Here is a 54,785-nt window from a genome sequence, read left to right on the forward strand (position 1 = left end):
GTAGTCGACGTCGCGCCGTTCGAGCTGGACCGTCCCGACCATCGCTCCGTCGAGGTCGATCACGAAATGACCGGGACGCTCCTGTGGAGCCGCAGGTAGCGCGCGTTCGACCGCCTCACGCGATCGTGCTCCGCCCGTGAAGGTGCCGACGTCGGGTGATGTGTACAGGTCGACGAATGCCGGGCGGTCGCGCGCTGCCGGGGGGCGGAGCAGAAGTCGATCGGTGGCGATCGGTCCGGGTGGCCACGTGACGAGCCCAAGCTCTGCCATGCCCCGACAGTACGTACACGGACCTGACAGTGCCCTCGACGCCGTGCATGCGGCCCCACTTCTGCCTCAAGCCCACTCACCGCTCGATCAGCGTGATCTTCACGGCCGACACTGCGCCTTGGCCGAGGGTCATCAGGCGTTCGTCTCCGTTGAGGATGCGGCCCTCGACCCAGGCGCCGTCGTGGAGACGAAGCTCCCGCAGGCTGTCGATCTCGAGCACGGATTCCTCCCGACTGAAGTCGATCATCGCCTGCTGTCCCAGTGCGATGTACTCGAGGTCTCCGGTGTGCAGGACGATTCCGAACGGACGCGAGTCTGCGGGGGAGGGTGCGTGGGCGCTCGGCAGGGTCTCGTCGGGAAGCGGGGCTGGCTCGGGCAGCCGAACACCCGCATCCAACAGCATGTCCGCGAGGAGCTTCGGCGCGCTTCGCACCGTGACGGTTGACGACCCGAGCCGTGCGGTGGCGGAATCCGTCCCCGAATCCAGCGCGAATCCCATCACGCGACCGTCCCGCTGGGCTTCGAGGATCTGCGGGGCGAGCGCGAGAAGTTTCCGGAAGGCGTCGTAGAGCTGACTGTCTTCACGGACGTCGTCGATTCCGAAGACGTGATAGCCCATGGCGTTGAAAGCGCCGAACGCGCGGAACGCGTCACCGGTCAGAACCCGCGCCTCCGGGATGAAGAGCGGGTTGCTGCCAGACGTGTAGTCGCGCATGACCGACTCGCTGTCGGAGACGTAGATGTCGGGGGACAGGAAATCGAGCGCCGGTCCGGCGACGCGCCACACCCCGCTCATCCGTGCGGTCGGACCGCCACTGGGATACTGGCCCGGCATGTCCTGACCTGGTTGGGGGCCCAGCCAAGCGTTCGCGTAGGCAGGCAAGTCTTTGATCCGTTTGCCCGTCGCCGCCAGGGCGCCGACATAGCTGGCAAACCCCCACGCCATGAAGACCTCATCGGCCAGCGGATCGTCGTCGCCGAATCTCTGCTGCCACGATTTCCCGCCCGGGCGCGAGCGACCGAACAGATCGACGATGTCGTCGTCGAAGGCTGCAGGTTCGGTCGCCACTGCCTCGACGAGGGCCTCAGGAACGGGCGACAGCCAGGCGAGCTGTGCGGCGGAGGAACGGTCGCGGCTCGATCCCAAGAGCCCTACCTCGTTCTCCACCTGCATCATGATGACGGTGTGATCCTCGTCCACCCGGGCGATGTGCTTCATCAAAGCTCCGTAGGCCGCCTCGTCCGCTTCTCGCAGAGGCCCGGAGAACACCGACAGCGTGGGGCGTGGCATGGATCCCACGTAGGTGAATGGAGCCCGAATGGGGGACGGTCCCCGGTCGGCTCGCTCGAAGCGGGCGGAGTCCTGGCGAACCCACGTCGGTGCATATGTGGACAAGGCGTTCTTGTACGCACCGAACCAGATGAGGACCAGGCGGACGCCGGCCGAGCGCGCACCTGAGAGCAGTTCGTCGACGACGCTGAAGTCGAACTCACCCTCGGACGGCTCCACCTGATCCCACCCGACGGGAGCGATGATCGAGTTCACTCCGGACCGCCCGATCGCGTGCCAGACGGGTGCCATGTGCACGGGATCAGACGCGCTGGAGTTACGCAGCTCGCCGCCCAGGCACAGGAACGGTGAGCCGTCCACGATCAGCCGCGTGTGGGCGCCTGCTCGCTCCAAGCGGGGATGTTCGGTCATCAGGTCTCCTTCGGGCACGCTCGATGAGAAGCGACAAGGTATCGACCCCGAGCAGCCGGTGCAGGATCCGCGTGCGCAGGGCGGAATCCGCGGGCCGGGAGTGGTTGTCTTCGTAGGTCAGCTCCTTGCCGGCGACCCGCTCTCGAGCAGCTCGTGCCGCGCGCCGCGGGCCTGGTCGAGCCCACGCCTCCGCTCATGCCCGACCCGACCCGGGAGGCCTCTCGGCCAGGACCTTCGCGCGTGATTCCGGGACCCCCAGCATCAGCAGGCTCATCATGGTCACCGCGGCGACGTCGACCTCCTTCCACGCCCGGGCGTCGTCGGCGATGGTGAACACCGCCGACCAGGCCACCTGGCTGAGGACGCGCGCGGGTAGGTGTCGCCCGAACGCCCCGCTGTCCTGGCCCCGCTGGACGAGGTCGGCCAACGTCCGCTCGATCTCCCCGAGAAGCGCGTGGATGTCCTCTCCGAACTCGCCGCGCCTGAGTACGACCAGCACCCGGTAGCGGTGTGCCAACGGCCAGAGGCTGGCGATGAAGTCGGCCCACGCCTCGTCGGCCGCCTTGCCGACGGGGGCTTCTTCGGCGAGGACCGCCGCAATCTCGCTCACGGCGCGTCCCGCGAGCGCGAGCACGAGGTCGGACCGGGACGGGAAGTGGCCGTAGACGGTGCGTCTGACCACACCGGCGGCCGAGGCCACATCGCCCATCCCTGCGCCTGGGGTCTGCCCGAGAACTCCGATCGCGACATCGAGCAGGCGCTCTCGTGTCTCGACGCGACGAAGAGCTGAGGACGTGTTCTGCATCTCTCCATAGTTGCACACGCATGTGCAGTGGCTTAGATTGCACACCGGTGTGCAATGAACGCCGTTGCACGGCCGCCCACGAGTCGAGGAGCACCAGCACGATGACCGCATCGAGTCCTGCACCGGTAGACATCAGGCCGTTCCGCATCGCCGTTCCGGATGCGGAGCTGGATGACCTCAAGGAACGGCTTGCCCGGACCCGCTGGCCGGATCGGGAGACCGTCCCCGACTGGTCGCAGGGCGTCCGTGTGGAGAACGCCCGATCGCTCGTCTCGTACTGGGAGCGCGAGTACGACTGGCGCCGCTTCGAGTCCGGACTCAACGCCCTTCCTCAGTTCCTGACCACGATCGACGGGCTCGACATCCACTTCGTCCATGTCAGGTCCAAGAACCCCGACGCGCTCCCTCTGATCATGACGCACGGATGGCCGGGCTCGAGCGCGGACTTCCTGGCGTTGATCGGGCCGCTCACGGATCCTGTCTCCTTCGGAGGCGACGTCACCGATTCCTTCGACGTCGTCATCCCGTCCCTCCCGGGATTCGGGTTCTCCGGCAAGCCGACGGACGCAGGATGGGACGTCACCCGCATCGCCGGCGCCTGGGTGGAGCTCATGCGCCGACTCGGCTACTCCTCCTGGGCGGCCCACGGCGGCGACTGGGGGGCAGCCGTCACCACGGTCCTGGGCGCGCTGCAACCTCCGGGTCTGCTTGGCGTCCACCTCAACACGCCGTACGCGATGCCGGAGCAGATCCCCGACACCCTGAGTCCCGACGAGCGCCGCGCGGTGGACGGCCTGGCCATCTACGCCGGCCTCCTCGGCGGGTCCAACCACCTGCAGGGCACGAAGCCGGAGACCGTCGGCTTCGCACTGGCAGATTCGCCGGCCGGCCAAGCCGCATGGATCTACGAGAAGTTCCAGTCCAAGACGGACAACGACGGGCTCGCCGAGGACGCCCTGAGCGTCGACACGATGCTGGATGCGATCTCGCTCGCGTGGTTCACCAACAGTGCCGCGTCATCCGCCCGGATCTACTGGGAGAACCGATCGGCGACCATGGCCGGCCCGAAGCTCACGCTGCCGGTCGCCGTGACCGTCTTCCCGCACGACGTCCCCCGGATGCCGAGGAGCTGGATCGAGGACGCCTACAGCAACCTCATCCACGTCGGCGAGGCAGACCTGGGCGGCCACTTCGCCGCTCTCGAGCAGCCCGAGATCCTCGTCAGCGAACTGCGCGCCGGTCTGAGAAGCCTCCGTGCGTAGGCAGGTGGATCCGATGGACGAGTGCCGCCGGCTGTGGGTGCTGCGCGGACGCCCCCGGTCGATCTGTCCTGCATCTCGACAGAGATACTTCTGCCCGCCTGGTTCAACTTCCCGAGTGCTCGGCGGAGGCGTCGAACCCTGTTGAGCGGATCGGTCGGGCTGGTACACCCGCCACGATGGTGTTGGCTGGCACGTCCTTGGTGACGACCGCGCCGGCGCCGACGATCGCACCGTCGCCGATCGTCACGCCGGGCACGATGGTGACGCCGGCGCCCAGCCAGACCTTGCGGCCGATCACGACGGGTGCCGGGACCATGTCGGTGCGACGGGCAGGGTCGACGGCGTGGTCGAGGGTGACGATGGTGCTGCCGTGCCCGATGAGCGTGCCGTCCCCGATCGTGATGCCCCCGGCGTCCTGGAGGGTGCACCCCATGTTGACGAAGACGTCGTCGCCGAGCACGAGGTTCTTGCCGAACTCGCAGTAGAAGGGTGGGAAGACCGTCACCGACTGCGGCACCGGCCGCCCGGTCAACCGGGACAGCAGCTCTCGGACCTCCTCCGGGGTGCGGTAGCCGCTGTTCAGCTCCGCGGTGATCCGGAGCGCGGCCTGGGCGGTCTCGTGCATGAACGTGTGCTGCGCGGAGCCGCCTTCGATGACGGCTCCGGTCCGCACGTGGTCGAGGAAGTCCTGAAGGTTCACCTGCTGGTCCTGTTCGCTGGGGTGCTTGCATGGTCGGCCGCCCACGAAGCGAGCAGGCTCAGGCGCTCGGCCGACGGTGAGCCGGGTTCGGCGGTGTAGACCATCAGCACCTGGCCGGGCTCAGCGGTGATGGCGAGCTCCTCGTACGCGAGCGTGAGGTCACCGACCACCGGATGGTGGAACCGCTTCGTCCCGGCGCCGTGGGTGCGCACGTCGTGGGCGCCCCAGAGCCGGCGGAAGGTGTCGCTGCGGGTGGAGAGCTCCCCGACGAGGTCCTGCAGGCCCTTGTCGTGCGGGTCGCGACCGGCCTCGGCGCGCATGATCGCGACGCACATCTCGGCGAACAGGTCCCAGTCCGGGTAGAAGTCGCGGGCCGCCGGGTCGAGGAACTGGAACCGGGCGAGGTTCGGTGTGCGGCCGCCGTCACCGATGACCGGGGAGTAGAAGGCACGGCCGAGCGCGTTGGTCGCCAACAGGTCCTGACGCTGGTCGCGGACGAATGCGACCCCGGCGGTGATCGCCGACAGCGCCCACTGCAGGCTTTGCCGCGGCGCCGACGAGCGGGCCGTCCGACGACGCGCGCGGCCGGACGACGGGACCCCGTCGGCGGCGCGGGCCAGGTCGAACAGGTGCGCGCGCTCGGTGTCGTCGAGCTGCAGCGCCGTTGCCACGGCCTCCAGGACGGACGCCGAGGCCCCGGCGATCGCACCCCGCTCGAGCTTGGCGTAGTACTCGACGCTCACTCCGGCGAGCATCGCGACCTCGCTGCGGCGCAGGCCCGGCACGCGGCGGTTGGTCCCGCCGATGACACCGGCGGTGTCGGGGCTGATCTTCGCGCGACGCGACATGAGGAACTCGCGCACGTCCGCTCGGTTGTCCATGGTCTCGACGGTAGGCCGGATGCCGCCGGCCAGGGAGTCCACGGCGAGGGGTGTACCGCGGGTACACCCCTCGTCAGGGACTCCCCGGCCCGCGAGTCGTCCGGTTCGCTGGTCTCGTCACCGACAGAGAGGCACCACAACCATGCGCGCAGTCGTCATGTACGCCCCGGGCGACGTCCGGGTCGACGAGACCGAGCGGCCGACGATCGTCGAGCCGACCGACGCCATCATCAAGCTCGCCGCGACCTGCATCTGCGGGTCCGACCTGTGGCCCTACCGCGGCGCGGACGATGTCGACCACCAGCCGATGGGCCATGAGTACGTCGGGGTCGTGGAGGAGATCGGCTCGCAGGTCACGACCGTCAAGGTCGGCGACTTTGTGGTCGGCTCGTTCTTCTCCTCGGACAACACGTGCGAGATCTGCCGGGCCGGCTACCAGACCCACTGCGTGCACCGAGGACCCGGCGCGGTCCCCGGCGCCCAGGCGGAGTACGCGCGCATCCCGCACGCCGACGGCACCCTGGTCGCGACCCCGGCGATGCCGGACGACGACCTGGTCCCGTCGCTGCTGGCCGCCTCGGACGTGCTCGGGACCGGCTGGTTCGCCGCGGTCGCCGCCGAGGTCGGCCCGGGCAAGACCGTCGCCGTCGTGGGTGACGGCGCTGTGGGTCTGCTCGGGGTGCTCGCGGCCAAGCAGCTCGGTGCCGATCGGATCATCGCGATGTCGCGGCACGCCGACCGGCAGGCCCTGGCCCGGGAGTTCGGCGCGACCGACATCGTCGGGGAGCGTGGCGACGCCGGCGTGGAGCGGATCAAGGAGCTCACCGGCGGGCTCGGCGCCCACTCCACGATCGAGGCGGTCGGCACCCAGGAGTCGATGATGCAGGCCATCCGCGCGACCCGCGCCGGCGGCCACGTCGGCTATGTCGGCGTCTCCCACGACGTGTCGCTGCCCGGCGAGGAGCTGTTCTTCTCCGGTGTCCACCTGCACGGCGGACCCGCCCCAGTGCGCCGGTTCCTGCCCGAGCTGATCAAGCTCATCTGGGACCGCACGATCGAGCCGGGCAAGGTCTTCGACCTCACCCTGCCCCTCGAGCAGGCCGCCGAGGGCTACCGGGCCATGGACGAGCGGCGCGCCACCAAGGTGCTGCTCACGTTCTGACCACCACCCGACCCCTCATCACGCTGTCGGCGGTCCCAGGATCGCGAACGGCACGATGTCCGCCATCCACGCCAGGGCACGCTCCGGAGCCCATCCTCGGTCCCTCGTGAGTGAGAGGTACGTACGCGGACTCACCAGCGTGAACAGCACGTCGGTTGCTGACTCGATGTCCATCCCCGCCCGGAACGCGGTCTTGGTGGCCACGACCTCGAGCAGCGATCGGTATCCGTCCCAGCGCAGCCGCTCGAGCCTGTCGAACGCCGCCGCGGCATCGGGATCCGTCAACGCCGCGGACCGCGCCACTTCGTTGATGGCGCTCGCGCGCACGAGGACGCCACCGCCCTGGTGGACGAACCCGCGAAGCTGCTCACCCGGATCCGGCTCCGCAATGAGTGCCTTGAACCACTCGGCCCGTTCCGGCGGGTCGCCCGCGCCGACGACCGCGCTCTCCACGGCTGCGGTCAGCAGCTCGCCCTTGGTGTGGAAGACGAAGTGCACGGTCTGTACGGCGACGCCGGCCCGCGCGGCGATCATGGCCATCGTCGTGCCCTGATATCCGTTTGCCGCGAACTCGACCGTCGCGGCTTCGACGATCGTCGCCGCAGTCGCCCTCGCGCGGTCACGGCGAGTCGTGCCGCGAGTGTTCCGGCCCCCGTTGACGTCCTTCATGCCCGCGAGCATACTGACTCAATCACTAGTGAGCCTCACTAGTGAACGACACAGGTTCTCGGCTCGTCGGGGAACGACGATGGGAGATGGACATGTACGCAGTGATCGGCACGTGGGAAGTCCCGGGCTCGCGCCAGGACCACCTCGACGGGTTGACGTCCAATGTCATCCCCTTCATCCGCACGCTGCCTGGGTTCGTGAGCGCCCGGTTTGCGCACGAGGTGGATGGTGACGCGAGCTACAGCTACCTCGTGTTCGCCGACCGTGAGAGCGCGGAGAGATTCGTGACGGTGTCTGCCCCGTCCCGGCGGCAGGTTCAGGCCGAGGCGGGTGTCGTGAGGAAGACGGAGTTCGTCATCGTCGACCTGCTGGCCGATGTCGAAGCGACAACGGGGATCCCGGCGTAGGCGATCACGCGGCGGCCGGTTCGACCTTTCGAACACCCCATCAATGGCGACGGACCGACCGTCGCCCTGCCAAGGAGGGCACCGTGATTTCCTACACGAGGACCCGACGCGTCGAACGCAGCTCCGAAGCAGCGTTCGATGTGATCGGAACCCACGTCTTCGAGAACCACCCCAAGTGGGAGCGAGAGGTTCTCGAGATCCGTCGTCTGGACGACGGCCCCGTCGGGGTCGGCAGTCGAGCGGTGATGGTCCGATCGGAGCGAGGACGGGTCAGTGAGACGGAGTACTCCGTCACCGCATTCTCGCCGCCGACGCGAATCGCGTTCGATCACCCGGGATCCGCGCTCGGATTCGCCCTCGAGACGACCATCGCTGCCATCACGGCAAGCTCGTGCGACGTCACGACGCGCGTGACGATGCGGCCACGCGGGTGGCTTCGACTGCTGACCCCCATGCTGCGTCTGGGTACGCCGGCACGCGGCGACCGGCTGACTGCTGCCCAAGCCGATGTCATCGAACGGACGGCACCGCCACACGGTGAGGCGATCAGCGATCCCCTCAGGCGCGGAGTCACGAGCTGATACGTGCGTCCCTGATCCGGGAGGCGCTCGGACTGTTCGGGCTGCATAGCTCGACTCCCCGAATCCAGAGGTCCCGCTCGTAGTGCAGCAGCTCTGGGTAGGGCGCGAATGTGCTGACAGACCGTTCACCCGTCCAGCGCCAGCCCAGCTTCTCGTAGAAGGCGCGCCCGCGTCCGTTGGCGGTGAAGACCCTGAGCCACGCGCGCCGTACGTCGTTCGTGCGCATCCGCTCCAGGACCGCGTCATGGGCGGCCATGGCGAGGCCCGAGAATTCGCCCCCTTCGCCGCTCAGGTAGCCGGCCCCTCGCGTCGATGGAGCAGAGACGCCACGGGCGACCAAGGAAGGTGGCTATGGCACACGCGCTGAACGACGCAGACGTGCCCGCACCGCACCTGCAGGTGACGGGCGAGGCGGTGAAGCTGCGCGACGAGATCCACCGGCTCTCGCAGCGGCTGCTCCGTGCGCGGGAGTCCTACGACCAAGACCTCTTCGGCGGCGACGCCGAGGTACCCCTCGACGTGCAGCTCGGCGTCATCGAGACCTACACGGCCAGGCTCGAGAGTCTGACCGAGCAGCTCCGCCAGCTCGACGCCGGGATTCTCGCCCCCGGTGTGCCCGAACAGCCACGGCGGATCGATGTGCCGCGGCCGCGAGAAGCTCCTGGCCCCGCGGGCCCGGAGTCCCACGAGCCACAAGCCGCCGCCCCGCATCCGCCCGCCCCGACCGGTCCGGGGATCGCGAACCCGGACGGCAGCCCCCTCGTGTGCGACGGCAGTCTGATCCGGACGGAGCAGGCCGCGGTCAGCGAGTACGTGCGGTACGCCGCCGAGCAGCGCTGGCTGGCGACGACCCGCCCCTCGCTCGTCGCCGAGCTGGTCGACATCTGTGACGCCATCCTGGCCGCCCTCGCACACAAGCACGGTCTGACCGTCGAGGCCGAGCGTGAGTCGCTGGCTCGGCACGTCGAAGCGCGCTATCGCCGCGACTACGGGTGACCGCTGGCCGGGCCGGCCCTCATTCCTTGCGCAGGTCCTCGGCGAACATCACGAGGATGCCGCTGGGACCGCGGACGTAGGTGAGCTTGTAGACGTCCTCATACGTCGCCACGCCGCGCAGCGGGTAGCAGCCGTGCCTCGCCGCGATCGCCAGGGCGTCGTCGATGTCGTCGACCGAGAAGGCGACGCGATGCATCCCGATCTCGTGGGGACGCGTGGGCTCCGTCTCGATCGCGTCGGGGTGGATGTACTCGAAGAGCTCGAGGCGACCGTGACCGTCGGGGGTCTGGAGCATCGCGATCTTGGCGTGGTTGCCGTCGAGGCCGACGGCCGTGTCGGTCCACTCACCACTGACCGTGTCACGTCCGACGACCGTGAGCCCGAGGTCGGTGAAGAAGGCGATGGTGGCGTCGAGGTCGCGGACGGCGATGCCGACGTTCTCCAGCGTGATGGGCATGCGATCGATGCTAGCCAGCCGGGCGACCAGCCCGTTCTCGTCTGTCGCGCAGCTCGACGACGGCTCCGTCGAGGTGGTCTGCGAAGGGCAGTGGAGGACGTTCGAGTCATAGCTGCTCGGCTGCCGCGGCGTCGAGGCGCTCGAACGGGCCCGGGCCGTTCTGCGGCGTCGGCGGGGCGCCGAGGTGGCGGACGCGGAGCTCGTCCATGAGCTCCTCGACGAACGCCGGACCCTCGTCGCGCATGAGGCGCTGCCGGCTCCGGAGCTCGGCGCTGCCCGAGCGCCACTCCAGACCCCAGTTGCCGAGGGCGTAGATGATCGGGAGGGTCTGGATGCCGGCTTCGGTGAGGCTGTACCGCGCGCGCTGCCCGCGGGCTGCCGTGCCGCGGGTGAGGATCCCTGCGTCGACGAGCCGCACGAGGCGGTCCGCGAGGATGTTCGAGGCGATGCCCTCGACCGACCCGGTGAGCAGCGCCCGGAAGTAGCGACGGTCGCGGAAGATGACGTCGCTCAGCACGAGGAGCGACCAGCGATCACCGAGCACCTCGACGGCCGCGTTGATCGGACCCCCGGACCGTGGTTCCACGACTCCTCCTTGACACCCGTTTCGTCCTCAATATAGTGGTTGCAAACCGCAATCACTATCGAAAGAGGAGACGATGGGCCGCTTCGTGTACGCGATGAACGTGTCCCTCGACCTGCGGATCGAGCAAGTCCCCGGGGACAACGGCGCAGGCGAGTGGCTGCGCATCGACGAGGAGCTGCACCGCGAGCTCAACGCGCAGGCGCGGGCGGCTGTGCTCATCGTCCACGGACGGCTCTTCTACGAGCTCATGGAGGAGTACTGGCCGCGGGCGCGCGGTGACGCCTCGCTGCCGGACTTCCTGCGTGAGTACGCCGAGATCTGGACCGCCAAGCCCAAGGTGCTCGTCTCCCGCACACGGCACAGTGCCGACTACGACACCCGGATCATCGGTGGGGACGACGCGATAGACCAGCTCGCCACGCTCCGGACCCAGACCGACGGCACCATCGGCGTCGGCGGGGCGGCGCTCGCCACCCAGCTGCTCCGGGCCGGGCTGCTGGACGAGCTGCTGCTCACCACCCACCCCGCGATCCTCGGCTTCGGCAGGCCGCTCTTCGACGACTACGACCTGCCCCTCGAGCTCGACCTGCTCGAGCACCGATCGTTCGAGTCGGGCGTCACGATGCGCCGGTATGCCATCCGAGACGAGAGCGAGGCCAGCTGATGTTGCGACAGGTCGCACGGGGTGTGCGCATCCACGTGAGCGAGTTCATGCAGAGCAACGCCGTGGTCGTGGACGGCGGCACGGGCGTCCTGCTCATCGACCCGGGGGTCCTCAGCGACGAGCTCGCCGGCATCGCGAGCGACCTGTCGGGCCGGCCCGTGGTCGCAGGCTTCTCGACGCATCCGCACTGGGACCACCTGCTCTGGCACGCCGAGCTCGGGGAGGCGCCGCGGTACGGCACGGCCCGGTGCGCGGCTGCCATCGGGGCTCGACTCTCGGACGCGGACTGGAAGTCCTTCGTCGCCGGGATGATCCCGTCGGACATCGTCGAGCAGGTGCCGCTGGACGACGTGTTCGGCCGCATCGCCGGCCTGCCCGAGGAGACGGTGCGGGTTCCGTGGGACGGACCGGACGTCCGGATCATCGAGCATCAGGCGCATGCCCCCGGCCATGCGGCGCTGCTGATCGAGGAGCGCGGCGTCCTCGTCGCCGGCGACATGCTCTCGGATCTCCTCGTTCCGATGCTCGGCCCGTTCGCGGAGGACCCGATCGAGGACTACCTCGCCGCACTACAGCTGCTCGAGGACGCGTCGGACGACCTCGAGGTGTTCATCCCCGGCCACGGGTCCGTCGGCGGCGACGACGAGCTCCGCGCGCGAGTCGCCCTGGACCGGGCCTACCTCGACGCCCTGCGCCACGCCCGGGTTCCCGACGACCCCCGGCTCGGCCCGTCGGCCCCGTACGGCGAGGAGATGACCGGCATCGTCACCTGGCAGCTCCAGCAGCTCGCTCGGTGACGCACCCTGTCGATCAGGCGCTTCGGGTTCGGTCCAGCCGCTCGGGAAGGCGGTGGAATCCCGCCGACAGGTAGGTGGCGACGGCGGGAGCCAGCGAGCTCGGGGTGCAGACCACCGCGCTCGACGACCCCAGCCTCCTGAGCTCGGCCGCCGCGGCGATGCAGATCATCCGGCCATAGCCGCGCCCACGATGGTCGGCGTGGACACCCATCGGCTCGAGCAGCCCCGGTTTCCCCGGGCCGGCCGACCACACCGTGACCCCCGCCACCGCCACGCCGCGGTCGTCGTACGCGAGCAGGCACCGCGCGTCGGTGTACGGCAACCCGCCCGCCATGGTGCGCCACAGCTCGTCGGTGAACCGAGGGCTGTCCCATGCCGACCGGTGGACGGCCGTGAACTCGGACTCCTGCCCGGGCTGGACGACCTCGGTTCGCAGGCCGACGTCCTCCACCGCCCCCGAGAGGTCGCGGCGGAGCGGCGTCCACGACTCGCCGGCGGCCCAGCCGACCTCGGACAACAGGCTCTGCACCCGGGTGCCGTCCGGCACCTCGACGGACACCTTGCCCGCCGGGAGGACGCCGCGCTCGGGTTCGGACAGGTCCGCGACCACCTGGAGAGCCAGCTCTCCCTCGCGACGAACCTCGGGCGCGACGGTCATCCGCACCATCCCGGGACCGTCCAGGAATCCGACGGCGAGGAGCTCTCCGTCCCGGCTCCACGTCCGGACCGCCGCCGCCATCGCCTCAGCGCCGAACTGCCAGTACCAGCCCAGGTCGCCCGGGTGCAGCTGCATCGGCGAGGAGTCGGACTGCCAGTCCCGAAGGGCGCGCACGACGCCGCCGAGCTGGTCGACGTCCGGTGTGCTCAGCTCGACTGCCACGTGGCGATCAGACACCGTCGCGCCGGCGCGTGCACCCGAATTGCACGTCAGACGCCCCCGAGCCCCGCCTTTCGCGCCTTCACGATCGCCCCGGAGCGGTCGGGGACCTGCAGCTTCGTGAAGATGTTCGAGACGTGGTTGCGCACCGTCTTGAGGCTGATCAGCAGCTCGTGCGCGATGGTGGCGTTGCCCTTTCCGGCGGCGATCATCTCGAGCACCTCCCGCTCGCGCTCGGTGAGCGAAGGAAACGTCGTCGCGGTCGAGCCGCCCCCGAGTGCGAAGTGGTTGACCACCCGGACGGCGATCTCAGGGCCGAAGATGGCCTCGCCCGCGGCCGCCGCGCGTATCGCTCGGACGATCTCCTCCTGGTCGGCGCCCTTGAGGAGGTAGCCGTGCGCGCCGGCGCGCATGGCGGCGAACACGGAGTCGTCGTCCTCGAACATCGTGAGCACGACGACGGCGGGTGCCGGAGTGCTCCGGTTGATGCGGCGGGTCGCCTCGATGCCGTCGAGATCCGGCATGCGCAGGTCCATGAGGACCACGTCCGGGTGGAGCGACCCGGCCAGCTCCACGGCCCGCGAACCCGTCTCGGCCATGCCGACGACGTCGAGGTCGTCGCACTCGACCAGCATGAGCTCGAGCCCTCGCCGGAAGGCCGGGTGATCGTCGGCAACGAGGACGCGGATCATCCGACGACCCCGAGGGCGATGCCTTCGTGCAGCGGCAGCACGGCGCGCACCACCAGGCCGCCTTCCGGACGATCCGCGATCGTGCATGCTCCACCAAGCTCGGCCGCCCGCTCGGTCATCGAGAGCCAGCCGACCCCGTGGCCGGACTGCCGGTCTTTGCCGTGACCGTTGTCCGAGATCCTGAGCTCGAGCGTCCCGTCGAGCACGAGCTCAACTCTGCAGCGGGTGGCGCCGGAGTGCTTGGCGACATTGGTCATGGCCTCGGACGCGATCCGGAACGCGGCGACCTCGACAGCCGCCGGGATCGAGGGCAGCGTGGACGGGCTGTCGACCTCGAACACGAGCGAGTGGGTCGACAGCGATGCGGCGCGCTGGCGGATCGCCCCGGACAGTCCCACCTCGTCGATGGCCGGTGGGCGCAGCTCGTCGACCGCGCGGCGGACCTCGGTGATCGCCGCCTTGGTCTCGTCGCGGATCTCGGTCAGGAGGGCGTCCCGCGAGACGACGTCCTGACGCGACCGGGCGGCCTCGAGCTTGAGCAGGATGGCGGCGAGGGACGGCCCGACACCGTCGTGAAGCTCCCGTCGCAACCGCTTGCGTTCTTCCTCGCGGGCGGTGACGATCCGCGAGCGCGAGGACTGGAGCTCCGCGGCGAGGTGCGCGGCGCGAACGGTGACCGCCGCGTAGCGCGCCAGGTCGTGGAGCAGCGCGGTGTCCGCCGACGAGAGGCGGCGACCGGGAGGCACCTCCACGGCCAGCTCGCCGACGTGCTCGCCGCGGTGGCTGAGGGGGACGCGAACGATCCGGGGGTCATCGGGGGACTCGTGGCCGGGTGCTGTCAGCCAGACCCGGTCTACCTTGAGTCCCTCGCCGACCGATGCCGTGATCGCCTCGACCACGTGGAGCGGATCTGCTGACTCCAGGCTTGCGCCGAGGCTTCGCAACGCCGCGGCCGGGTCGGAGCGCTGGCCGTAGACCCAGCGCTCGATCCGACGGTGCACCGTCGTGTACGCGGGCTGCATCGCCACCGCGACGACGGCGACCGCGACCGCGCCACCCACGGCGCTGCCTCCGAACAGCTGCTCGGCGCCCGCCAGGAAGAGCGCGTAGACGGCGACGACGCCGGTGACCAGGGTGCCGAAGGTCAGTGTCCGGCTGAGGACCAGCTCGATGTCGAAGAGCTGATAGCGCAGGATCGCGATCCCGATCGTCACGGGGACGGCGATCCCCGGCAGAGCGATCGCGAGACTGACCACCCACGGGTTGTCCCGGAGCGTGAAGTGCCCCACCCAGACGAGCGCGAGCGCGAGCGGCACGCTCGTCGCGCCCCAGACGAGCCACAACAGCTGTAGCCGGGCCCGCCCGGAGGATCGACGCAGCCGGGAACGCACCGCGAGCACGGACCCGACGAACAGCATGACCGTGAGGAGCAGGCCGATCACGCCGAGGACGGCCGAGACAGGCGTCGGCAGCCAGGTGAGCGGCGGGTCGGCGCCGCCGTGCGCCTCCCGGAAGCCCGTCACGTCGCCTGCGGAACCCACCAGGAACGCCGCCACCCCGGCCAGCCCGACGAGCATGAATCGGCGCCAGCCCGGCGACGGGCTGTGACCGTCGGGCACCAGGTAGGCGACGAGGACCAACCAGAGGAAGAGGAACACCCAGGCGCCCGACGCGAGCTGATCGGCGGCCGTCGCGGCGCGCGAGGTGCCGGTGCCTTCCTCGATGAGCACGGCGCCGAAGCAGACGCCGTGCGCCACCAGCAGCCAACCGATCCGTCGCGGGGCTGGACGCAGCAGCACCACGGTTCCGACGAGAACAGAAACCGTGGCCGCCCCGAGTACGACGACGGGGATCATGCGGCGAGTCTGCAACCTGGTCGGGCGGTCCGGAAGGGCTCCCGGGAACTGTTCCCGGTCGAGCCGGGACGCGAAGCTCGTGTGCTCGGGTCGGCGGGCGGGTGATCGTCGAGGCGTCGAGGGGCACGAGGTCCCTCCGCGAACAGGGAGCACATGATGCCTCGCACGACGTTCGACAGACTCCTGCCGTGGAGCGGCGCGGTCGCCGGTGCCTGCTGGATCGGTCAGTCCGTCCTGCAGCGGACCACGTCCAAGGACACCCCCGGCACGGCGACCACGGCGGTCATTCACGACAACCTGGCCCTGAACTTCGCCTCGCAAGGGTGCCTCGTCCTCATGGGCGTCGCACTCCTGTTCTTCGCGACCTCCGTGCGAAGTCTCCTGCGCTCAGGTGAAGCGCGGGAAGCGACCTACTCGACGGTCGCATACGGCGGCTGGGTGGTCGCCGTCGCGGGCATCTCGCAGATGGTGGCGTGGAACTGGGGGTTGATCAACGGAGCCGCCGACGCCCACGACGACGCGGCGCTGCACTCGCTGAGCTACGTGGCCTACTTCGGCTGGGCCGGGATGGGGATCGGTCTGGCGGCCGCCTTCATCGCCACCGGGTTGGGCGGCATTCGCGGATCCGTCCTCCCGAGGTGGTTCGCGAGACTCACGATCGTGCTCGGTGTTCTCGGTGGGCTCGGCAACGCGGGCATTCCCCCCGGCGGCCTGGTCAACTACGTGCTGCTGCCGTTCTGGCTCGTCGCTGCGTCGCTGGTCATGGCCAGGAGCAACAAGCGCGCGGCCGAGCAGCTGACCGACGTCAGCTCCCTGTGACCACGCGGCCGACGGCCCGACCTTGTCGCGCCGCCCGACGTGCCTGGAACCGGTGCGCGGTCCGCCGGATCGGCGGCAGCAGCTGGAGCAGGCTCGCCGTCGCGAGGACCAGCGTGTTCACGCCGACGAACAGGCTCAGCGCCTCGAACCACGTCGTCTGGAGCACCGAGGACGGCAAGGGGTTCCAGCGACGGAGCATCGGCAGGGCGAGCACCAGCGGCAGGGCGAGCGCCGTGGCCGCCGGTGGCCGGGGGACGTAGTTCCAGCCCGACTTCTTCCCCGTGGCGATCTGCGCGAGCGACTGCACGAACGTCGACTGCAGGAACAGCGAGTAGCCGAGCTCGATCACCAGCGGGAACGCCACCAACCGACCACGCCACCCCTCCCCCCACGCGGTCACCACGCGCTCTACCAGGAAGATCAGCCCGATCGTCGTCCATAGCGCCGACCAACGGAACCCGTCCGCGGCGAGCAGTGCGATCACCATCAGCAGCAGGTAGGAGTTGAGCGCGATGACCCCGTACGCGAGCCCGACCTGCTGCCACCAGTAGTGGAGGGTCGTGCGCGTCATCCCGTACGCGCCGATGTTCTCCAGCGCGCCGCGCTGCCAGCGGTTGCGCTGCTTGCGCAGGTCGCGCCACGTCGGCATGACCTCCGTGACGACGCCGCACTCCGACGGCGACGTCATCTGGGCCCCGAGCGACTTCAACGCCAGGGTGAGCTCGTTGTCCTCCGTCATCGCCAGCGTGTCGTAGACGTCCCCGACCGTGCCGGGGATCAGGGAGCCCCTCGCCTCCGCGACGGCGGTCAGGGCGTAGGCGCGGACCACGGACGCGGTGCCCGTCAGGACGAAGACGCGACCCTCGCGGCGGCGCAGCACGCGCCGGTAGCGGGTGAACTCGTTGCGCTGCAGCTGTCCGAGGAGCCGGCCGCCGTCCTCGCCGGAGAACAGGCCACCCACAGCCATCAGGTCGGGGTCGTCGTCGAGCAGGCCGAGCGCCACCTCGAGGAAGTCGGGCGTGATCGTCGAGTCGGCGTCCATCACCAGCACGACGTCCTGCGCGCCGGTGGTCGGCAGCAACCGCGCCAGCACCTGGTTGAGCGCACCGGCCTTGGCCTGCGTGTTGCCGACCGTCTCGATGACCTCGACGCCGCGGGCGCGGGCGATCTGCACGGTCGCGTCCGTGCAGTTGTCCGCCACGACGATGATCCGGTCCGGGGGGCGGTGCTGGAGGGTCAGGGACTCGAGGGTCTTGTCGATGATGGCTTGCTCGTCGTGCGCGGGGATCAGGACGGTGCACCGCACGACGAGCCCGGCGACGTCGGCCTCGGCCGGAATGGCGGAGTGCGGCCAGTCCGGCAGGTCGTCCAGGGCGAGCGTCCGCACGGCCGCGGCTCCGAGGACGCGACGCAGCAGCCGCGTGGTCCCGATGGGCACCGGCTGCTCGAGGCCGCGACCACGGGACAGGACGCGCAAGGCGGTGACGGTCTGCTGAGCTGCCATCGCGACCAGGAACGCCGCCAGGACCAGGCCCACGCAGAGGACGATGACCGGTCGCGGCGCGGTCAGCTCGACGTCCACGGGCAGGATGGCGATGACGAGGTCGGCGTCCGGGACGATCCGCGGGGCGCTCGTCGCGAGCAGCCAGATCGCACATCCCAGCAGCAGCGCTGCGGCCAGCGAGAGCAGGAGAGTGGCCCACCCGAGCCGAGCGGCTCGGCGGTGCAAGGCCTGCCCCGGGGGCCGCGTCATTGACTGTTCCGTCGCAGCGACACCACCGTGCCGACGAGGCCGGACACCACGAGGACCAGGCCGACCCACAGCAGGATCGTGCCCAGACCAGCGAAGCCACCGATCGCCAGCGCCACCCCGACCAGCGTCAGGATCAGCCACAACGGCATCGCGCGAACCTCCCACCAGGCGGCCCCCGCCTCTTTGGGGAGACTACCGCCCGGTATGTCGGTGGTCGTCGGTAACGTGCCGCTCGCTGGGCTGCCGGCAGGGGCGGTCCGTCGCAGGGGAGGTTGTCGATGACCAGCACGACAGCAGCAGTCCAGGTGGAGGGCACGGTCGCCCCCGGGTTCGAGATGGTGCGCGACGCGTTCGCGGCCACCGCGGCCCGGGAACCGGGGCTCCAGGCGCAGCTCGCGGCGTACGCGGGCGGTGAGCGGGTGGTCGACCTCGCCGTGGGGCTGCCGGTGGAGGCCCTGATGCCCGTGTACTCCACCGGCAAGGGGGCCGTGCACCTGACGGTCGCGCTGCTCGCCCAGGAGGGGGTGCTCGACCTGGACCGCCGGGTCGCCGACGACTGGCCTGAGCTCGGCACGCACGGCAAGGACGTCTTGACGGTCCGGGACCTCCTCACGCACCGCGCGGGGCTCGTCGGAGTGCCGGAGCGGTTCCGGATCGAGGAGCTCGCCGACGACGCGGTGCTCGCGGCGCGGCTCGCCCCGCTCGCGCCCGCGTGGCCGGTGGGGGCGGGCTACGGGTACCACGCGTTCGTGATCGGCGCGCTGCTCGGCGAGGCGGTGCGCAGGCAGACCGGGCTGTCGCTGCGGGACGTCTACGCGCAGCGCATCCGTGAGCCGCGGACCCTCGACCTGTACCTCGGACTTCCTGAGGATCTCGACGGCGCGGTCGTCGACGCCCAGCCCGCACTGCTCACTGACGCCGAGCAGGCGCTGCGCGCGGCGGCCACGCCGGCCCGCGACACCCTGATCTCGGTCGCGTTCAACCTCGACGCCGACCCGCCGACGGACATCGTCGCGATCGGCAACGCCCCGCTGGTGCGCCGCCTGGGACCGACGTCGGCGGGCGCGGTCGGTAGCGCGCGCGGGCTCGCCGGTCTGTATGCGGCGGCCATCGGCGCGGACGGACGCGGCGCGCTGCTGGACGAGTCGTCCGTGGCCGCCGTCTCGGCGCTCGCCACCCCGGGTCCGGACCTGGTCACCGGCGAGGCTGACCACTTCGGTCTCGGGTTCGAGCGGCCCCAGTCGCTGTACCCGTTCCTCGGGGCGACCGCCTTCGGCCACTCGGGCGCCACCGGCGCGCAGGCGTTCGCGGACCCCGCGAGCGGAGTCGCGTTCGGGTACGCCCGACGACGGTTCGCCGCAGCCGGGAACATCGCTCCCGAGGTCGACGGGCTGGCCCGGGCGCTCGTGGAGGCCGCGACGCGCTGAGTCCGAGTCAGGAGCGGGTCAATTCCCGGAACGCGGTGAGCGCCTCGTCCGCGCGGTCGGTCCCGACGAAGCCGTGCTCGGCACCGTCCAGCTCGACGAGGCGGCACTCGACACCGGCGCACTTGCAAGCGGCGGCGAGCGCGCGCGACTCGGGCAGCAGCGAGTCCAGGGTCCCGACCACGACGACCGTGCGGGGCAGGCGCCCGGCCACGAGCTCCAACCGCGGGGCGTCGGCGAGGTCGGTCACCCGCGCCCACGCGCGGAACGACCACTCGGCCAGCTCGAGGTCGGGCCCGCCTCGCCGTCCGGCGTCGTACGTCGCCAGCGTCAGGTCCACGTTCGGGTTGCTCAGCATCAGGCCCGTGAGGGCGACGTCCGATCGTGCCGCGGCGAGGATCGCCACCGCCCCGCCGGCGGAGTCCCCGCACAGGAACAGTCGGGTGAACCCGTCGTCGGCGAGGAGCCCCAGGCCCGCCAGGGCGTCCGCCGTGGCGTCGTCGAGCGTCGCCTCGGGTGCGAGCCGGTACTCCACCGACAGCACGACGAGGCCCAGAGACCCGGCGAGCCGGCGGCAGTAGCCGTCCTGCAGCTCGAGGTCCCCGAACAGGCCGTACCCGCCGTGCAGGAACACGGCCGCCGACCCGGTCGCGCGGACGTCGGGCACGTAGCGGCGCATCGAGACCCCGCCGTGCGTCAGGTCGTCGATCGCTCCGTCGAACGGGCGGCGCGGCCGGGCGACCGCGCGCTCGCGGGCGTCACGCCGGAGGCGTTCGACATCGACGGGCACGCCCCCGATTGTGGAGCACGCGATACACCCCCGCTGGTGCTACTCGTCTGCGGGCTCCAGCGTGGCGCTTCCGTCACCGACGACGATCTCCTGTTCCGGGCACACCGGCCCCGGGATCACCACGGACGGGCCGGTCGCGAACTCGACGGTGACGTCACCGGGCGTGCATCCGTAGTCGAGGATCTCGGCGCCGCCGCCCGCGGTCACCGTGACCTCCTCGTCCCCGGTCGACACGGTCACGTCGGCCGGGCCGTCGTTGCGGATGCTGAGGTCGCCTGCGCTGCCGCACGCCGTGAGCGTCACGACGACCAGAGCTCCGACCGCGAGCCACGTCAGACCGCGCACCGCATCCACCTGCGACATCACTCCTCGATCGCCGCGTCGAGGGAACGCAGGTGCTGGCGGAACGTGATCCCGTCGCGGTCCCGGGCGGCGAGGTACTCGTCGAAGCGCGTCTGCTCCCGCAGCGTCGTGCCGAGCAGCATGCGCGCCGCCTGGTGGCGCTCGGTGTCCCGGATCCGGGCGGCGACCACGGCGATCTCCGCCGCTCGCGCGGCCGGCAGGAACACCACGCCGTCGTCGTCGGCGAGGACGACGTCGTCGCGGGTCACGACGTGCGTGCCGCACCGAGCCCAGTGGAGCGCGTCGGTGGGCTGAGGGTCCAGGCGTTCGGGTCCGTTGGGGTACGCGCCCAGGCTCAGCACCGGCAGGGCGATCGTGCGGAGCTGAGGGGTGTCGCGATGCAGACCCCAGATGACGATGGCGGCCAGACCCGCACGAGCCACCTCGAGGGCGACCAGGTCACCGACGCACGCCTCGTCGGGGCGGCCGCCGTTGTCGACGACGAGGACGTCCCCGGGCTCGGCCCGCCCGAGCGCCTCGAGGAACACGTCGACGCTCCCGACGTGCCGCACGGGCTGGGCGCGACCGATCACGTGGATGCCGTCCCACACCGGGCGCAGCTGCGGCGGGGCGCACCGCACGGCGACCCCGAGGCGAAGGCACGCGTCCGCGACGTGGGGGGTGGTCAGCTCGACGAACGTGGTCTGGAGCGTCAGGGCATCCATCGCGGTCTCCTCTCGAGGTCAGGGTAGGGGTCCGGGGGGGCCGTCAGGCCTGCTCGAGCAGCTCCGCGGCGCGCTCCGGGCTGCCCTCGGCGAGGCCCCTCTCGATGGCGCGGCGGGACGCGAGCCACATCACGACACCGACGACCAGCACGGCGCCCTCGGTCACCGTGAGTGCCCAGATGATCCCGGGCAGCCCGAACCAGAGGTTGCCCAGGAGCACCACGGGGATGAACAGGACGCCCTGCGTCATCGACATGACCGTCGCCGGCAGCGCCCGCCCGGTGGCCTGGAAGAGGGAGGTGAGCAGTCCCGCGAAGCCGTTGGCGATCATCGCGACGAGCTGCGCGGCGAGGATGGTGACGCCGACGGTGAGCACCGAGGGGTCGGCGACGAAGGCCGAGAAGACCTGGTCGCGGAAGACGAAGACCGCCGTCGCGAAGAAGAGCGTGATGCCGCCGACCGCGATCGCGGACACGCGCAGCGCCGACATCAGCCGCGCGCGGTCGCCCTTGCCGAACGCGTAGGCCAGCAGCGGCAGGACGCCGAGCGTGATGCCCATGACCAGGAACTCCGGGATCTGCGCGATGCGGACCGCGACGCCCATGGCCGCGAGCGCGCCGTCCCCGTACGCGGCCGCGAGGTTGTTGAGCACCAGCGACGTGACGATGAGGAAGCCTGCCTGCAGCAGCTCGCCGATGCCCACGCCGAAGACGGGCTTGAGCACGGCGGGCGAGAGCGTGAACCACCGCGGGGCGAGGCTGACGTGCTCGCTGTGGCGCTGCAGCCAGACGACGAAGTAGACGACGACGCCGAGGTTGGCCAGGCCCATCGAGAGCGCCGCGCCGGCGACGCCCCAGTGCAGGCCGAGGATGAAGACGATGTCGAGGACGAGGTTCGCGACGGTGGAGCCGATGAGCCCGACCATCACCTGGCGCGCCGCGCCCTCCGCCCGCACCAGCTGCTCGAGGCAGAACGCGGCGGCGAGCACGGGGACGAACGCGAGCATGACGCCGGCGAAGGCGCGGGTGGCGGGCGCGGCCGCGGCGTCCGCGCCGAGCAACGACACGAGCGGGTCCAGGAACAGCAGCCCGAGGGTTCCGAAGACGGCGCCGGCGATGACCGCGCCCCACACGGAGAACGACGAGACGCGCTTGATCTCGCCGGCCCGGACGGGGTCGTTCTCGGCGGCACCGAGCAGCCGTGAGATGAGAGCGCCGCCGCCGACGCCGAACACGCCGCCGACCGCCATGACCAGACCGAGGATCGGCGCGCCCAGCGTGAGCGCGGCGAGCAGGGTGGAGTCGTGGAGCGAGCCGACGACGCCGGCGTTGATGAGGTTGTAGACGGCGCCGACGATCATCGCGGCGGCCATCGGCACGCACAGGTGCACGAGGGCGCGGACGATCGGTGCGGCGGAGAGGTACCAGCGGTTGGTGCCGACGGCGTCGGCCGTCACGGGGGGTTCGAGGTCGGTGGTGGTCATGGCTGCTCCTTGTCCGGGCAGGCTGGAGCGCACGCCGACTGATTCCGGCGAGGCGGGGGTGTCTGGTGAAGGGCGGGCGCGAGGCCCGGTGGCTACCGGGTCGGTCGCGGAAGCTGTGCGGTGATGGTGGTGAGCAGGGCGTGCAGAGCGGCGCGCTCGGCCTCGTCCAGGGGGGCGAGGATCGACTCGTCGACCTCGGCCATCGCGGTGTCGAAGCCGGCGATGAGCTGGGCGCCCTCCGGCGTCGCGTAGACGCGCTTGCTGCGCTCGTTGCCGGCCTCGGTGCGGCGCTCGACCAGGCCGTTGCGCTCGAGCCCCTGCAGGAGGCTCGAGACGCTCGCCGCGGTCGTCCGGGAGACCTCGGCGATGTCGCGCTGGATCGCACCGGGGTTCTGGACCAGATAGCCCAGGACGAAGGCCTGCGCGTGACTGAGCTCGCGCTCGCGGATCCAGTCCTCCCCGGCCTTCATCTGCGCCCACCCGATCCAGCGGACCAGGTCGAGAGTGGTGGTGAGTCGGGGTGCGTCCATGGTCAGAACTCTAACTGTTTGAGATCAAACTGTCAAAGCCCGAACTGTTACGGCTCATGTCTGGGTCGCGAGCGCGTCGTCGGACGTCAGGAGGACGACGTTGCCGTCGGGGTCGTCGACCATCGCGGCGTAGGGGCCGCTCGTCTGCTCGGGCGCCATCCGCCCGTGGTACCCGGCGGCGGTGAGCTCGGCGTACTTGGCGTCCACCGCGGCGTCGTCGCCGAGGTAGAACTCGAACAGCGAGCGGTACCCGCCCCCGCGGGGCACGGCGTGGTCGGGGTCGTAGCGCGCCGCGAACACCGTGTCGAAGAAGATCGTCACTCCGCTGCCCATGCGGTGCAGGACGAACGGTCTGTCGTCCCCCGACGCCGGGATGTCGAGCCCCACCAGCCGGTAGAAGCGTAGGGCGGCGGGCATGTCGCGGACGATCACCCCGAGCATGCTCAGCTGGATCTCCACGGGCCGTCCGTTCACCGGACGACGTCGTAGTAGAGGTGCGCCGCGTTGCGCGTGACCACCGTCATCGACTCGTCGAGCCGCAGCGTCAGGCGCGGTCCGCCGTGGAACAACGGCGTCCCGGCCCCGAGCACCAGCGGGGCGACGTGCAGGTGGAGCCGGTCGATGACGGCCTCGCGCAAGGCCGAGCCGCCGAGCTCCCCGCCGCCCATGATGACCACGTCCTTGTCGCCCGCGGCGGCCCTGGCCTGGTCCAGGGCGTCGCCGAGGCCCGTGGTCACGATGGTCATGCGGTCGGTGAGGCGGACGTGGTCCGGGGCGCGGTGAGTGACGACGAAGCACGGCGGCGGGTTGGCGGCGTCGCCCTGGTCGGCGCCGTAGTGCCGGTCGTCGTTCCAGCCGTCCGGGGCGTCGACCACGTCGAACAGGTGACGGCCCATGATGACCGCGCCGGTGACGCCCGCGCCCGTGGCGAGCACCTGGACGTCCTGCGGGGTGCGGTCGCCGATCGCCCACTCGTGCAGGGCGAGCCCGTCGTCGCCGAGCCCGTTCCCAGGACCCGCGTTCGGGGCGGTGACGTAGCCGTCGAGGGAGATCGTGATGTCGAGGATCACTGCCATGCGGTCCTCCTCCTTCTCAACGTATAGCGCGCGGGGGGCCTTGCGGCAAGGCCCCCGTGCGGTCGCAGAATCTCCGACGTGACTCGCCAGACCGCTAGCGCCTTCGACCTGCCCGACCGCCTCGCCGCCAAGGCAGACCCCACCCTGATCGACCGCGACGAGCGGCACTTCGCGGCCATCGCGGAGAGCCTCGAGCAGCAGATCGCGGAGCTGTCGGACCGCCTCGACGCCGAGCGCAAGGCCCCCGGGCGTTCGGGGACGGCGGCCGTGGAGCGGGACCAGGAGATCCGCCGGCTCACCGCGCGCCTGCGCACCCTGCGGCGCTTCGGGCTCGACCTGTGCCTCGGGCGCATCGTCAGCACGGACGGCGAGACCACCTACGTCGGGCGCCTCGGCCTCACGGACCGCGAGGACCGGCGGCTGCTGCTCGACTGGCGCTCGCCTGCGGCCGAGCCGTTCTTCGGGGCGACGCACGCGCACCCGATGGGGCTGGCCAGCCGCCGCCGCTACCGCTGGACCGCCGGGCGGATCAGCGACTACTGGGACGAGGTGTTCACCCCGAGCGGGTTCGAGGGGAACGCCGCTCTCGACGACCAGTCCGCGTTCATCGCCAGCCTGGGCACCGACCGGTCCGACCGGATGCGCGACGTGCTCGGCACCATCCAGGCCGACCAGGACGCGATCATCCGCGCGGGATCCCGCGGCGCGCTCGTCGTCGACGGCGGTCCCGGCACCGGCAAGACGGTCGTCGCCCTGCACCGCACCGCCTACCTCTTGTACTCCGACCCGCGCCTCGGGCACCGGCGCGGCGGCGTGCTGTTCGTCGGCCCGCACCAGCCGTACCTGGACTACGTCTCCGACGTGCTGCCCAGCCTCGGCGAGGAGGGCGTGCAGACGTGCACCCTGCGTGACCTGGTCGTGGAGGGGGCCGACGCGGCGGTCGAGACCGATGCGGAGGTCGCCCGGCTGAAGTCGTCCGCGGCCATGGTGACCGCGATCGAGCCGGCCGTCCGGTTCTACGAGAAGCCGCCGACGCAGGGCTTCGAGGTCGAGACCCCGTGGGCGGACGTCTGGGTGAGTGCCGACGACTGGGCCGAGGCGTTCGAGGCGCCGGAACCCGGCACGCCGCACAACGAGGCGCGTGACCAGGTCCGCGACGCGCTGCTCGAGATCCTCGTGGACAAGGTCGAGGACGACGACATCGAGCGCGACCAGCTGCGGCGCGCGCTGCTGCGGGACAAGGACCTCAACACCGCCCTCAACCGCGCGTGGCCGCTGCTCGAGCCGACCGACCTCGTCGGCGACCTGTGGTCGGTGCCCGCCTACCTGCGCCTGTGCGCGCCGTGGCTCGAGACTGCCGAGATCCGGCGGCTGCAGCGGGCGGACGCACAGGCCTGGACCGTGTCGGACCTGCCGCTCCTCGACGCCGCGCGGCAGCGCCTCGGGGATCCGGAGGCGTCACGACGACGCCGCCGGCACGAGGCCACGCTCGCGGCCGAGCGCGAGTACATGACCCAGGTGGTCGACCACCTGATCGAGAACGACGACACCGAGCTGCGCCTCATGCAGATGCTGCGCGGGGACGACATGCGCGACAAGCTCGTCGACGAGGCCGGGCTGCCGACCGCCGACCCGGACGCGCTCGCCGGCCCGTTCGCGCACGTCGTCGTCGACGAGGCCCAGGAGCTCACCGACGCGCAGTGGCGGATGCTGCTGAGCCGGTGCCCGTCGCGCAGCCTCACCATCGTCGGCGACCGAGCCCAGGCCCGGCACGGGTTCACCGAGTCGTGGCGGGAGCGGCTCGAGCGCGTCGGGCTCGACCGCATCGAGCTGGCGTCGCTGAGCATCAACTACCGGACGCCGGAGGAAGTCATGACGGAGGCGGAGCCGGTGATCCGGGCCGCCATCCCGGACGTCAACGTGCCGACGTCGATCCGCGGCAGCGGCGTCCCCGTCGTCCACGGCTCCGCGACGGACCGCAACGCGATCCTGGACGCCTGGCAGGACGCGCACGCCACCGGTATCGCCTGCGTGATCGGCGATCCGACCTTCGTCGGGACGTCCCCCGTCCGGTCGCTGACCCCCGAGCTGGCGAAGGGCCTCGAGTTCGACCTGGTGGTGCTGGTGGACCCCGAGGCGTTCGGCACCGGCATCGAGGGCGCCGTCGACCGCTACGTCGCGATGACCCGGGCGACCCAGGAGCTGGTGATCCTCGCGAGCGCCTGACCCGTGGCACCATCGCCGGATGACGTCGGACTCCCGCCACCTGAGTGTCCACATCGACCGGCCCGTGGCGGAGGTCTACGCGTTCGCGTCCGACCCGGTCAACATGCCCGTGTGGGCGCCCGGCCTCGGCAGGTCCATCTCTCAGGACGGCGACACCTGGTTCGTCGAGACGTCGGAGGGTCGCGTGCAGGTGACGTTCGCCCCGCAGAACGAGTTCGGCGTGCTCGACCACCAAGTGGTGACGCCGTCCGGCGAGACGGTGTACGTCCCGATGCGGGCGCTCGCGGACGGCCAGGGCACCGAGGTGGTGTTCACCCTGCGCCGCGGCGCCGGCATGACCGACGACGAGCTCGAGCGGGATGCCGCCCTGGTGACCAGCGACCTCGCCCGGCTCAAGGCCGTCCTCGAGGGCGGCGTCTAGCCGAGCCCGGTGACGTTCCCCTCGTCGTCGGTGACGTAGCGTCCGGCGCTGAGGTCGACGAGCGTCAGCACGTTGCCGAACGGGTCCGCCACCCGCGCCGCGCGCCCGACGGGGATGTCGAACGCAGGCACGACGACCGTGCCGCCGGCGGCCACGACCTCGCCCACCGCCTGGTGCACTGAGTCCACGAGGAAGTCGACCTCGAGCTCGGGCCGCTCGAGCTGCAGGACCAGCTCGGCCCGGTCGTCGGGAAGCCGGACCGCGGCGGCCGTGCCCGTCCTCCACACCAGCGGGTGCCCCAGCCGGTCCCGGTAGAACGCGAGCGCGGAGTCGAGGTCCGGCACCGGGAGCTGCACGCTGTCCACCGCCGCGAGCAGGCCTCCCGACGCGGTCACGTCGGGAGCACCGCCGCGATCGCGCTCACCTCGATGAGGGCGCCCGGCACGCCGAACCCGGCGACGCGGGCCGCGGTGACCAGCGGCGGGGGTCCGTCGACCGCGAGCCTCGGGGCGATGGCGCCGTACGCGGCACCGAGGTCGGCGTCCGCGTCGATGAGCACCGTCCACTGCAGGACGTCGGCGAGCGAGGCGCCCGCGGCCTGGAGCGCGGTCTCCACGTTGTCGATGGTGCGGACGGACTGCTCGGCGACGTCGTCCGAGACGATCGCGCCGGTGTCGTCGACGCCGTTCTGGCCGCCGACGTAGATGGTCGTCGCGCCCGCGGGCACGACGACGACGTGGCTGAACGCCGGGCTGTTGACCAGTCCGGCCGGTTGCAGGCGTGTGATCTCCATGCGGTCCACCGTGGCACGCACCACCGACACGCACCCGGTACCTCACCGGCTGAGCGCGGTCTCCGTGGAGAGCCGGGTCATCTTCAGCGGGTTCCGCACCGCGAAGATACGGGCGATCCGGCCCTCCTCGATCACCAGGCTCATCACCGTGTTCAGCTCGCCGCCGATGTGCACCTGCGCCGCAGGACCGCCGTTGACCCAGGTGGGCGTCGACACGAAGTCGCCCGTGATCGTCGCCAGGCCGGCCAGGAACGCAGCCACCCTGTCGGCACCGGTGACCGGGCGCAGCGTCGCGCTGACCACCCCGCCGCCGTCGGCCACCACGAGCACGTCCGGCGCGAGCACGTCGAGCAGCCCCTGCAGGTCGCCGTCGCGGATCGCAGCGATGAACCGCTCGACGACCGCCGTCTGCTCCGCCTTGCTCACCTGCTGCCGCGGTCGTCGCGCGGCGACGTGCTCGCGGGAGCGGTGGGCGATCTGGCGCACGGCGGCGGGAGTCTTGCCGACGGCGTCGGCGATCTCGTCGTACGGGGTGTCGAACACCTCGCGGAGAACGAACACCGCCCGGCCCGTCGGATCGAGGGTCTCCAGGACCGTGAGCATCGCGAACGAGACGCTCTCGGCCAGCTCGACGTCCTCGGCCACGTCGGGGCTGGTCAGCAGGGGTTCGGGGAGCCACTCACCGACGTAGTCCTCGCGCCGCCGCGCCAGCGTGCGCATCCGGTTGAGCGACAGCCGGGTGACGATCCGCACCAGATACGCCCGCTCGTCGCGCACCTCCGCCCGGGCCGCGCGGGCGAGGTCCGCCCAGCGCAGCCAGGTCTCCTGCACGACGTCCTCGGCGTCGGCGGCGGAGCCGAGCATCTCGTACGCGACCGTGAACAGCAGGCTGCGGTGCGCGACGAACGGGTCGTGGAGCGCGGTCGAGGGCTCGGTCATGGCTGCGACGCTACGCGGCTCGGCTGGGCCAGGGGTGGCAGGTCGCACGACGCCGCGAACCCCTCGGCCGAGATGCCGAGGGCGGTGTTCGTCCGCGCGTAGAGGTTGGCCAGCGCGACCCACGACGTGAGCTCGACCAGGGCCGGCGCGCCCAGCTGGTCGAGCAGCCGGGCGGAGAGCTCGTCGGTGACGGTCGGCGGCGTCTGCGACATGGCCTCCGCGTACTCCAGCACGTCGCGCTCGAGCGGCGTGAACACCGTGGACTCCCGCCAGCGCGGCACCTGCTGCGCCTTGGTCATGTCCAGTCCCTCGTTGTTCGCCTGGAAGTAGCCGAGGTCGAGGCACCACGAGCAGCCGATCAGCGAGGCCGCGGCCATGTGGGCGTACGACTTCAGGTCCTCGTCGCAGGCGTGCCACCTGGCGGACTTCTGGCCCAGGCCCAGGCTGAACTTGAGGACCGTCGGGTTGTTGCCGATGACCCCGAGGGCCTCGGGAACCTTGCCGAACATCTTCGAGCTGAACCTCTTCACCAGGGCCCCGTAGAGCCCGGTGATCTCCGTGGCGGGAACCCGCGTCGTGCTGGTCATGTCGTCCTCCTCGTGTGCTGGTGGCATGAAGACACCGGCCGAGGTGGATCTGTGACAGCGGGGGATCAGCCCAGCGGCGAGTGGATCGCCCAGCGGTGGCCGAACGGGTCGACCAGCCAGCCGCGCCGTTCGTCGCCCTGGTCGGCGGGCTCGCGGTCGGCGGTCGCTCCGGCGGCGACGGCGGCGGCGTAGACCGCGTCGACGTCGTCCACCTCCAGCACGATCGCGGCGGTGCTGTGCCCGAGAGTCGCGGGCGCGTACGCGCCGAACTCGGGGAACTCGTCGGACAGGTAGAGCGCGTCGTCGGCGATCGTCAGGGCGACGAACCCGATCCGGCCGTCGTCCTCGTCGCGCCCGCCGGTCTCGGTCGCGCCGAACGCGGCGGCATAGAAGGCGATCGCGCTCGCCGCGTCGTGCACCGTCAGGTACGGGACCATCTTCGTCATCGTCGAGCCGCCATGGTCGGTCTGATCAGCCGCGCAGCGGCCGACCGCGCGCGTCCCGGGCGAACCTCCCGCGCCGCACCGACAGGTACAGCAGCCCCTCGACGAACCCGCAGACGCCCATCGCGAGGGCGGCCAGGCCGAGCGTGAAGAACCCGGCGACCACCGTGATCGCCAGCATGGTCAGGCCGCGCCGCCAGTAGCCGAGGTACATGCGGTGCAGGCCCAGGCCGCCGAGGAAGACCCCGAGCAGACCGGCGACGACGCGCGAGCGCTGCCAGACCGGGAGCCGGAGCCTCAGCTGCGGCCGCTGCCGCGGGACCCACGGGACCCGCGCGGAGGGCGGAGCGGGGATCGCGTCCTCGAGGTCCGGCACCGGGCCGGGCGGGTAGCGGACGGTGGCCGACAGCGGCTGGAACGGGGCATCGGGTGCCCGCTGCGGGCGCCGCGTCACGACGGGACGCTCGACGTCGTCGTCGAGGTCGAGCAGCATCGGGCGGTCCATCGTGTCGGTCACGGGGGCTCCCGTGGGTCAGGGGCGGTGGCGGATCATCCGAGAGTAAGCCTGGTGCGGCCGGACCGACAGCGCTACGCGGACGGCTCGACCTCGGGGCGCGACGCGAACAGGTTGAGCCCGAGCGCACCCGAGAGGTAGCGCGTGGCCAGCCCCCCGCGGACGCTGTTGCCGGCGGCGTCGAGCCGCGGCGAGAACGTGGCGAGGCTGCCCTTGCCGGGCGCGACGGTCACGATCCCGCCGGAGACCCCGCTCTTCCCGGGCAGCCCGATGCTGAACAGCCACTCGCCGGAGCGCTCGTAGAGCCCGCTGGTGGCGAGGGCGGCGAGCACGTACCGGCACACCGACGCGTCGACCACGCGCTCGCCGGTGACCGGGTTCACGCCGCCGTCGGCCAGGGTCGCACCCATGACGGCCAGGTCCTGGGCGGACACGAGCAGCGAGCACTGCCGCGTGTAGACGTCGGTGGTCTCCAGGGGGTCGTGGGCGATGCGGCCGTAGCTCTCCAGCAGCCGGGCGATGGCCTGGTTGCGGCGGTTGTGCGCCGCCTCGGAGGCGTACACGTCGGCGTCGAGCTCGAGCGGGCGGCCGGCGAACGCCGAGAGCCCGGCCTGCACGAACGCCCACTTCTCGTCCGCCGTCGCGCCCGGCACCAGGCTGGTCGTCGCCAGCGCCCCGGCGTTCACCAGCGGGTTCATCGGGCTGCCCGCGTTCAGCTCGAGCGCCATCACCGAGTTGAACGGCAGGCCGGTGTTGTTCACGCCGATGGCGTCGAGCACGGCCTGCGGCCCGAGCGCCTCGCAGACGAGCGCGTAGACGAACGCCTTGGAGACGGACTGGATGGAGAACTCGTGCCGCGCGTCGCCCACGCTGTGGGAGGCGCCCGTCACCGAGACGATGCTCAGCCCGAAGAGCGCCGGGTCGGCTTCGGCCAGGGCCGGGATGTAGTCCGCCACGGCTCCCTCGTCGACACCCGCGTACCGGTCGTGCGCGTCCTGCATCAGCTGGATCACGAGCTCCTCTCGCGGCAGGTGCCCGGTCGAGATCAGCTCAGGGTCGTGGAAGTCGTCGCTCACAGGGCACATACCAGCACACCTCGTCAGCCCACGTCGGGCGGCCTGACGGCAACGGTCACCAGGTGGGAGCTGAGCCCGAGCAGGCTCGGCTCCGCCTCGACAGCCCGCGCGGCCGCGAGCACGGCCTCTCGGTCGGCCGGGTCGGCACCCTCGTCGAACACCGGCGCCAGCGACTTGATCCAGTGAGCCATCCCCTCGACGCCGACCGTCTCCCGGACGTCGAGGCCGACCTCGGACGCCTCCGCGGCCAGCTCGTCGGGTCGGTGGAAGTACGCGGTGGTGAACCAGCGGGGGTCGCCCGTCGGGTTCTGGTGAACACCCGTGGCCAGGTCCTGCGCGACGATCGCGCGGAACGCGGGGTCGAAGAGGTAGGCCTGCGCGAGCCCGTCGAACAGGGACGCGAACCGCGAGATCCCCATCGCCAGGACGACGCCGCCCGGCACGACGACCCGCGACGCCTCCCGCCACACGGCCAGCCGGTCCGCGCGCTCGGTGAGGTGGTACAGCGGCCCGAGCAGGAGGACGGCGTCGACGGACGCGTCCGGCAGCTCGAGCGTGCGCGCGTCACCGACGGTCGCCGTGAACCGTGGGTGCTCGCCGAGGCGGTCGGTCGCTCGGGCGACGTGACCTTCCAGCAGGTCGACCAGGTGCACCGTGTGACCGTCGGCGAGCAACCACTCGGCGTGGACCCCGGTCGCGCCGCCGACGTCGAGCACGCGCGCCGCAGGCGGCAGGTGGCGCCGGACGATCTCCTGGACCCGGGCGAGCTCGAGTCGGCCCAGCCCCTCGCGGAGGCGCCGGTCCTCGTCGATGGCGGTGTCGTAGTGGTGGTGGATGGGTTCCTCGGCCATCGCGTCACCGTAGGCGCAGGCCGACGGCCGAGGCACCAGAAATCAGGAGGCGCCGGTCCCGGTGGGTATGGTCCCCCCGGACGAGTCGACGAACGGGGACGGTCGCGTGGTGCACAGGGAGTACGCCGGCGAGGGGCTCGACGAGAGCCAGCTCGCGGCGACGCCGCTCGAGCAGGTCAGGCTGTGGGTCGCGGACGCGGAGGCCCGGCAGGCCGAGCGCGGCGACGTGGCCGAGCCGACCGCCCTGTCGGTGGCCACCGTCGACGCCGACGGCCGCCCGAACGTGCGCACCGTCCTCATGCGCTTCTTCGACGAGCGCGGCCCGGGGTTCGTCACCGACCTCGGGTCGGCGAAGAGCCGCGAGATCACCGCGACCGGGTCGGTCGCCGCGTCGCTGACGTGGCCGGCGATGTACCGCGCGGTCCGGTTCCGCGGCCGCGCGGTCGTGGTGGGTCGCGACGAGATCGCCGCGTACTTCGCGACGCGGCCCTGGGGATCGCGGATCAGCGCGTGGGCGTCGGACCAGTCGCAGCCGATCGCCGACCGCGCGGCACTGGTCGCGGCCTACGAGCGGTTCGCGGTCCTCTACCCGGACACGGGCGCACCCGACGACGTGCCCGTCCCGGACGGCTGGGGCGGCTGGCGGATCGACTGCGACGAGGTCGAGCTGTGGGCGGGTCGACGCGACCGGCTGCACGACCGCCTGGTGTTCACGCGCGTCGCCGAGGGCAACCTCGGCACGCCCGCAGCCTGGACGGTGCACCGCCGCCAGCCCTGAAATCCCGTCGACGGCACAGGCGCACGCTGCCATCGTCGGCGGGATGGACCAGGAGCAGCTGTGGGACACCGAGACCGCCCTGCAGTACGACACCCCCGGCACCGGCATGTTCGCGCCCGAGGTCCTGGGGCCGACCGTGGACCGGCTGGCAGCGCTCGCGGACGGCGGCCAGGCGCTCGAGCTCGCCATCGGCACCGGGAGGGTCGCCGTCCCGCTCGCGGAGCGCGGCGTGCCCGTCGTCGGCATCGAGCTGTCCCGGCCGATGCTCGAGCGGCTCCGCACCAAGGTCGACGAGGCGACGATCCCCGTGGTCGTCGGCGACATGGCGACCGCGGTCGCGCCGGGCGAGTTCCGCCTCGTCTACCTCGTCTTCAACACCATCGCCAACCTGCTCACGCAGGAGGAGCAGGTCGCCTGCTTCCGCAACGCGGCGCGGCACCTGACCCCTGGCGGCCGTTTCGTCATCGAGCTCTGGGTCCCCGAGCTCCGCAAGCTCCCGCCGGGCACCGACGCCACGGTCTGGCTCTCCGAGCCCGGCTACATCGGTCTGGACACGTACGACGTCCTGCACCAGCGCGTCGTCTCGCACCACTTCCGGTTCGGGGACGGCCGCGACGCCCGCCTGGGCCGCACTCCGCACCGGTACATCTGGCCCGCGGAGCTCGACCTCATGGCCCAGCTGGCCGGCTTCACGCTGGAGAGCCGGGACGCCGACTGGTCCGGCGCGGAGTTCACCGCCGACTCCCGCTCCCACGTCTCGGTCTACCGCCTGCCGGGCGACGGCCCTCACCGCGCTCGCACGACGTCGTAGCCGGCGTCAGAGCTCCCGCAGCACCTCGCGCGCGAACCGCTCGGACCGCTCGCGCAGTCCTTCGATGCGGCGCTGCACGACACCGACCGGGTCCTGCCCGGCCTCGATGATCGTCGGCTTGCGCCGGACGTTGGCGGAGCAGACGAAGTTCGTGCAGATGAGGGTGCCGATGGTGTCGCCGTTGCGGCCCGGGCTGCCGGCGCGGCGGGCGACGTACATCGAGACGTCCTCGGTGGCGATGACGTCCTCGCACCAGGCGCAGACCGCGCGGCGGCGCTTGGCGGTGCCCTCGGGCGAGCGCAGGGTCACGCCGACCAGGGTGTCCTCGACGGGCAGGACGACGTAGGCGCGCAGAGGCGCCTTGCGGTCGATCCAGCCCAGGTAGTCGAGGCGGTCCCAGCGCAGGTCGGCCAGGTCGGCGGGCAGGGTCAGCTGGGCGGCCTCGCGCTTCGAGCAGTTCACGAAGGACGCGCGGATCAGGGGTTCGGTCAGGGGGTTCATGGGTCTCGGCTCTCGTGCGACGTGGGAAGGGGAACTGATTCCCACCGAAGCACGCCGAATCACCGACAGACGTCGGTGGTGTCGCCGTGAGGCGTCAGGCGTGCCGGGCGGGCGTCCGGTCGCCGGCTGAGCAGGCCTGGGCGGCCGCCCCGCTTCCCCGCTGCATCGTGATGCGCTCCGATCCGACGGCCGGGGGCTCGTCCCGCGGCACAGCTCGGCATCGATGGTGCGCCTCTGGCGGCCGCGAGTCAAAGTCGCAACCGTCTAGTTGCGCCACGGCCTCAACGATGCAACTCTTTAGTTGCATCAAACGTGAGTCACCGAGAGGATCGCCATGACCCAGCAGCCTGCCGTCGTCGACACGGAGAGCTACACCGTCACCCGCACGGTGCACATCAAGGCGACTCCCGCGCGGGTGTGGGCGGCGCTGACCCGCGACGACCTGATCTCCCAGTGGTTCGGCACCTCCGCGTCGCTGCCCGACCTGCGCGTGGGCGGCGAGGGCACGTTTGGCTGGGCGGACTACGGCGAGTTCCCCGTGCGGATCGAGGAGTACGACGAGCCCGTGGTCTTCGCGTTCACGTGGGGCACGCCCGACGAGCCGATCCGCCCCGACAACTCCACGCTGGTCCGGTTCACCCTGGTCGCGGACGGCCAGGCCACGGTGCTCAGCGTCGTCGAGTCCGGCTTCGGACTGCTCAACCGCGACCCCGTCGAGGCGATGAACTCCAACCGCGAGGGCTGGACCAGCGAGCTGGACGAGCTGGTCGCGTTCGTCGAGGCCACGCCGTGACCGCGACGCTGGTCCCCGTGTTCGCCGCGCTCGCCGACGACACCCGGTGGGCCGTCCTGCAGGAGCTGGGCCGAGCGGAGCTGTCGGCGTCGGCGCTGGCCACGCGCTTCCCGGTGTCCCGGCAGGCCATCGCGAAGCACCTGACGGTGCTGGCCGACGCCGGCCTGGTGGAACCCGTCCGGGCGGGGCGCGAGATCCGGTACCGCGCGCTCGGGTCGCGGTTGAGCGAGACGGCGCGGGCGCTCGAGGCGATCGGCGCCGAGTGGGACCGCCGGCTGTCGGCGATCGCGCGGATCGCGGAGTCCCTCTCCGGCGAGGACGTCACGCTTCCTGAGTGACCTCGCGTGCGCGATCCTGAGGCGATGGAGCTGGAGTTCAGCGGCGAGATCATCTACTGGCGCGGACCGTCACCGTTCCACTACGTGCCGGTGCCGGAGGCGGAGAGCGCCAGCATCAAGGCCGTCTCGTCGATGATCACCTACGGCTGGGGCGTCATCCCCGTGCTCGCGCGCATCGACGACACCGAGTGGGAGACGTCGCTGTTCCCCAAGGACGGGCGCTACCTGGTCCCCGTGAAGGACGCGGTTCGCAAGGCCGAGTACCTCGACGTGGGCGACACCGTCACCGTGCGGCTCCTCCTGGGTGGCCCTCGCTAGGCGCCGACGAAAACGTCGCGGCCTCGGCGTGGCACGACGGCTATCGTCGGCCCCATGCCTGCGCAGCCGCCGACCTCCTTCCCTACCGACGCCGCCGCCTGGCCGGACTTCCTCGCGACGACGGTCGACGCGTCCCTCGACGACGCACGCGCCCTCGTCGCCACCCTGAAGGACGGCACGCCGCGCACGACCGCCGAGGTGCTCGCCCTGTGGAACGACGCCGACGTCGCGCTCGGCTCGGCGTCGGCCGCCGCGCACCTGCTGGCCGAGGTGCACCCCGACGCGGAGCTGCGGGCCGCCGCCGAGGAGCGCGCGCAGGCGGCCGAGGACCTGGGCACCGAGCGCGGCCTGGACCACGAGCTGTGGCAGGTGCTGGCGGCCACGTCCGCGGACGGGCTGGATGCCGGCGCGGCGCGCGTCCGCGAGCACGTGCTGCGCGACTTTCGACGGGCCGGCGTCGACCGCTCGCCCGAAGACCGCGACCGCCTGCGCGCGCTGGCCCAGCGGTGCACCGAGATCGGCCTGGAGTTCTCGCGGAACATCCGCGACGGCGTGCGCAGCATCAAGGTCCGTCCGGAGCAGCTGGACGGGCTGCCCGATGACTTCCGCGCCGAGCACCCCGCCGGCGAGGACGGGCTGGTCGCGCTGACCACCGAGTACCCGGACCTGCTGCCCGTCCGCACGTACGCGACCGATCCCGAGGTCCGGCTCGCGCTCACCCGCGAGCACCAGTCCCTCGGCTGGCCCGCCAACGAGCCGCTGCTGGCGGAGCTGCTCCGGCTGCGGGCCGAGCGCGCCACGCTGCTGGGCTACCCGGACTGGCCGACGTACGACGCCGAGGTCAAGATGATCGGCTCGGGCCAGGCGATCGCCGACCTCATCGACCGCCTCGACGCCCTGACGGCGGCCCCGGCGGCGCGCGACGTCGACGTCATGCTCGCGCGCTACCGCCAGGACGTCCCCGACGCGGCGGCGGTCACCCCGGCGGACAACCTCTACTACGAGCAGGTCATCAAGCACGAGGACTACGACGTCGACGCCCGCGCGGTCCGGGAGTACTTCCGGTACGAGGCCGTGCTGCCCGGCATCCTCGACGTGGTGCAGCGGCTGTTCGACATCTCGCTGCAGCCCGTCGAGGTCCCCACCTGGCACGACGACGTCCAGGTCTACGACGTCGCCGCCGACGGATCGCTGATCGGCCGCGTCTACCTCGACATGCACCCTCGCACGGGGAAGTTCAACCACGCCGCGCAGTTCGGGCTGGTGCCGGGCATCGCCGGGCGGTCGCTGCCCGAGGGGGTGCTCGTCTGCAACTTCCCCACCGGCCTCATGGAGCACGACGACGTCCTGACGCTCTTCCACGAGCTGGGCCACCTGGTGCACGAGGTGCTCGGCGGCCACCAGCCGTGGGCCATGTTCACGGGCGTCGCGACCGAGTGGGACTTCGTCGAGGCGCCCAGCCAGCTGCTCGAGGAGTGGGGCTGGGACGCCGGCGTGCTCGGGTCCTTCGCGACGAACGCCGCCGGGGAGCCCATCCCCGCCGACCTGGTCGCCGCGATGCGCCGGGCCGACGGCTTCGCGCGCGGCGCGTGGACGCGCCGGCAGCTCAACTACACGGCCCTCTCCTACGGCCTGCACGCCGACCCGCCCGCCGACCTCGCCGCGTACACCGCCGACGTCGACGCTCGCTTCGGCCCGTACACGCCGATCCCCGACACCCACCAGTACGCCGGCTTCGGCCACCTCGACGGCTACGGGTCCGCGTACTACACGTACCTCTGGAGCCTGGTCATCGCGAAGGACCTGCGCACCGCGTTCACCGACGGGCTCATGGACCCGGTCGTCGGCCGTCGGTACCGCGAGTCGATCCTGGCGCCCGGCGGATCTGCCGACGCCGCCGACCTGGTCGAGAGCTTCCTCGGCCGCCCCTCGTCGTTCGACGCGTTCGAGGCCTGGCTGGAGGAGGGCGCATGAGCCGCACGGTCCAGCTGCGCCGCTACAACCTCAAGCCGCACCTGGTCGAGGAGTTCCTCGCGTGGTGGCCCACCCGCCTGGTGCCCGCTCGGGCGGCCTACGGCTTCACCGTCGAGTCGGCGTACCTCAACCGGGAGGCGGCCGAGTTCACCTGGGCCGTGAGCGCCGAGGGTGACCGCGACGAGTTCCGGCGGCTCGAGCAGGCCTGGATGGCCTCGCCCGAGCGCGTCGCGGTGTTCGAGGGCATCGACGGGTGGAACGACTCGACCGTCATCGCGTTCGTCGAGCAGCTCGTCTGAGCGATCGGGAGTCGTGCCGGCGCAGGCGTTCCTGCACGTCGGCGTACGAGGTGGCCGCCGGTGCCGGTCGGCCGTCGCGCACGGCGGTCGCTACGGAGACGGCGGCGTCGATCGCGGCGCGGTACGGCAGCGAACCGGTGCTGACGCGGCGGATGCCGAGCTCGCCCAGCTCGACCAGGCTCAGGTTGGGCATGACCAGCACGTTCAGCGGGACCGGGATCTCCCGCGCGAGGACGTGCAGGTCGGCGGGGGTGAGCGCGCCCGCGACGAACGGGACGAAGATCCCGCCGGCGCCCGCGTCCACGTAGGCGAGCGCCCGGGCGACGGTCGCCTGGAGGGTGGCGTGCTGGTCGAACCAGAACGTGTCGACGCGCGCGTTGATGAACACGTCGGGGGACGCCTGCGTGACCGCCGCGACCTTGGCCGCGTGGCGCGCGGTCTCGACCAGCAGGCCGTCGGTACTGTCCTCTAGGTTGATGCCGGCGACCGGCAGGCTCGCGACGAAGGCCGCGACCGCCCCCGGGTCGTCGTCGTACCCGTCCTCGACGTCCGCCGAGACGGGGACGGGCAGCTGTGCGAGCCGCTGGACAAGCTCGCGCGTCGCGTCACGGGAGGCGCGACCGCCGTCGGGTCGGCCCGCCGCGGCGCCGATGCCGAAGCTGGTGGTGCCCACGGCCGGGAAGCCGGCGTCGGCGAAGGCCAGCGCCGAGCCGACGTCCCACGCGTTCGGCAGCAGGAGCGGGGTGGGCCCGTCGTGCAGCTCGCGGAACGTGGTCATGCGCCGAACGCCTCCCGCCAGAAGTCGCCGAACACGGGTGTCGGCTGCGGCGACGTCCAGGCGTCGGTGGTGAGCAGGATGGCGATGGTGTCGGTCACCGGGTCAGTCCACCAGGTCTGCCCGAGCCCGCCGTCCCAGCCGTAGGTGCCCGCGTGTCGACCGTCGGGCGCGTCGGACAGGAACACCCCGAGACCGAGCCCCCACCCCTCGTGGCCGTCCGGGTCGTGCGCCCCGACGTGCGCGGACGTCATCGCGGTCACGGCCTGCGGGCTCAGCACGGTCGCCCCTCGGGCGCGGAGCATCGTCGCGAACGCATGCAGGTCCGTCACCGTCGACGCCAGCCCGGCGGCGGCGTCGGGGAACGCGGGCGGTCGCGACCACTGCCCGTCGGCCTCGTCGTAGACGTCGTCGCCCAGCCACTGCCGGTCCAGCCGCGAGAGCCGTTCGGCGGGTACGTGGAACCCCGTGTCCGTCATGCCCAGCGGGTCGAGCAGGCGCGCGGCCAGCAGCTCGGGCAGCGGCTGACCCGCGGCACGGGCCAGCAGGACGCCGAGCACCTGCGCGCCCGTGTTGTAGAGCCAGCGCGTGCCGGGCTGCGCAGTGAGCGGGACGCCGCCGACGATGCGCAGGAACTCGTCGGGCCCGGGCGACTGCTGCGGCGCGGGCGGTCCGACGGGCAGCCCGCGCGCCGCGAGCGCTCCGAGCACGGCGCCGGGGAACGGCCCGGCGAAGTCCACGCCGATGCCCAGCCGGAACTCGAGCACGTCCCGCACGGTGATGGGTCGGTCGGCGGGGACGGTGTCCTCGAGCGGGCTGTCGGGGTGGCGCAGCGCGCGCCGGTCGGCCAGCTCGGGGAGCCACTCGTCGACGTCGTCGTCGAGACCCAGCACGCCGTCGTCGATCAGCGCCATCGCCAGCGCCGCCACCACCGGCTTGGTCACCGACGAGAGCCGGAAGATCGAGTCCGGCCGCGCGACACCCGCGACGCCGCCGGTCACCGACCCGCCGCGGTCCACCAGCCACGCCGCCCCGTGCACCTCACCCGACGCGACCCGCGCCCGGACCGCCCGCTCCACGTCCATGCGCCCACACTGCACCGAAGCTCCGACATCGGCCCGCGGAGGGCCGGGGGTCACCGGTGCCCGTCGTACCGGCTCGGTGCGAATGGCAGCGCCATCGCGGCGGCGGCCGCAGCGGTCCGCACCCCGACGTGCTCGCGGACGTGCTCCATGTGCTTGTGGACCGTGGAGACCGAGATGAACAGCCGCGCCGCGATCTGCGCATGGGTGAGCCCCGATGCAGTCAGGGCGAGGACCTCGTGCTCCCGGGGGGTCAGGGCGGGAACGCCCGCGCGGCGGCGTTCGGCGTCCAGCCAGATCTCCTCGAGGTGCGGTCGGAGCAGCTGGGCGACCTGGCGGTCCCGCTCGGAGAACGCGGGGCCGCCCTCCCGGCCGAGCACGATGCGCCTCTCGTAGCCGTCGTGCGGGGGCAGGCACATCGCCATGACCGATGTGAGCTCTGGGGCGAACTCTCGACTGAACGCCCGGTTCCGCAGGTCCTGCTCGGTCGGGAAGAAGTCGGTGCTGAGCAGGACGCTGCGCCGGTCGCCCGTCCGGAGCGCCCTGCCGCACATGGGGTCCTGCCACTCGAGGTCGAAGTAGTAATGGTCGAGCTCGAGCTCGACGTCGTCCGGCCCCTCGAACACCGGGGCACCGGCCGGGTCGCGTCCCTCCATCCAGACCGATCGCTGTCCGACGACGTCGTTCACCTGGTACTGGACGTGGGAGCCCGGGAACAGGGCTTGCAGTCCGTCGAACGCGGCGGCGGGCAGGGACAGTCCCGGACCGTCCTCGTACGCCGAGGCGATGAGCCCGACGATCACGTCGGCGTCGCCGGGGTGCAGGTGACCTTGTCCGTCCATCGTCGATCTCCCCCCGTTGCCTCGACGTTAGGCCCGCGACGGTCCGGACGGAATAGGCACGGATACCCATATCCGGGGCACGCCGCGCGGGCGAGCGTGGACGACGGAGTCGGCATCCTGCCGACGAACTGAGGAGGAGCCATGTCACGTCACACGACCTCGGCGTCAGCCGTCGCCTCGCTGGCGGCGATCCTGCTCGTGGCAGGTCCGGTGCATGCGCTCAGCCGGCCCGGACCCGCCGTCCAGCCCTCGGCGGTCACGCTGGTGGCTGCCGGGCCGGGGTGCGTCCTGCCGGCCGCGCCTCCTCGACCCGAGCGCGGACCGCTCAGCCCGGGCGGGCCGATGCGCGCCTACTGACCGCCGACAGGCACGGCCTCGGCCGAACGGCCGAGTCGATGGGCGGGCGAACGACCGATGCCCCGGGTGCCCGGAGTCGAGAGGCTCTCGTCAGGACGAGAAGAGCCCCGGCGAGAGGCAGTGCGATGGTTCCGAAGCACGCGTGGCGCATCCCGGGCGGCCTGATCCTGCTGAGCCTGGTCCCGATGCTCGCGGGGTCGATCCGGCTGGCGGAGCTGGCCGGCGACCCCGCCGTCACGCCCGACAACGAGCGGTTCGTGACCATGCCGCTCCCGGTGGTGGTGCACATCGTGGGCGCCACGGTGTTCCTGCTGCTCGGGGCCTTCCAGTTCCACCCCGGGCTGCGTCGGCGTCGGCCCGCCTGGCACCGCCGGGCCGGACGGGTGGTCGCGCCGGCGGGGATCCTCGCGGCGCTCGCGGGGCTCTGGATGGCCTCGTTCTCCGACCTCCCGGCATCCGACGGGACGCTGCTCGAGGTGTTCCGCTGGGTTTTCGGGTCGCTCATGGTCGCGTCCCTGGTGCTCGGCGTGGCGTTCATCCGTCGGGGAGACGTCGTCACCCACAGCGCGTGGATGACCCGTGGCTACGCCGTCGGGCAGGGCGCAGGCACGCAGGCGCTGATCTTCCTGCCGTGGACGCTGGTGATCGGCGCGCCGGGCCTGACCGTGCACGCGCTGCTCATGGGCGCGGCGTGGGTGATCAACCTGGCGGTGGCGGAGTGGATCATCCGCCGTCGGCGGGCCGTCGTCCGGGGGGCACACGCCGAGGTGCTGGTGGCGACCTGACGGGGTCTTCCCCCGTGATGTCGTCGTCGGCCGCTATCGTCGCCGGAGCCAGGACGACGACGGGAGCGCAGTGACTGACTGGGGACCACTGCCGTACCACCGCGACGTCACCGCGATCCTCGAGCGTGAGAACCCGGTGGCCGTCGTCGCGCTGCGCCCGACGTCGGGGACGGGCCTCGACCAGCTGCTGCTGCGCCAGACGTACCGGGTCGACGCGACGGGACACCCCGACGTGCACGCGGCGGTCCAGCGGGCGGCGGACGCCCTCGGGGTCACCGTGCCGATCGAGATCTACGTCGACGAGGGCGGTCAGGGCAGCAACGCCGAGCTGCTGTACGTGCCCGACAAGGCCGTACTGGTGCTGACCGGCGGCACGCTCAACCTGCTGGACGCCGACGAGCTGTGCGCGGTCGCGGGGCACGAGCTGGCCCACCACGTGCTGTGGACCGCGGAGGGCGGCCGGTACCTCGCGGCGGCCCGGCTGCTGGACGCCGCCGAGTCGGATGCGCGCACGCCGTCGGAGTACCTGGAGACCGCCCGCCGGTTCCGGCTGGCCACCGAGCTGTACGCCGACCGCGGGGCCGTGCTCGCGTGCGGGTCGCTGATCACGACGGTCAGCGGCCTGGCCAAGGTGGTGACGGGGTTGACGAAGGTCGACGCCGCGGCGTACCTGCGGCAGGCGGCCGAGGTCGACTACAGCGTGCCGAGCGCCGGCACGACGCACCCGGAGACGGTGCTGCGCGCGTGGGCCCTGCAGGAGTGGAACGAGCGCGGCGAGGGGGCCGATCCCGCGGTGATGGCGGCGCTGGGCCCGCAGCTCGACCTCGGGGCTCTCGACGTGCTCGGGCAGGAGCGGCTCGCGGAGGTCACGCGGTCGCTGGTGTGGCTGCTGGTGGCCGACGACGTGGTGCGCAGCGACGAGGCGCTCGCGCTGGCGGAGGGGTACGGCGTGCTCGTCGGCACCCAGGCGCCCGCGCTCACCGACATGCCCACCGACCTGCCGCCGGAGACCCGCACGTACCTCGCGGCGGTGCTGCTGGACTTCGGCACGGCCGACGACGGGCTCGAGGCGGTGGTGGCCGTCGCCCGCCGCGTCGGCCTGGCCACGGACCTGCTGGAGCTGATCGGTTCCGAGCTCGACCTCGGGCAGCGGGCCACGGCGAAGCTGGCGGCGGTCTGATGCGCCACCTGATCGGTGAGGCCGTCGCGCGCGGCGGGCTGCCGGCCGACGACGTCCTCGGCCTGCTGCTGCCCATGTTCCGCACGGTGCAGTCCCTGCACGAGACCGGGCGGGTCGCGCCGCTGCGGGGGCTGGACGCGCTCGACCGCGTCGACGACGAGCCCGTGACCATCGACGTGTCGCCGGCCGGACCGCCGGTGCGCAACCGCGCCGCGATCGCGGCACTCGAGGTCTCGGGCACGGTCGACGTCGAGCACCGCACCGCCTCCGAGGGGGAGCTCCCCGGGACGCCCGAGGAGGGCGGGATGCGGATCGTCGCCGGCTGGCAGCGGTGGGAGCACCTGGTCGGCCACCACGACGAGCTGACCGACATCGGCAGCCTGGGCGAGCTGCTGGTGGCCCTCCTGTGCGGGCTCGACCTCGCCGACGAGGGCGACGCCGCGCTGCTGCAGCGGCGCCGGAACAACCTCTTCGCGCTGGCGCCCGCACTGCACCCGGTGCTGGCCACGGTCGCCAGCTCGATGATCGCGCCGGACCGGCGGCGGCGGGCGCAGAGCCTGGCCGACGTGATCGGCCGGCTCGACACCTACCGCGACCAGCCCGAGGACTTCGACCTCGAGCGCGTGCTGGGCACCCGTCCCGACGCCCGCGCGGCCGTGCTGGAGAACCTGCGCGACCGGCTGTTCGACGCCTCGCGGCGCAACCCGCTGCTGCACTTCCGCCCCACCGGCCGGACCCTCAACCTCACCGAGGCGTCGGTGCCGCTGGTGCTCGACGTCCGCAACATCCGGGCGACGCAGCTGTTCACGTGGGGCGGCCCGGCCTCCGCGCGACTCGTGGACGGGAAGGCCGTCGACGTCGGCTCGGTGGTGCGGTGGGACGACGCCCCCTACGCGGCCGCGTCGCTGGACGCGATCATCTCGTCGGCCCGCCGCGACCGGGCCGAGTACGGGCGCGACCAGCTGCGGCTCGTCGTCGCCTTCCTGCGCTGGCACGACGTGAAGAACGACCCGGGCACGCCGATCGAGTCGCCGCTGGTGCTGGCGCCGGTCACGCTGACCAAGCAGCGCGGGGTGCGCGACTCCTACCGCCTGCAGATGACCGGCACGACCGCCGAGGTCAACCCGGTGCTGCGGCACCAGCTGGACGAGCTGTTCGATCTGCGGCTGCCCGAGACGATCGACCTCGCCGACGACGGCGCGGTCGAGCAGCTGCGCGCCAGTATCGAGAAGCAGGCCCGCGCGACGCAGCCCGCCGTGGTGGTCGGCCTCGTCGACAAGCCCAAGATCGAGCTGGTCCGGCACCGCGCGCAGGTGGCCCAGCAGGCGTACCGCCGACGCCGCCCGTCCACCCGTCCCACCTTCGGGCGTCGGCAGTACGCGTACTCCTACCGGCGGCCGGGCTGGGCGCCGCTGGGCGTGCAGATCTTCCGCGACCGGATCGAGCGCCGACCGATCCCGCTGTCGGTCGAGCTGGGCGACCGGGCGGCACCGCAGCACATGGTCGAGACCTTCACCGTGACGTCGACCGCCGACGACAACCCGTACACCTGGGACGTCGACCTCACCATGGTCACGCTCGCCAACTTCAACTACCGCACCCTGAGCCTGGTCCGCGACTACGACACCCTGCTCACCGAGCCGATGCCGAACGCCGCGTTCGACGAGCTGTTCTCGACCGCGCCGCGCGACGTCGCCCCGGCGGCCGCGACCATCCCGATGACCGACCGCTACCTGGTGGTCCCCGCCGACGCGTCCCAGCTGGCGGCCGTCGCGCAGGCACGGTCCGGCGACAACTTCGTCATCCAGGGCCCACCCGGGACGGGCAAGTCGCAGACGATCACCAACCTGGTCGCCGACTTCGTCGCGCACGGCAAGCGCGTGCTGTTCGTCTGCCAGAAGCGGGCGGCGCTCGATGTCGTGCACGCCCGGCTGCGGGCGCAGGGCCTCGACGAGATCTGCACGCTGGTGCACGACAGCCAGGAGGACAAGAAGGAGTTCGTGCACGGGCTGCGCGCCACGTACGAGCGGTGGCTCGCCGACGACGAGCCGCTGGAGGCCGTCGAGGCCCGACGGAGCGCGCTCATCGACGCCACGACCGCCGCGCTGGCGGAGGTCGGGCGGTACGAGGAGGCGCTCGGCGCCGACGGCGGGGGCGTGGCCGTGCAGGAGGTGCTCGAGCGGCTGGTGTCGCTGCGCGGCTCGCGGTGGGGTGCGGCTCTCACACCGGTCGAGCAGGCCCTGCTTCCCGAGCCGGGTGACTGGGTGCCCGCGCGGCCACGGGTCGACGCGCTGGTGGCGGCCCTGGCGCGTGCGGCCGCGCCACCGGTCCTCGCCCGCACCCCGGTCCGGCTGCTCGACCTCGCGGTGCTCGACCAGCCGCGCGCCGACGCCGTCGTCGCGTGGCGGGCCGAGGAGGCCGTGCACGCGATCGACGCGGTGCTCGCCGTGCTGCGCGCGGCCGGAGCGGCGGCCGACGGCGACGGCCTGACCGTGGACGACGCCGATGCCGTCGGGCAGATGCACGCCGTCCTCGGCCCGCTGGTGCAGCGCGGGTTGGGCGACGCCGTGACGCCGCGCTCGCGAGAAGCCCGCCAGCTGGAGGACGCGGGGGTGGCCTGGCGCGAGACCGAGGCGGCGGCGGACGCCGCCGACCGGGCGGCCGTCGGGTGGCGCGAGCCACTGTCCGCGCCCGATGCCGCCGCGGCCCTGGAGATCGCGCGGCGGCGGGAGGCGTCCTTCTGGAAGTTCCTCGACGGCGGCTGGCGCCGCGTGCGGGGGCTCGTCGCTGCCGGCTTCGACGCCGGCGACCGCCAGGTGCGGCCCACCGCGGTCCAGGCGCTCGAGCTGTTGGTCGCGCGGTACGACACCGCGGCCCGGGCGGACGCCCTGTCGCAAGAGCTCGCGCGTGACTGGGGGCACGGCGACCTCGCGGTCCTCACTGAGCGGATCGCGGCGATCCGTCGGTACACCGGCGCGCTCGCGGTCTGGCGCGCCCGGCTGGCCGACGAGCGGCCCGACGACGAGCTCGACCGGCTGCCCGAGCTGGTCGAGGCCGTGCGGTCCGGCCTTGCGGGCGTCGTCTCGGGAGCCGACAACCTGTCGCTGGTCGCCCTGCGCGACGAGCTCCGCGGGCTGACCGGGCCGGACGGCCAGGCGCTGGTCCGGGCCGTCGCGGCGCCGCTGCGCGACCTCGCCGACACCCCGGCCGTGCTGCCGGCGCTACGCCGGCTCGACGCGTCCCCCGACCAGCTCGAGTACGCGGTCGTCGCCGCCTCGATGCGCGAGGCGCGTGCAGAGCTGCCTGCGCTGAGCCGGCTCGACGGCGACCGGCTGGCGGACCTGCTCGACCGTGTCGCCGACCGGGCTCCCGCCCTCCAGCGCGCGAACGCCGAGGTCATCACGGCGCGACTGCGGACCCGGTTCGCCGCCGCGGTGGCGCACTCGCAGCGCAGCGTGAGCGGGATGGACCTCGAGGACCGCGCCGCGAAGGCGGTCTGGATGGCCGGGCGGCGCGAGCTCGAGCACGAGTTCGGCAAGGTCCGGGCGTACAAGTCGATCCGGCACCTGGCATCCGGGGACCCGGGTGCGGTCGTCGCCGCGATGCGGCCGGTGTGGCTGATGAGCCCGTCGTCGCTGTCGGACACCCTGCCTCTGGAGGGCTCGTTCGACGTCGTCATCTACGACGAGGCCAGCCAGATCCCCGTCGAGGAGGCCGTCCCCGCGCTGTTCCGCGGCGCTCAGGTGATCGTCGTCGGCGACCGCATGCAGCTGCCGCCGACGCGGTACTTCCACGCGGGCGGCCCTGCTGCGACGTCGGACGAGGAACCGCTGGACGACGACACCCCCGTCGGCTCCGTCCTCGACTCGGACAGCTTCCTCGGCGTCGGGTCGGTGCGCCTGCCGTCGACCATGCTGACCTGGCATTACCGCAGCCAGTACGAGGCGCTCATCCAGTTCAGCAACGCCGCGTTCTACGGGGGGCGGCTCACCACGATCCCGGACCGGACCCTCACCCACGTGCGCGCTCGTCCCCTGGAGCTGACGGTCGGGTCGTCGCCTTTGGCTGACGACGTCGTGGCCGCGGTCGACGGGCTGCTCGAGCGCAGCATCAGCGCCATGCGCGTGCTCGACGGTGTCTACGTCCAGCGGACCAACCCCCAGGAAGCCGTCTGGATCGCGCACCTGGTCCGGGAGCTGCTGTCCCGCGAGACCGGCCAGACCATCGGCATCGTGGCGTTCTCGGAGGCGCAGCAGTCGGAGATCGAGCGTGCGCTGGAGCGCCTGGCCCGCGACGACCCCGAGTTCGACCGGCGCTACGACGCCGAGGTGGCGCGCGAGGAGGACGGGCAGGTGGTCGGGCTGTTCGTGAAGAACCTGGAGAACGTCCAGGGCGACGAGCGCGACGTCATCCTCATGAGCGTCTGTTACGCCGCGGGGCCGGACGGGCGCATGCGCATGAACTTCGGCCCGATCAACAATGCGGGCGGCGAGAAGCGGCTCAACGTCATCTTCAGCCGCGCCCGCCGGCACATGGTGCTGGTCAGCAGCATCGACCACACGGCGATCACCAACGTCTACAACGACGGCGCCAACACGCTGCGGGGCTTCCTCCACTACGCCGACGCGGTGTCCAACGGCGACGCCGCGGCGGCGGACGGCGTGCTGGCGGGCCTGCGGGAGCGGACCGGGCGCTCCGTCGGCCCGGACGACAGCCCGATCGTGGAGCAGATTGCCGACGCCCTGCGCGCCGCCGGTGTCGAGGTCGTCTCCGGTGTCGGGCAGTCGGCGTTCCGCTGTGACCTCGCGCTGCGCCCGCCGGGCTCGCCGGTCCATACGGTCGGGGTGCTGGTCGACCAGTCCGCGCGGTTGGGGTCGCTGTCTCTCGACGAGCGCCGCATCACCCAGCCGACCGCTCTGCGCTCCGGCGGCTGGCGGGTGCTGCAGGTGCTCGGCGCCGAGTGGGAGTCGGACCCCGCCAGCGTGGTGCGGCGGCTCGTCGCTGCGGTCGAGCTGCCGGATCTACCGGTGGCCGCCGACCCCGAGAGCGCGGAGCATGACCGCGAACCGTCAGTCTGAGCACACCCGTCGATCCCACGGAGGACTCACGCGGACGTCGTGAGGCCCAGCTCTTCGTGCTGGCCGCGGAAGATCGCCGTCCGCAGCTCGATGGTCCACGCGTCGAGCGCCGGCATCCCGGCGGCCTCCGCGACCGCGAGCTCAGCCTCGACGTCGTAGGGCACGCGGACGATCTGGACGCTGAACACGTCCCCGGCCCCCTCGAGGATCACGTACGACGGCGTCGCCTCGTCGAGCGGGTTGCCGACGCTCCCGACGTTGACCAAGGTTCGGCCGCGGAAAGTCTCGACGTAGGCGTCGTGCACGTCGCCGTAGACCACCACGGTCGGCTCGGGACCGTCGCCCGTGAGCGACGTGCTGGCGAACATGCCGGCGAACTCCTCGTCGGTGTGGTGGAAGTGCACTCGCGTGTAGACACTGGTGGCCGACGCGTGGAACAGCCGGATACGCCGGCCGGCGAGCACCAGGTCGTGGCTGAGCGGGAGCCCGGCGAGCCAGGAGCGGTCCTCGGCCGTCAGCTCGTCGTGCCACCACCGAATTGCGGTGTCCTCGTGCTGACCCGACACCGGGAGGAAGTCGTCCCAGTTGCCTCGGACCGTCACGGCGCACCGCTCGCGGCTGCGGGCGACGGTGGCCGATCCGCGCGGACCCTTTCCCGCGACGTCGCCGAGGTTCAGCACCGTCGTGATCCCGCGGGCATCGATGTCCGCGAGCACGGCATCGAAGGCGGTGAGGTTCCCGTGCACGTCGGACAGGACAGCGATGCGCTCGGCGCCGGTCATGCGCGCCAACCTAGAGGACGAGCGAGGCCTTCGGCGCACCCACGGCGACGCATCCGCGAGAACGCCGAGACGTCGATCGCACCGCCACTGGGCTGGACAGCCGCCTGACATCCTGCGGCAGACGACCGAAGCGCGGGGGCGGCACGCGAGCCTGAAGGCCCGCGGTATCAGAAGGGTGGGTCGCCGAGGTCCGGCCGCGGTGGCGGTGGGGGTCGGTGTTCGAGCGCGCCGGCGGTGATGTGGACGGGGATGGGGTGGCGGGCGTAGGTCAGTCCGTGTCGGTCGGTCCAGGTCGAGACCCCGGTGGCGGGGTTGTGGGTGACGTTCCACCAGCCTTCGGTCTTGGCCTGGTGGTGGTGCTTGCACAACGCGTGCAGGTTCGCCTCGCAGGTCTGCGGGTCATGCCCATCGGGTGGTCGGTCGTGGTCGTAGGGGATGCGGTGGTCGATCTCGCAGCGGGTGGCGGGTTGCCGGCAGCCGGGGAAGGTGCACGTGACGTCCCGGGCCTGGATGGTGCGGGTCAGGTCCGCGCCCGGCCGGTAGGCGTCGGTCCCCACGGAGCACACCAGCCCGGTGTTTGGGTCGGTCAGGACGCGTCGCCAGGTGCCGTCTTGGGCGAGCTCGCGGGCGACCTGCGCCGGGATCGGCCCATAGGACCCGAGGAACCCGGGGGCGTCGTCCAGGCCGAGCAACGTCGTCGCGGCCACGGTGACCTGCACGGCGACGCGTTGCCCGTGCTTGCGGGGCAGCGGGGTGCCGTCCGGGGTGCTCTGCCGGTCCAGGATGCCGGTGAACACGTCCGTGAACGCGTCCGCCCGCCGCTGATCCACGGACCGCTCGTCCCCGTCGAGGGTGGCGTGCCCGGCCAGGGCGTCGATCGCGGTGAACGCGGCGGTCGCCTCGGCGGCGGGCAGGTAGGCGATCAGGCGGGCCATCGCGTCGGGGGCCAGGTCCAGGAACACCCCACGCCGGTCCCGTTCGGCCACGCGCCGCTTCTCGGCGTGGCCCGGGTTCAACGCGATCAGCGTGGCGCGCAGGTGCCGGGTCAGCTGCGGGGCGGTCAGGTCCCCGGCCCGGTGCACCGCGTCGGCCACCGCGACGTCCAGGTCGTGGGGGTCGATGCCGGCACCGGCCTTGGAGACCTCGTCCAGGATCACGTCGACCTTGCGCCCCTCGATGGCGCCGGCCGCCCACGCGTCCCCGAGGGCGGGGTGCTGGGCGGCACCCCAGGCGCGCAGGAACACGAGCTCGGCGGCCCGTTTCGTGCACACCAGCGCGCACGCCAGCTCATCGGGGACGTGCCGCAACGCATCCGGGGTGCGCGCCCCGAGCTCGCGGGCGAACGAGCCCTGCAGCGCCTGCAGCATGGTGATCGCCTGCTGCGTGGCCGCGACCGCGTTCACCAGGGCCGCCCCAGACACCTCGGCAACCGGCACGGACGCGAGCATCGCCACCAGGTCCGCCACGCGGACATCGGGCAGCGGGAACTCCTCCACCGCCGCCAGATCGATCACCCGCGCACCCGGCCCGGGAACGGGCGCCGCACCTGGGCGAGCACCATGACCCGAGTCCGCCCACCCCAACGCAGAGGGAGCGTGATTCGTCGGCGAGATGGCGTGTCGCGCGCCGGGCAACGGGGTGGTCGGCAGGCTCGCTGCGGCCCGGGTCCCGGCTTCATCCGGAGCCGTGCGTGTGCGGTCCGTGCCGTACCCGGCGAGGTGATCGCGCGTGGGCTCGGCCAGCACCGCGGTCATCTTCGCCACCTCCCCGCCTACACCAACCACCCGATCCGGGCATAGAACAAGTGTACGATCGACCACTGACATCCGCCCCTGACCTGCACCGACACGGCGGCTGGCCGAGGAAGGGAGCGCGGCCGCGCAGTGCCCGAGGTGCAGAACCCGCAGCTCGAGTGCGAGGGGGCGAGCGCAATCGGGCGCCGGTCAGGTGTGTGCGAGGCGTCGCGTACGACGGCTGCGACGACGAGCGAGCCCTACTCCCCGCGCGGCTCGTCGACCGATCGCAGCACGCGGCACGGCACCCCGACGGCGACGACGCGCGGCGGGACGTCCTGTGTGACGACGCTGCCTGCACCGATGACACTCCCGGCGCCGATGGTCACGCCGGGCAGGATCACCACGTTCGAGCCGATCCACACGTCGTCCTCGATCCGCACGGGCAGAGAGAACTGCCACCCGCCCACGCGCTCCTCGGGCACGGTCGGGTGGCCGGCCGTCGAGATGGTGACGTTCGGCGCGATCATCACGCGGTCCCCGATCACGATGTCGGCGTCGTCGACGAGCACGAGGTTGAAGTTCGCGTAGAACCCGTCGCCGACGTGCACGTGCGAGCCGTACGAGACGTGGAACGGCGGCTCGATCCAGGCGCCGGCGCCGACGGACCCGAGCAGCTGCTGCAGGAGAGAGGTCCGCAGGGCGGCATCCCCCGGCCGTGAGTGGTTGAAGTCGTAGGCCAGCTCCTTGCCGGCCACCCGCTCGGCCTCCAACGCCTCGAGCCCCGGCCCGTAGTCGACGTAGAGCGAACCGTCGTTCATCGCCGCTCGCACGACGTCGTACTCGTGGGTCACCAGGTGCTCCTCTAGGGTTGCGCGCAGACATTCGAATCGATCCGAGAATCCCACAGGACGTCACATGACTGCGCCGTACCAGGACCCAGCCCTCCCCGTCGCGGAGCGCGTCGCCGACCTCGTCGGGCGCATGACGCTCGAGGAGAAGGTCGGGCAGATGATGCAGCTCAACGCCAAGGACGGCGTCGAGGACCTGGTCCTCAACCTGCACGTCGGGTCGATCCTGCACACGTCGCCCGAGCGGGTCCGGCAGGCGCACGAGCTGACGGCGCAGACCCGGTTGCAGATCCCGCTGCTGATCGCGGAGGACTGCATCCACGGGCACTCGTTCTGGGAGGGCGCGACGATCTTCCCGACGCAGCTCGGCATGGCGGCCACCTGGGACGCCGACCTGCTGGAGCGGGCGGCTCGCGCGACGGCCGTCGAGGTCGCGGCGACCGGGATCCACTGGACGTTCTCGCCGGTGCTCTGCATCGCCCGCGACCTGCGCTGGGGTCGCGTGAGCGAGACGTTCGGCGAGGACCCGTTCCTCATCGGCGAGCTGTCGTCGGCGATGGTCCGCGGCTACCAGGGCGACGGGCTGTCCGACCCGACCGCCATCCTGGCCACCGCCAAGCACTTCGCCGGCTACTCCGAGACGCAGGGCGGTCGCGACGCCAGCGAGGCAGACATCAGCCGCCGCAAGCTGCGCTCGTGGTTCCTGCCGCCGTTCGAGCGCGTGGCCCGCGAGGGCTGCCGCACCTTCATGCTCGGCTACCAGTCGATGGACGGCGTGCCGATCACCATCAACGACTGGCTGCTCAACGAGGTGCTGCGCGGCGAGTGGGGCTACACCGGCACGCTCATCACCGACTGGGACAACGTCGGCCGCATGGTCTGGGAGCAGCACATCCAGCCCGACTACGCCCACGCGTCGGCCGCGGCGATCCGCGCCGGCAACGACATGGTCATGACGACGCCGGGGTTCTTCGAGGGCGCTCAGGAGGCCGTGCGCAGCGGGATGCTCGAGGAGTCCGCGCTCGACGCAGCCGTCGGCCGCATCCTCACGCTGAAGTTCGAGCTCGGGCTGTTCGAGGACGCCCGGCACCCGTCCGTGGAGCGCCAGCAGGAGGTCATCGGGTCCGCCGAGCACGTCGAGCTCAATCTCGAGGTGGCCCGCCGCTCCCTCGTCCTGCTCACCAACGACGGCACGCTCCCGCTGGACAAGACCACCAAGACCATCGCCGTCATCGGCCCCAACGCCGACGACCAGCACACGCAGCTCGGCGACTGGGCCGGCGCCTCGGGCCAGGCGGACTGGCTTCCCGACGGACACCCGCGCGAGATGACGCAGACGGTCCTGGACGGTTTCCGCGCCCAGGCACCAGAAGGCTGGACCGTCACGCACGCGCGCGGCGCGGACATCCTCACGCTGGGTGCCGATCCCGAGGGCGAGTTCTTCCCCGACGGCCAGCCCCGCCCGCAGGTCGTCATCCCCGTGGCGCCGGACGCCGACCTCATCGCGGAGGCCGTCAAAGCGGCAGAGGCAGCAGACGTCGTCGTCGCTGTCGTCGGGGACCGCATCGAGCTCGTCGGCGAGGGCCGCTCCACGGCCACGCTCGAGCTCGTCGGCGGGCAGGTCGCCCTCCTCGACGCCCTCGCACGGACCGGCAAGCCGCTGGTCGTCGTCGTCATCGCGAGCAAGCCGCACGTCCTGCCGCCGAGCGCCATGAACGCGGCCGCGATCATCTGGGCCGCGAACCCCGGCATGCGCGGCGGCCGCGCGATCGCGGAGCTGGTGCTGGGCCAGATCGAGCCGTCGGGCCGCCTGCCGATCACCTTCGCCGAGCACGTCGGCCAGCTGCCGATCTACTACAACCAGCTCCCGGCGCAGCACGGGACGCGGTACGCGGACCTCACGCAGCGGGTGCCGTTCGCGTTCGGCGAGGGGCTGTCCTACACGACCGTCACGTACGAGGACCTGCGGGTGGTCGAGCCGGTGCTCGGCGCCGGCGACACGGTCCGCGCGCAGGTCACGCTCCACAACACCGGCGACCGGCCGTCCCTCGAGACCGTCCAGGTCTACGTGCGAGACACCGTCACCACGGTCACCTGGGCCGAGAAGGAGCTCAAGACGTACAAGCAGGTGCTCGTGAACCCGGGCGCGCGCGTGACGGTCGGCCTGCAGCTCCCGGTCGCGGACTGCACGATCGTCGACGCCGCCGGCAAGCGCATCGTCGAGCCCGGCCAGTTCGAGCTGCTGGTCGGCCCGTCGTCGCGCGACGAGGCGCTCCTGCGCGCGGGCTTCGTCGTCACGGGATGATCGACGCGACGGGCGGCTGACACCCACCCGTCCCGAAGAAGGAGCGCCATGCACGGCAACCCCCTGCTCGCCGAGGCCCGGATCGACCGCTTCGTGGCCGACCGGATCGCCCCGGCCGTCTACCGCGATCGCGTCCCGCTCGACCTGACCGCGTGGACCGCTCCCGGGGAGCCGGTGCCGTTCCGAGAGGCGGTCGGCCAGGACTTCGCGTCGGTGGTGCCGGGTCTCGCGTGGGGCGCGCCGTGGAGCACCACCTGGTTCCACGTGACCGGCCGGCTACCCGATGGCTGGCCGGGCGAGGGCACGGTCGTCGAGCTGGTGATCGACCTGGGGTTCACCCGGACGGGTCCGGGGTTCCAGGCCGAGGGCCTGGTCTGGCGGCCGGACGGGACGACGATCAAGGGCGTCTCGCCCCTGAACCAGGCGGTGCCATGGACGGGCGGCCCGGACGTCGACGTGTTCGTCGAGGCGGCGGGCAACCCGGACATCGCGAGCAGCTTCGGGTTCGTCCCCACCCCGTACGGCGACCTCGCCACGGCCGGCACCGACCCGCACTACGTGCTGGGGCGCGTCGACATCGCGCTGCGGGACGTCCCCGTCTGGGAGCTCCTGCAGGACCTGACCGCACTGGTCGGCCTGATGAAGGCACTGCCCGTGGACTCGACCCGGCGGGCGAGCATCCGCGTCGGGCTCGAGGACCTGCTCGACACCGTGGACCCCGACGACGTCGCGGGTTCCGCCGGCGCCGCCCGCGAGTCGCTGCGGCCGCTGCTCGACTCTCCCGCCTCGGCGAGCGCCCACCACGCCTACGCGGTGGGCCACGCACACATCGACTCGGCGTGGCTGTGGCCCCTGCGGGAGACCGTCCGCAAGTGCGCCCGGACCTTCTCCAACGTGATCGCCCTCATGGACGCCGACCCGGACTTCGTGTTCGCGTGCTCGTCGGCGCAGCAGTACTCCTGGATGAAGGAGTACTACCCCGAGCTGTTCGCGCGGATCCGGGAGAAGGTCGCGGCCGGCCAGTTCGTGCCGGTCGGCGGGATGTGG

At 71.9% G+C, this 54,785-nt stretch carries 59 protein-coding genes (1 of these 59 running past the window's edge); 24 read left to right on the top strand and 35 right to left on the bottom strand.

Features of this window, described 5'->3' with window-relative positions; genetic code table 11:
• From ACXJKA_RS15395 to ACXJKA_RS15405, 3 genes are all read right to left on the bottom strand, one after another.
• The coding region (locus ACXJKA_RS15395) for a GNAT family N-acetyltransferase (RefSeq protein ID WP_456826090.1) at positions 1-270 on the bottom strand (270 nt) is incomplete at its 3' end.
• Between the two features lie 76 nt (positions 271-346).
• Positions 347-1,972, bottom strand: coding sequence for a DUF5597 domain-containing protein (locus ACXJKA_RS15400; RefSeq protein WP_456826091.1), 1,626 nt, complete (start codon positions 1,970-1,972; stop codon positions 347-349).
• A 193-nt stretch (positions 1,973-2,165) separates the two neighbouring features.
• Entirely contained in the window at positions 2,166-2,681 is a 516-nt protein-coding gene (locus tag ACXJKA_RS15405; RefSeq protein WP_456826092.1) for a TetR/AcrR family transcriptional regulator, read from the bottom strand.
• Between the two features lie 197 nt (positions 2,682-2,878).
• Here ACXJKA_RS15405 and ACXJKA_RS15410 point away from each other — a divergent pair, with 197 nt between their 5' ends.
• On the top strand, positions 2,879-4,039 hold the full coding sequence (locus ACXJKA_RS15410; RefSeq protein ID WP_456826093.1) for an epoxide hydrolase family protein: 1,161 nt from the start codon (positions 2,879-2,881) through the stop codon (positions 4,037-4,039).
• A 103-nt stretch (positions 4,040-4,142) separates the two neighbouring features.
• Here ACXJKA_RS15410 and ACXJKA_RS15415 read toward each other — a convergent pair whose 3' ends face one another.
• Together ACXJKA_RS15415 and ACXJKA_RS15420 are read right to left on the bottom strand one after the other, a co-directional pair.
• Positions 4,143-4,739 (bottom strand): sugar O-acetyltransferase, encoded by a 597-nt coding sequence (locus ACXJKA_RS15415; protein WP_456826094.1) that lies wholly within the window; start codon positions 4,737-4,739, stop codon positions 4,143-4,145.
• Positions 4,736-5,620, bottom strand: coding sequence for a helix-turn-helix transcriptional regulator (locus ACXJKA_RS15420; protein ID WP_456826095.1), 885 nt, complete (start codon positions 5,618-5,620; stop codon positions 4,736-4,738). Before ACXJKA_RS15420 ends, ACXJKA_RS15415 begins: the two co-directional genes overlap by 4 nt.
• A 142-nt stretch (positions 5,621-5,762) precedes the next feature.
• On the opposite strand from ACXJKA_RS15420, the gene ACXJKA_RS15425 reads away from it, so the two are divergent.
• Complete coding sequence (locus tag ACXJKA_RS15425) at positions 5,763-6,782, top strand: zinc-dependent alcohol dehydrogenase family protein (RefSeq protein WP_456826096.1); 1,020 nt, start codon at positions 5,763-5,765, stop codon at positions 6,780-6,782.
• 18 nt (positions 6,783-6,800) lie between these two features.
• Here ACXJKA_RS15425 and ACXJKA_RS15430 read toward each other — a convergent pair whose 3' ends face one another.
• Complete coding sequence (locus ACXJKA_RS15430) at positions 6,801-7,451, bottom strand: TetR/AcrR family transcriptional regulator (protein ID WP_456826097.1); 651 nt, start codon at positions 7,449-7,451, stop codon at positions 6,801-6,803.
• 86 nt (positions 7,452-7,537) lie between these two features.
• Between ACXJKA_RS15430 and ACXJKA_RS15435 the strand changes: the two genes are divergently transcribed.
• The 3 genes from ACXJKA_RS15435 (at position 7,538) to ACXJKA_RS15445 (ending at position 9,435) form a co-directional block, all read left to right on the top strand.
• Complete coding sequence (locus ACXJKA_RS15435) at positions 7,538-7,858, top strand: hypothetical protein (protein WP_456826098.1); 321 nt, start codon at positions 7,538-7,540, stop codon at positions 7,856-7,858.
• An 83-nt stretch (positions 7,859-7,941) separates the two neighbouring features.
• A complete protein-coding gene (locus ACXJKA_RS15440) occupies positions 7,942-8,439 on the top strand; it encodes an SRPBCC family protein (protein ID WP_456826099.1) in 498 nt (165 codons plus the stop codon).
• Positions 8,440-8,790: 351 nt separating this feature from the next.
• Positions 8,791-9,435: a hypothetical protein gene (locus tag ACXJKA_RS15445; RefSeq protein WP_456826100.1), complete on the top strand. Its 645-nt coding sequence runs from the start codon at positions 8,791-8,793 to the stop codon at positions 9,433-9,435.
• 19 nt (positions 9,436-9,454) lie between these two features.
• Here the strand turns inward: ACXJKA_RS15445 and ACXJKA_RS15450 are convergent, their stop codons facing one another.
• Entirely contained in the window at positions 9,455-9,892 is a 438-nt protein-coding gene (locus ACXJKA_RS15450) for a VOC family protein (RefSeq protein WP_456826101.1), read from the bottom strand.
• Positions 9,893-9,998: 106 nt separating this feature from the next.
• Positions 9,999-10,478 carry a winged helix-turn-helix transcriptional regulator gene (locus ACXJKA_RS15455; protein ID WP_456826102.1) on the bottom strand — a complete coding sequence of 160 codons (480 nt, stop codon included), beginning with the start codon at positions 10,476-10,478 and terminating at the stop codon, positions 9,999-10,001.
• Positions 10,479-10,551: 73 nt separating this feature from the next.
• On the opposite strand from ACXJKA_RS15455, the gene ACXJKA_RS15460 reads away from it, so the two are divergent.
• Positions 10,552-11,142, top strand: coding sequence for a dihydrofolate reductase family protein (locus ACXJKA_RS15460; RefSeq protein ID WP_456826103.1), 591 nt, complete (start codon positions 10,552-10,554; stop codon positions 11,140-11,142).
• Positions 11,143-11,177: 35 nt separating this feature from the next.
• Positions 11,178-11,939, top strand: coding sequence for an MBL fold metallo-hydrolase (locus tag ACXJKA_RS15465; protein WP_456826104.1), 762 nt, complete (start codon positions 11,178-11,180; stop codon positions 11,937-11,939).
• A gap of 13 nt (positions 11,940-11,952) precedes the next feature.
• Here the strand turns inward: ACXJKA_RS15465 and ACXJKA_RS15470 are convergent, their stop codons facing one another.
• The 3 genes from ACXJKA_RS15470 to ACXJKA_RS15480 are packed head-to-tail and all read right to left on the bottom strand — an operon-like array spanning position 11,953 to position 15,364.
• A complete protein-coding gene (locus ACXJKA_RS15470; protein WP_456826105.1) occupies positions 11,953-12,819 on the bottom strand; it encodes a GNAT family N-acetyltransferase in 867 nt (288 codons plus the stop codon).
• Positions 12,820-12,866: 47 nt separating this feature from the next.
• Entirely contained in the window at positions 12,867-13,508 is a 642-nt protein-coding gene (locus tag ACXJKA_RS15475) for a response regulator (RefSeq protein ID WP_456826106.1), read from the bottom strand.
• On the bottom strand, positions 13,505-15,364 hold the full coding sequence (locus ACXJKA_RS15480) for a sensor histidine kinase (RefSeq protein WP_456826107.1): 1,860 nt from the start codon (positions 15,362-15,364) through the stop codon (positions 13,505-13,507). Before ACXJKA_RS15480 ends, ACXJKA_RS15475 begins: the two co-directional genes overlap by 4 nt.
• Positions 15,365-15,520: 156 nt before the next feature.
• On the opposite strand from ACXJKA_RS15480, the gene ACXJKA_RS15485 reads away from it, so the two are divergent.
• A complete protein-coding gene (locus ACXJKA_RS15485; RefSeq protein ID WP_456826108.1) occupies positions 15,521-16,183 on the top strand; it encodes a hypothetical protein in 663 nt (220 codons plus the stop codon).
• Here the strand turns inward: ACXJKA_RS15485 and ACXJKA_RS15490 are convergent.
• Together ACXJKA_RS15490 and ACXJKA_RS15495 are read right to left on the bottom strand one after the other, a co-directional pair.
• Positions 16,170-17,936: a glycosyltransferase family 2 protein gene (locus ACXJKA_RS15490; RefSeq protein ID WP_456826109.1), complete on the bottom strand. Its 1,767-nt coding sequence runs from the start codon at positions 17,934-17,936 to the stop codon at positions 16,170-16,172. The two genes, ACXJKA_RS15485 and ACXJKA_RS15490, sit on opposite strands and share 14 nt — an antisense overlap.
• On the bottom strand, positions 17,933-18,085 hold the full coding sequence (locus ACXJKA_RS15495) for a hypothetical protein (RefSeq protein ID WP_456826110.1): 153 nt from the start codon (positions 18,083-18,085) through the stop codon (positions 17,933-17,935). Before ACXJKA_RS15495 ends, ACXJKA_RS15490 begins: the two co-directional genes overlap by 4 nt.
• Positions 18,086-18,214: 129 nt before the next feature.
• On the opposite strand from ACXJKA_RS15495, the gene ACXJKA_RS15500 reads away from it, so the two are divergent.
• Positions 18,215-19,363: a serine hydrolase domain-containing protein gene (locus ACXJKA_RS15500; RefSeq protein WP_456826111.1), complete on the top strand. Its 1,149-nt coding sequence runs from the start codon at positions 18,215-18,217 to the stop codon at positions 19,361-19,363.
• A 7-nt stretch (positions 19,364-19,370) separates the two neighbouring features.
• On the opposite strand, the gene ACXJKA_RS15505 is transcribed toward ACXJKA_RS15500, so the two are convergent.
• The 7 genes from ACXJKA_RS15505 to ACXJKA_RS15535 all read right to left on the bottom strand — a co-directional run bounded on the left by ACXJKA_RS15505 (position 19,371) and on the right by ACXJKA_RS15535 (position 24,306).
• A complete protein-coding gene (locus ACXJKA_RS15505; RefSeq protein ID WP_456826112.1) occupies positions 19,371-20,150 on the bottom strand; it encodes an alpha/beta hydrolase fold domain-containing protein in 780 nt (259 codons plus the stop codon).
• Between the two features lie 39 nt (positions 20,151-20,189).
• Positions 20,190-20,513 (bottom strand): hypothetical protein, encoded by a 324-nt coding sequence (locus tag ACXJKA_RS15510; RefSeq protein WP_456826113.1) that lies wholly within the window; start codon positions 20,511-20,513, stop codon positions 20,190-20,192.
• Entirely contained in the window at positions 20,513-21,217 is a 705-nt protein-coding gene (locus tag ACXJKA_RS15515) for an RraA family protein (RefSeq protein WP_456826114.1), read from the bottom strand. The genes ACXJKA_RS15510 and ACXJKA_RS15515 overlap by 1 nt, the downstream gene beginning before the upstream one ends.
• Positions 21,218-21,260: 43 nt before the next feature.
• Positions 21,261-22,700: an MATE family efflux transporter gene (locus ACXJKA_RS15520; RefSeq protein ID WP_456826115.1), complete on the bottom strand. Its 1,440-nt coding sequence runs from the start codon at positions 22,698-22,700 to the stop codon at positions 21,261-21,263.
• 92 nt (positions 22,701-22,792) lie between these two features.
• Positions 22,793-23,230 carry a MarR family winged helix-turn-helix transcriptional regulator gene (locus tag ACXJKA_RS15525; protein WP_456826116.1) on the bottom strand — a complete coding sequence of 146 codons (438 nt, stop codon included), beginning with the start codon at positions 23,228-23,230 and terminating at the stop codon, positions 22,793-22,795.
• 54 nt (positions 23,231-23,284) lie between these two features.
• A complete protein-coding gene (locus tag ACXJKA_RS15530) occupies positions 23,285-23,689 on the bottom strand; it encodes a VOC family protein (protein WP_456826117.1) in 405 nt (134 codons plus the stop codon).
• Positions 23,690-23,700: 11 nt separating this feature from the next.
• Positions 23,701-24,306 carry a dihydrofolate reductase family protein gene (locus tag ACXJKA_RS15535; RefSeq protein ID WP_456826118.1) on the bottom strand — a complete coding sequence of 202 codons (606 nt, stop codon included), beginning with the start codon at positions 24,304-24,306 and terminating at the stop codon, positions 23,701-23,703.
• A 78-nt stretch (positions 24,307-24,384) separates the two neighbouring features.
• On the opposite strand from ACXJKA_RS15535, the gene helR reads away from it, so the two are divergent.
• Both helR and ACXJKA_RS15545 read left to right on the top strand, forming a co-directional pair.
• Positions 24,385-26,532, top strand: a complete 2,148-nt coding sequence (helR, locus tag ACXJKA_RS15540; protein ID WP_456826119.1) for an RNA polymerase recycling motor ATPase HelR — start codon at positions 24,385-24,387, stop codon at positions 26,530-26,532.
• Between the two features lie 19 nt (positions 26,533-26,551).
• Positions 26,552-26,953, top strand: coding sequence for an SRPBCC family protein (locus tag ACXJKA_RS15545; protein WP_456826120.1), 402 nt, complete (start codon positions 26,552-26,554; stop codon positions 26,951-26,953).
• Here ACXJKA_RS15545 and ACXJKA_RS15550 read toward each other — a convergent pair.
• The 8 genes from ACXJKA_RS15550 to ACXJKA_RS15585 form a co-directional block, all read right to left on the bottom strand.
• Positions 26,950-27,348, bottom strand: coding sequence for a VOC family protein (locus ACXJKA_RS15550; protein WP_456826121.1), 399 nt, complete (start codon positions 27,346-27,348; stop codon positions 26,950-26,952). The two genes, ACXJKA_RS15545 and ACXJKA_RS15550, sit on opposite strands and share 4 nt — an antisense overlap.
• On the bottom strand, positions 27,345-27,746 hold the full coding sequence (locus ACXJKA_RS15555) for a RidA family protein (RefSeq protein ID WP_456826122.1): 402 nt from the start codon (positions 27,744-27,746) through the stop codon (positions 27,345-27,347). Before ACXJKA_RS15555 ends, ACXJKA_RS15550 begins: the two co-directional genes overlap by 4 nt.
• 42 nt (positions 27,747-27,788) lie before the next feature.
• Complete coding sequence (locus ACXJKA_RS15560) at positions 27,789-28,685, bottom strand: RNA polymerase sigma-70 factor (protein WP_456826123.1); 897 nt, start codon at positions 28,683-28,685, stop codon at positions 27,789-27,791.
• On the bottom strand, positions 28,682-29,272 hold the full coding sequence (locus ACXJKA_RS15565; RefSeq protein WP_456826124.1) for a carboxymuconolactone decarboxylase family protein: 591 nt from the start codon (positions 29,270-29,272) through the stop codon (positions 28,682-28,684). The genes ACXJKA_RS15560 and ACXJKA_RS15565 overlap by 4 nt, the downstream gene beginning before the upstream one ends.
• Before the next feature lie 65 nt (positions 29,273-29,337).
• The gene (locus tag ACXJKA_RS15570) at positions 29,338-29,709 is read right to left on the bottom strand and encodes a VOC family protein (RefSeq protein ID WP_456826125.1); all 372 of its coding nucleotides are present in this window, start codon (positions 29,707-29,709) and stop codon (positions 29,338-29,340) included.
• A 34-nt stretch (positions 29,710-29,743) separates the two neighbouring features.
• On the bottom strand, positions 29,744-30,232 hold the full coding sequence (locus ACXJKA_RS15575) for an NINE protein (protein ID WP_456826126.1): 489 nt from the start codon (positions 30,230-30,232) through the stop codon (positions 29,744-29,746).
• Positions 30,233-30,303: 71 nt separating this feature from the next.
• Entirely contained in the window at positions 30,304-31,305 is a 1,002-nt protein-coding gene (gene glsA, locus ACXJKA_RS15580) for a glutaminase A (protein WP_456826127.1), read from the bottom strand.
• A 23-nt stretch (positions 31,306-31,328) separates the two neighbouring features.
• Complete coding sequence (locus ACXJKA_RS15585) at positions 31,329-32,156, bottom strand: class I SAM-dependent methyltransferase (protein WP_456826128.1); 828 nt, start codon at positions 32,154-32,156, stop codon at positions 31,329-31,331.
• Positions 32,157-32,223: 67 nt separating this feature from the next.
• On the opposite strand from ACXJKA_RS15585, the gene pdxH reads away from it, so the two are divergent.
• Both pdxH and ACXJKA_RS15595 read left to right on the top strand, forming a co-directional pair.
• Positions 32,224-32,934, top strand: a complete 711-nt coding sequence (pdxH, locus tag ACXJKA_RS15590; RefSeq protein WP_456826151.1) for a pyridoxamine 5'-phosphate oxidase — start codon at positions 32,224-32,226, stop codon at positions 32,932-32,934.
• Positions 32,935-32,977: 43 nt separating this feature from the next.
• Complete coding sequence (locus ACXJKA_RS15595; protein ID WP_456826129.1) at positions 32,978-33,745, top strand: methyltransferase domain-containing protein; 768 nt, start codon at positions 32,978-32,980, stop codon at positions 33,743-33,745.
• A 6-nt stretch (positions 33,746-33,751) separates the two neighbouring features.
• Here the strand turns inward: ACXJKA_RS15595 and ACXJKA_RS15600 are convergent, their stop codons facing one another.
• Complete coding sequence (locus ACXJKA_RS15600) at positions 33,752-34,246, bottom strand: FBP domain-containing protein (protein WP_456826130.1); 495 nt, start codon at positions 34,244-34,246, stop codon at positions 33,752-33,754.
• Between the two features lie 334 nt (positions 34,247-34,580).
• On the opposite strand from ACXJKA_RS15600, the gene ACXJKA_RS15605 reads away from it, so the two are divergent.
• The 5 genes from ACXJKA_RS15605 to ACXJKA_RS15625 are packed head-to-tail and all read left to right on the top strand — an operon-like array spanning position 34,581 to position 37,968.
• Positions 34,581-35,039, top strand: coding sequence for an SRPBCC family protein (locus ACXJKA_RS15605; protein ID WP_456826131.1), 459 nt, complete (start codon positions 34,581-34,583; stop codon positions 35,037-35,039).
• Positions 35,036-35,377: an ArsR/SmtB family transcription factor gene (locus tag ACXJKA_RS15610; protein ID WP_456826132.1), complete on the top strand. Its 342-nt coding sequence runs from the start codon at positions 35,036-35,038 to the stop codon at positions 35,375-35,377. The genes ACXJKA_RS15605 and ACXJKA_RS15610 overlap by 4 nt, the downstream gene beginning before the upstream one ends.
• 6 nt (positions 35,378-35,383) lie before the next feature.
• Positions 35,384-35,695: a DUF1905 domain-containing protein gene (locus ACXJKA_RS15615; protein ID WP_456826133.1), complete on the top strand. Its 312-nt coding sequence runs from the start codon at positions 35,384-35,386 to the stop codon at positions 35,693-35,695.
• Positions 35,696-35,749: 54 nt separating this feature from the next.
• On the top strand, positions 35,750-37,669 hold the full coding sequence (locus ACXJKA_RS15620) for a M3 family metallopeptidase (protein ID WP_456826134.1): 1,920 nt from the start codon (positions 35,750-35,752) through the stop codon (positions 37,667-37,669).
• Entirely contained in the window at positions 37,666-37,968 is a 303-nt protein-coding gene (locus ACXJKA_RS15625) for a hypothetical protein (protein ID WP_456826135.1), read from the top strand. The genes ACXJKA_RS15620 and ACXJKA_RS15625 overlap by 4 nt, the downstream gene beginning before the upstream one ends.
• On the opposite strand, the gene ACXJKA_RS15630 is transcribed toward ACXJKA_RS15625, so the two are convergent.
• The 3 genes from ACXJKA_RS15630 to ACXJKA_RS15640 are packed head-to-tail and all read right to left on the bottom strand — an operon-like array spanning position 37,940 to position 40,667.
• On the bottom strand, positions 37,940-38,746 hold the full coding sequence (locus ACXJKA_RS15630) for an isocitrate lyase/PEP mutase family protein (protein ID WP_456826136.1): 807 nt from the start codon (positions 38,744-38,746) through the stop codon (positions 37,940-37,942). The two genes, ACXJKA_RS15625 and ACXJKA_RS15630, sit on opposite strands and share 29 nt — an antisense overlap.
• The gene (locus ACXJKA_RS15635) at positions 38,743-39,828 is read right to left on the bottom strand and encodes a serine hydrolase domain-containing protein (protein WP_456826137.1); all 1,086 of its coding nucleotides are present in this window, start codon (positions 39,826-39,828) and stop codon (positions 38,743-38,745) included. Before ACXJKA_RS15635 ends, ACXJKA_RS15630 begins: the two co-directional genes overlap by 4 nt.
• 50 nt (positions 39,829-39,878) lie before the next feature.
• Entirely contained in the window at positions 39,879-40,667 is a 789-nt protein-coding gene (locus ACXJKA_RS15640) for a helix-turn-helix transcriptional regulator (protein WP_456826138.1), read from the bottom strand.
• Between the two features lie 141 nt (positions 40,668-40,808).
• On the opposite strand from ACXJKA_RS15640, the gene ACXJKA_RS15645 reads away from it, so the two are divergent.
• From ACXJKA_RS15645 to ACXJKA_RS15660, 4 genes are all read left to right on the top strand, one after another.
• Entirely contained in the window at positions 40,809-41,024 is a 216-nt protein-coding gene (locus ACXJKA_RS15645; RefSeq protein ID WP_456826139.1) for a hypothetical protein, read from the top strand.
• A 125-nt stretch (positions 41,025-41,149) separates the two neighbouring features.
• The gene (locus ACXJKA_RS15650) at positions 41,150-41,809 is read left to right on the top strand and encodes a DUF2306 domain-containing protein (protein ID WP_456826140.1); all 660 of its coding nucleotides are present in this window, start codon (positions 41,150-41,152) and stop codon (positions 41,807-41,809) included.
• 70 nt (positions 41,810-41,879) lie between these two features.
• Positions 41,880-42,989 (top strand): M48 family metalloprotease, encoded by a 1,110-nt coding sequence (locus ACXJKA_RS15655; RefSeq protein WP_456826141.1) that lies wholly within the window; start codon positions 41,880-41,882, stop codon positions 42,987-42,989.
• The gene (locus ACXJKA_RS15660) at positions 42,989-48,067 is read left to right on the top strand and encodes an AAA domain-containing protein (protein WP_456826142.1); all 5,079 of its coding nucleotides are present in this window, start codon (positions 42,989-42,991) and stop codon (positions 48,065-48,067) included. Before ACXJKA_RS15655 ends, ACXJKA_RS15660 begins: the two co-directional genes overlap by 1 nt.
• 26 nt (positions 48,068-48,093) lie before the next feature.
• On the opposite strand, the gene ACXJKA_RS15665 is transcribed toward ACXJKA_RS15660, so the two are convergent.
• The 3 genes from ACXJKA_RS15665 to ACXJKA_RS15675 all read right to left on the bottom strand — a co-directional run bounded on the left by ACXJKA_RS15665 (position 48,094) and on the right by ACXJKA_RS15675 (position 51,436).
• A complete protein-coding gene (locus ACXJKA_RS15665) occupies positions 48,094-48,849 on the bottom strand; it encodes a metallophosphoesterase family protein (RefSeq protein WP_456826143.1) in 756 nt (251 codons plus the stop codon).
• Positions 48,850-49,016: 167 nt separating this feature from the next.
• The gene (locus tag ACXJKA_RS15670; protein WP_456826144.1) at positions 49,017-50,363 is read right to left on the bottom strand and encodes a DUF222 domain-containing protein; all 1,347 of its coding nucleotides are present in this window, start codon (positions 50,361-50,363) and stop codon (positions 49,017-49,019) included.
• A 479-nt stretch (positions 50,364-50,842) separates the two neighbouring features.
• On the bottom strand, positions 50,843-51,436 hold the full coding sequence (locus tag ACXJKA_RS15675) for a sugar O-acetyltransferase (protein WP_456826145.1): 594 nt from the start codon (positions 51,434-51,436) through the stop codon (positions 50,843-50,845).
• A gap of 64 nt (positions 51,437-51,500) precedes the next feature.
• Between ACXJKA_RS15675 and ACXJKA_RS15680 the strand changes: the two genes are divergently transcribed.
• Both ACXJKA_RS15680 and ACXJKA_RS15685 read left to right on the top strand, forming a co-directional pair.
• The gene (locus ACXJKA_RS15680; protein WP_456826146.1) at positions 51,501-53,738 is read left to right on the top strand and encodes an exo-beta-d-1,3/1,6-glucosidase; all 2,238 of its coding nucleotides are present in this window, start codon (positions 51,501-51,503) and stop codon (positions 53,736-53,738) included.
• 48 nt (positions 53,739-53,786) lie between these two features.
• Positions 53,787-54,785: the beginning of an alpha-mannosidase gene (locus ACXJKA_RS15685; protein ID WP_456826147.1), read on the top strand. It continues 2,025 nt past the right edge of the window; the window shows 999 of its 3,024 coding nt (coding positions 1-999); its start codon is at positions 53,787-53,789; the stop codon falls past the right edge of the window.

The organism is Cellulomonas sp. P5_E12 (assembly GCF_054049315.1).

What these genes read in the sequence shown, in the direction of transcription:
- ACXJKA_RS15545 (WP_456826120.1), top strand. Translation starts at nt 26,552, where the DNA reads ATGACGTCGGACTCCCGCCACCTGAGTGTCCACATCGACCGGCCCGTG.
- ACXJKA_RS15400 (WP_456826091.1), bottom strand. Translation starts at nt 1,972, where the DNA reads ATGACCGAACATCCCCGCTTGGAGCGAGCAGGCGCCCACACGCGGCTG.
- ACXJKA_RS15660 (WP_456826142.1), top strand. Translation starts at nt 42,989, where the DNA reads ATGCGCCACCTGATCGGTGAGGCCGTCGCGCGCGGCGGGCTGCCGGCC.
- ACXJKA_RS15635 (WP_456826137.1), bottom strand. Translation starts at nt 39,828, where the DNA reads ATGGACGTGGAGCGGGCGGTCCGGGCGCGGGTCGCGTCGGGTGAGGTG.
- ACXJKA_RS15480 (WP_456826107.1), bottom strand. Translation starts at nt 15,364, where the DNA reads ATGATCCCCGTCGTCGTACTCGGGGCGGCCACGGTTTCTGTTCTCGTC.
- ACXJKA_RS15595 (WP_456826129.1), top strand. Translation starts at nt 32,978, where the DNA reads ATGGACCAGGAGCAGCTGTGGGACACCGAGACCGCCCTGCAGTACGAC.
- ACXJKA_RS15565 (WP_456826124.1), bottom strand. Translation starts at nt 29,272, where the DNA reads ATGACCAGCACGACGCGGGTTCCCGCCACGGAGATCACCGGGCTCTAC.
- ACXJKA_RS15625 (WP_456826135.1), top strand. Translation starts at nt 37,666, where the DNA reads ATGAGCCGCACGGTCCAGCTGCGCCGCTACAACCTCAAGCCGCACCTG.
- ACXJKA_RS15410 (WP_456826093.1), top strand. Translation starts at nt 2,879, where the DNA reads ATGACCGCATCGAGTCCTGCACCGGTAGACATCAGGCCGTTCCGCATC.
- ACXJKA_RS15570 (WP_456826125.1), bottom strand. Translation starts at nt 29,709, where the DNA reads ATGGTCCCGTACCTGACGGTGCACGACGCGGCGAGCGCGATCGCCTTC.
- ACXJKA_RS15600 (WP_456826130.1), bottom strand. Translation starts at nt 34,246, where the DNA reads ATGAACCCCCTGACCGAACCCCTGATCCGCGCGTCCTTCGTGAACTGC.
- ACXJKA_RS15500 (WP_456826111.1), top strand. Translation starts at nt 18,215, where the DNA reads ATGACCAGCACGACAGCAGCAGTCCAGGTGGAGGGCACGGTCGCCCCC.
- ACXJKA_RS15450 (WP_456826101.1), bottom strand. Translation starts at nt 9,892, where the DNA reads ATGCCCATCACGCTGGAGAACGTCGGCATCGCCGTCCGCGACCTCGAC.
- ACXJKA_RS15430 (WP_456826097.1), bottom strand. Translation starts at nt 7,451, where the DNA reads ATGAAGGACGTCAACGGGGGCCGGAACACTCGCGGCACGACTCGCCGT.
- ACXJKA_RS15425 (WP_456826096.1), top strand. Translation starts at nt 5,763, where the DNA reads ATGCGCGCAGTCGTCATGTACGCCCCGGGCGACGTCCGGGTCGACGAG.
- ACXJKA_RS15420 (WP_456826095.1), bottom strand. Translation starts at nt 5,620, where the DNA reads ATGGACAACCGAGCGGACGTGCGCGAGTTCCTCATGTCGCGTCGCGCG.
- ACXJKA_RS15495 (WP_456826110.1), bottom strand. Translation starts at nt 18,085, where the DNA reads ATGCCGTTGTGGCTGATCCTGACGCTGGTCGGGGTGGCGCTGGCGATC.
- ACXJKA_RS15630 (WP_456826136.1), bottom strand. Translation starts at nt 38,746, where the DNA reads ATGACCACGTTCCGCGAGCTGCACGACGGGCCCACCCCGCTCCTGCTG.
- ACXJKA_RS15665 (WP_456826143.1), bottom strand. Translation starts at nt 48,849, where the DNA reads ATGACCGGCGCCGAGCGCATCGCTGTCCTGTCCGACGTGCACGGGAAC.
- ACXJKA_RS15405 (WP_456826092.1), bottom strand. Translation starts at nt 2,681, where the DNA reads ATGGGCGATGTGGCCTCGGCCGCCGGTGTGGTCAGACGCACCGTCTAC.
- ACXJKA_RS15650 (WP_456826140.1), top strand. Translation starts at nt 41,150, where the DNA reads ATGGTTCCGAAGCACGCGTGGCGCATCCCGGGCGGCCTGATCCTGCTG.
- ACXJKA_RS15435 (WP_456826098.1), top strand. Translation starts at nt 7,538, where the DNA reads ATGGACATGTACGCAGTGATCGGCACGTGGGAAGTCCCGGGCTCGCGC.
- ACXJKA_RS15555 (WP_456826122.1), bottom strand. Translation starts at nt 27,746, where the DNA reads ATGGAGATCACACGCCTGCAACCGGCCGGACTGGTCAACAGCCCGGCG.
- ACXJKA_RS15525 (WP_456826116.1), bottom strand. Translation starts at nt 23,230, where the DNA reads ATGGACGCACCCCGACTCACCACCACTCTCGACCTGGTCCGCTGGATC.
- ACXJKA_RS15445 (WP_456826100.1), top strand. Translation starts at nt 8,791, where the DNA reads ATGGCACACGCGCTGAACGACGCAGACGTGCCCGCACCGCACCTGCAG.
- ACXJKA_RS15640 (WP_456826138.1), bottom strand. Translation starts at nt 40,667, where the DNA reads ATGGACGGACAAGGTCACCTGCACCCCGGCGACGCCGACGTGATCGTC.
- ACXJKA_RS15510 (WP_456826113.1), bottom strand. Translation starts at nt 20,513, where the DNA reads ATGTCGCAGGTGGATGCGGTGCGCGGTCTGACGTGGCTCGCGGTCGGA.
- ACXJKA_RS15535 (WP_456826118.1), bottom strand. Translation starts at nt 24,306, where the DNA reads ATGGCAGTGATCCTCGACATCACGATCTCCCTCGACGGCTACGTCACC.
- ACXJKA_RS15520 (WP_456826115.1), bottom strand. Translation starts at nt 22,700, where the DNA reads ATGACCACCACCGACCTCGAACCCCCCGTGACGGCCGACGCCGTCGGC.
- pdxH (WP_456826151.1), top strand. Translation starts at nt 32,224, where the DNA reads ATGGTCCCCCCGGACGAGTCGACGAACGGGGACGGTCGCGTGGTGCAC.
- ACXJKA_RS15475 (WP_456826106.1), bottom strand. Translation starts at nt 13,508, where the DNA reads ATGATCCGCGTCCTCGTTGCCGACGATCACCCGGCCTTCCGGCGAGGG.
- ACXJKA_RS15460 (WP_456826103.1), top strand. Translation starts at nt 10,552, where the DNA reads ATGGGCCGCTTCGTGTACGCGATGAACGTGTCCCTCGACCTGCGGATC.
- ACXJKA_RS15560 (WP_456826123.1), bottom strand. Translation starts at nt 28,685, where the DNA reads ATGACCGAGCCCTCGACCGCGCTCCACGACCCGTTCGTCGCGCACCGC.
- ACXJKA_RS15605 (WP_456826131.1), top strand. Translation starts at nt 34,581, where the DNA reads ATGACCCAGCAGCCTGCCGTCGTCGACACGGAGAGCTACACCGTCACC.
- ACXJKA_RS15645 (WP_456826139.1), top strand. Translation starts at nt 40,809, where the DNA reads ATGTCACGTCACACGACCTCGGCGTCAGCCGTCGCCTCGCTGGCGGCG.
- ACXJKA_RS15585 (WP_456826128.1), bottom strand. Translation starts at nt 32,156, where the DNA reads ATGGCCGAGGAACCCATCCACCACCACTACGACACCGCCATCGACGAG.
- ACXJKA_RS15515 (WP_456826114.1), bottom strand. Translation starts at nt 21,217, where the DNA reads ATGGATGCCCTGACGCTCCAGACCACGTTCGTCGAGCTGACCACCCCC.
- ACXJKA_RS15490 (WP_456826109.1), bottom strand. Translation starts at nt 17,936, where the DNA reads ATGACGCGGCCCCCGGGGCAGGCCTTGCACCGCCGAGCCGCTCGGCTC.
- ACXJKA_RS15620 (WP_456826134.1), top strand. Translation starts at nt 35,750, where the DNA reads ATGCCTGCGCAGCCGCCGACCTCCTTCCCTACCGACGCCGCCGCCTGG.
- ACXJKA_RS15485 (WP_456826108.1), top strand. Translation starts at nt 15,521, where the DNA reads ATGCCTCGCACGACGTTCGACAGACTCCTGCCGTGGAGCGGCGCGGTC.
- ACXJKA_RS15680 (WP_456826146.1), top strand. Translation starts at nt 51,501, where the DNA reads ATGACTGCGCCGTACCAGGACCCAGCCCTCCCCGTCGCGGAGCGCGTC.